Consider the following 56,996-nt stretch of genomic DNA (forward strand, 5'->3'; position numbering starts at 1 on the left):
CCGTCGTCGCCTTGGTGGGCCGTTACCCCGCCAACAAGCTGATAGGCCGCGGGCCCATCTCGCACCGATAAATCTTTCCACCCACCAGCATGCACCGGAAGGTCATATCCGGTATTAGACCCAGTTTCCCAGGCTTATCCCGAAGTGCGAGGCAGATCACCCACGTGTTACTCACCCGTTCGCCGCTCGTGTACCCGAAGGCCTTACCGCTCGACTTGCATGTGTTAAGCACGCCGCCAGCGTTCGTCCTGAGCCAGAATCAAACTCTCCGTTGAAGACTCTTAACCACACCCCGAAGGATGCAATCAGAAATATCTAAACTAGAGTCCGAAAACCTAGCAAAACAAAACGCCAGCAAAAAGATTTGCTGACTAAATGTCCGACCTCGTCAACCGGGGGGTATGAGAGGCCGGAACCAATTAAATAATTGGCACTGACATTCATCGACACACTATTGAGTTCTCAAAGAACACACGCACACACCACCTAGCGGGCTTGACCCGGTCGGTCGGTGAGGCAACTTTTCAAGCTTAGCGCAACCATGAACCCGAGGTGAAATCGGGGTACCGGTCTTGCCAGTGTGAGCGTCAGGCGCTCCTCGTCCTACCTCGTTTCCCAGGCTCTCCACTCAGCGTCTCCGCTGGGCTTCTTCGGCTCCGGGTCGGTGTCCGTGTCGCTCTGACCTGGAATAAGTTACGCGGCGGCGAACGCCACGTCAAATCGCCTGCGCAGCCCGAGAATTCGCAGGTCAAGCCCCCTGACATCGGTCGAGGATCGGCCCGGGTCGCCCGAATGTGACTCAGGCCACCCGAACTTCATCCGAACGCACTCGCCGAGCCCCCGTGCGGTCCCCGTCAGTTGGCCAGCGCGTGCTCTGCCCCGCGATGCAGCGGGACCGGATTCGTGTCCCGCGCGGTGTCGCGCACGATCCCCTTGGCGGCGGCGTTCGCCTGTTCCAGCTGAGGCTTGCGGTCGAAGAGGGCCTTGGTGAGGACACAGGCCACGTCGGCGTCCAGGTTGTCGCGGACCAGCAGCACGTTGGGCACGACGATGGACGGCACGTCTGCCGACAGTCCATAGGTGGCGGCCGGGATCGTGCCCAGCTCGTACACCGGGCTCAGGATCCGCATGCCCGCGAGCTGCTCGGTGGTGTCGAGGAAGCGGTACTTGTCCTTGGCCGAGGCGAACAGGTCGGCGATGCCCGGCGTCGGCAGGCCACCCGCGAAGAACAATGCGTCGAGCGAGCCGTCCTTCATACCGGCGACAGCTTTGGTGAGATCCAGCCGGTTCACCGCGATATCGCTGTCCGGATTCAGACCGCCTGCCCGCAGGATGCGCCGCGCCAACATCTCTGTGCCGGATTTCGCGGAGCCGGTCGAGACCCGCTTACCGCGCAGCTCGGCGATGGACCTGATGCCGGAGTCGGCCCGCACGACCACCTGGGTGTAGTTCGGGTAGAGCCGCGACAGTGCCTGCACCGGTTGCTTGTCTCCGTCGAAGGTGCCGATGCCGAGCACCGCGTCGGCGGCGGTATCGGTCTGTGCGAACGCCACCTGATACTTACCCGCCACCAGCTGCTGAATGTTCTGTACCGATGCCATGGTCTCCGCGGCCGTCGCCGAGACCTTCCCGTCGGTGGCCAGCGAGAGCTGATCGGCGTAGGCACTACCGAGCGTGGCGAACACGCCGGTCGCGTTGCCGGTGGCGATGCCGAGCTTGGTCGCGTGGGTCACTTCGCAGGTGACCGGAGCGCCCGAGTCGGTGAGCGACTCGTCTCGACTCTTCCCACACCCCGCGACAAATCCGGCCGACACCGCGACCACGGTGACCACGATCGCCACTCTTCTCATCTCGTCCTCCCTGGCGCGAGCCGGCCGACCGCAACGGCCGCGGTGTTCGACAAGGCGTGACGATAGCAACGCGACACCCTCGGCTAATGAAAAACGTTGGTATACACGTCAGCCCGGGCTTATGTCCTGCGGATTCCTTGCCGCGCGAAGGAGTTTGGCACCGACCTCGTGCAGCATGCGCCGCATCTCGGGTGGTTCCTTGACCTCGAACTCCACGTCGAGGTGGGCGATGCGGACGGCGGTCCATTCGAGGGAGTCGGCGCTGGTGCGGATCAGGCAGCTGTGCTCGTCGATCGGCTCGACCTCTTCCGGTCGGACCCGGAAGGTTTCGGCCAGCTGTTCGGCCGAGGTGTGCACGAGGAAGACCACGTTGCGCGTCGGCCGGGAGTGGGCCAGCTGGCTGGTGACGAACGCCGCTGCGTCGTCGCCGGGCAATTCCCTTGGTGCGCAACGCACTCCGGTCGGAAACGGGGCGTCGATCCGATCGAGGCGAAACGTCCGCCAATCGGCTCGGTCGATGTCCCAGGCGACCAGGTACCAGCGGCGGCCCGCCGACACGAGGCTGTGCGGCTCGGCAAATCGCTTGCTCTCCGCGTCGGTCTTGTCTCGATAGCGGAAGCGGATTCGCTCGGCGTCACGGGCAGCCGCGGCCAACACGACCAGGGTTTCCGGGTCGACGCGCGGTCCGGCGGCGGGGCCGCCCAGCGAGACGGTCGCCGAATCGATCGCGTCCACCCGTCCGCGCAGTCGCGACGGCAGCACCTGCTGGAGTTTGACCAGTGCGCGGGCGGCCGACTCCTCGATGCCCGCCACCGAACCTTGGGCGGCGCTGCGCAAGCCGAGCGTGATCGCCACCGCCTCCTCGTCGTCGAGCAGCAGTGGCGGCAGGTCGGTGCCCGCTTCCAGCCGGTAGCCGCCGACCGAGCCGAGGCTGGCGTGCACGGGATATTCCAGCTCGCGCAGCCGTTCGATATCGCGGCGCACGGTCCGCACGGTGACGCCGAGACGGTCGGCCAGTTCGGGACCGGTCCATTCGCGGCGGGTCTGCAGGAGCGACAGCAGTTGGAGTAGTCGCGCGGCGGTCTCGGTCACTGTTTCAGTATGGCGCGGAATGAGGACGGATCCTGACCTCATTGCCGCATAGCGTGGTTGTTGTGAACGCAGAGCGAGACACCATTCAGATCGTCGGAGCCCGCGAGAACAACCTGCGCAACATCTCGCTGGAGATCCCGAAGGGCAAGATCGTGGTCTTCACGGGGGTGTCCGGGTCGGGCAAGTCATCGATCGTTTTCGGCACCGTCGCGGTCGAGTCGCAGCGCCAGCTCAACGAGACCTACACCTGGTTCATCCGCAACCGGCTACCGAAGTACGAGCGCCCCGAGGCCGACGCGATCGACAACCTGGCGCCCGCGGTGGTCGTCGATCAGCGTCCGATCGGCGGCAACTCGCGGTCGACCGTCGGCACCATGACCGACATCCAGTCGATCATCCGGGTGCTGTTCTCCCGGCACAGCGAGCCGAGTGCCGGTGAGGCGACCAGTTATTCGTTCAACGACCCGCTCGGGATGTGCCCGGAATGCGGTGGGCTCGGCCACGTGGTGCGGCCGGACCTGGACAAGCTGCTCGATACCGGCAAGTCGCTCAACGAGGGCGCGATCACGTTCGCGCCGTTCGCCATCGGCACGTTTCAGTGGCAGTTGTACGCCCAGTCCGGGCTTTTCGATCCGGACAAGCCGTTGCGCGACTTCAGCGCGGACGACTGGCAGCTGTTCCTGCGCGGCAACGGCTTTCGGGTGCCGCGGCCGAACAAGACCGGGGGCGTGGGCAGCAACGCCTATGAGGGCCTGCTCGAACGGCTCGATCGCCTCTACATCAAACGCGACCTCGACTCGCTGTCGGAAAAGAACCGGGCGGCGGCGCGGGAGGTGGTCACCGAGGAGATCTGCCCGGCCTGCGGCGGTGCGCGGTTGAGCGCGGCCGCGCTGGCCAGCCGGATCGCCGGGCTCGGCATCGCCGACTACGGCAGGTTCGAGGTATCGGATCTGATCGAGGTGCTCGGCGCGATCGACGATCCGATGGCCGAGGTCATCGCGCGAGCCGCGATCGCGCGACTGCGGCGGATCGAGGAGGTCGGTCTCGGCTATCTCTCGCTGGACCGGGAGACCTCGTCGCTGTCCGGTGGTGAGGCGCAGCGACTCAAAGTCGTCCGGCACCTGGGGTCGAGCCTCACCGGCATGACCTACATCTTCGACGAACCGAGCGTCGGCATGCACCCGCGCGACGTCGGCCGGCTGAACAGCCTGCTGATCCAGTTGCGCGACAAGGGAAATACGGTGCTGGTGGTCGAGCACTCCCCCGACGTCATCGCGATCGCCGATCAGGTGGTGGACATGGGCCCCGGTGCGGGCGGGCACGGCGGGCAGGTCGAGTTCCAGGGCACGGTCGAGAAGCTGCGTGTCTCGGGCACTTTGACCGGCGAGCTGCTGCGCCGGGTGCAGCCGATCAAACACCCGACGCGGACGCCGACCGGATGGCTCACCGTCACCGAGGTCGCGCTGCACAACTTGAAGAACGTCACCGCGCGGTTCCCGACCGGTGTCCTCACCGCGATCACCGGTGTGGCCGGTTCGGGCAAGAGCACGCTGGTCTCCGGCGCGTTTCTGGCGGCGCACCCGGACGCGATCGCGGTGAGCCAGGCGGCGATCCACGCGTCGCGGCGCTCCAGCCCCGCCACCTACATCGGCATCATGGATCCGCTGCGGCAGTTGTTCGCCAAGGAACACGGCGTGAAGCCGGGCCTGTTCAGCTTCAACTCCGAGGGCGCCTGCCTCGAATGCGGTGGCGCGGGAGTCATTTTCACCGATCTCGCCTACATGGATCCGATAACCACCGTATGCCAGACCTGCCACGGCAGGCGATTCCGGCCGGAGGTGCTCCCCTACACCGTGCGCGGCGTATCCATCGCCGACGTGCTGGACATGACCGCCGAGCAGGCCCTCGACTTCTGGGACGGACACGCAGGCAACAAGATTCACACGCCGCTGCGTTCGTTGAACGAGGTCGGCCTCGGGTATCTCACGCTGGGCCGCGCACTCAGCTCACTGTCCGGCGGTGAACGTCAGCGGATCAAGCTGGCCGACCACCTACATCGCAGCGGTGGCATCTACGTTCTCGACGAGCCGACCACCGGCCTGCACATGGCCGACGTCGACACGCTGATGGCGCTGCTGGATCGCCTGGTCGACGCGGGCAACACGGTGATCGTCATCGAACATGACCTGGACGTGGTCAAACGCGCGGACTGGGTCATCGACCTCGGGCCGGACGGCGGCAAGCACGGCGGCGAGATCGTGTTCACCGGAACGCCCGCAGCACTGCTCGCGGACGAGAACTCGATCACCGCCGACTACCTGCGGCGCAGCATGGCCGACGCGGCATAACAGGGCGCCTCAGGGCTGCGCCGCTGAGTACGCAACGAGTTCGCCTCGGCAGTAAACGAGTTCGCCACGGCAGTAAAAGTGTTGCCGGGCTCGTGCTTTCGTGTTTCGCTGGCTGCTTCGTTGCCCGTCCCGGCGAGAGGAGCAGGTCGAGTGCTGACTTCGGACACATCCGCCGCGGACGTGCGGTCGGCGCTGTGTTCGGTCCGGTTGACGTTCTTTCTCAGCGGGGCGCTGTTCGCGACATGGGTTGCCCGCACGCCGACCATCAAAGCCGAATTCGGCCTCGACGCCGCCGGGCTGGCAACAGCGTTCGCGGGCATGAACTTCGGGGCGGTACTCGGGCTGCAGCTCGGCAAGTTCGTGACGCTGCGGTTCGGCAGTCGCGCCACGCTGCGGGTAGCGATGCCATTGTTCGCGCTCTGCCTGCCCGGGCTGCTGGTCGGCGGGAATCTGGCCGGTCTGACCGCGGCGGCGTTCATTTTCGCGGTGCTCAACAGCGTGGTCGATGTCTCGATGAACGCGCACGGCGTCGCGGTGGAGAAGGCGAGTGGCCGGCCGCTGCTGTCCGGCATTCACGCCTGTTTCAGCTTGGGCATGATCGGTGGTTCGATGGCCGGCGCGGCGGCCGAGCGCGCACACGTGGCACTGGCGGCCCACTTCCTCGGGATCAGCGCGCTCGTTGTGCTGGTGGCCGTGCTCGGTGCGCGCGGGATGCTGCCGTCATCCACCGACCGCACGGTGCGTGGCGCGGCGGTCCCGCGCGGCGGGGCACGGTGGCCGGGCAGGTTGCTCGTCCTCGGTCTGCTGGCGTTCTGCGTGGCGATGGCCGAGGGCGCGGCCAACGATTGGACCGCCGTCTACTTGCACGACGAGACGGCCGCGAGTACCACCGTGGCGGCGCTCGGGTTCGCGCTGTTCGCCGGGTCGATGACCGCGGGCCGGCTGATCGGCGACCGGCTCGTCGTCTGGTTCGGTCCGGTGCGGCCGTTCCTGCTCGGCACGCTCGCCGCCGGGCTCGGCCTCGGCGCGGCGTTGCTGATCGGGGGCACGATCCCGGCATTGCTCGGCGTCGCGGTGTTCGGTTTCGGCATCTCGTTCACGCTGCCCCTTGCTTTCGCCGCGAGCGGCAGCGTTGCCGATGTGCCTGCGGCCCGCGCGATCGCCAACGTCTCCTTCATCGGATATCTGGGGTTCTTCACCGGGCCGGTGCTGATCGGCTTTGTCGCCCAAAGCCACGGTCTCACTGTCGGACTCGCGGTGCCGGTGTTGTTCGTCCTGCTGGCGGCCGCCGGGTCGGGCGCGCTACGACCACGGCCATGAACCGGCTACGGTGCGATACCCGAAGCGCATCAGTGCGGGTGATCGGCGGCGGTGCGGGGGCCATGGCGAGGATGATGGGGGTATGGCGATGCGCGATGTGGTGTGTGCTGGCGCCTTTGTCCGGATCTACGACCCGGGGGCAGGTGAACCCGAGCCGTGGTACATCAACGATCACACGATCGTCCGGGACACGGACGGGCGGTGGCATCTGTTCGGGATCACGCATCCGGAGCCCGCGAATCCGTTCGAGGAGGTCGAGTTCGCGCATGCGACGGCGGATGAGCTGCTCGGGCCGTGGACCAAGCAGCCGCCGGCGCTCGAGGTCGACCCGGATTACGGGGAGACGCATCTGTGGGCGCCGTTCGTGATCGCGGCGCACGGACGGTACTACATGTTCTATGCCGGTGGCGGCGAGGATCGGACCGCGGTCGAGATCAACTTGGCCACCTCGACCGACATGTTCGCTTGGGAGCGTAGACGTTCCGGGCCGCTGTTCACCGACGGCTACGACGCGCGCGATCCGATGGTGGCGCGGGTCGGCGATCAGTGGGTGATGTATTACTGCGCGACAAGCGACCCGGCGGGCGGCAATCACGTGGTGGCCTACCGGACCAGCACCGATCTCGTGCATTGGGGCGACCGGCACATCGCTTACACCGACCCGACCGTCGGTACCGAGGCGGGAAATACCGAGTCGCCGTTCGTCGTTCAGCAGGACGGCTGGTGGTATCTGTTCATCGGTCCGCGTCCGGATTACGTCGGCACCGATGTGTTCCGCAGCGACAACCCGTTCTGCTTCCGTATCGGCGACAAGGTCGGCCACATCGCCTCGCACGCGGCCGAATTGGTGTACGACGACGTGCGCTGGTGGATCACCAGTGCCGGTTGGGGGCAGGGTGGGGTGTACCTCGCTACGCTCACCTTCCCGCCGCCTCGTGATCCCAATGCCGCGAAAGCTGTGCCGCGGTAGCCGATTCAGGCCGCCTGGTGGGCCTGCGACCGGCTGGCGGCCTGAATGGCGGCGATGATTTCGGCCGCCCATTCGGCCGGCTGGTCGTGGCCGAGCAATTCACTCAGGCAGAACAGCCGCTCCCGGCGTTGTCCGGCAGGGAGATTCAGCGCGCGATACAGCGTTTCGACCAGGTCGGTGGGTGAATTCGGCTCGGTCAGTAAGGCTCCGGCCGCCATCCGCTCGGCGGCGCCCGCATGCCGCGAGAGCACAAGCACACCGCACCGGCCAACGGCGGCCTGGGCGGCGACGAACTCCTTCGCGGTCAGGTTCATCCCGTCCTGCAGTGAGGTCACCCAGAAAACGTCCGCGTCGAGGTAGTGGTCGATAACCTCGGGGAAGCTCAGGGACTCCGGAATGTACTCGATGGGTCGCCACGCACCGAATCCCCAAGCGCGATTGACCTCTTCGATACGACGCTCGAGCAACTTCCCAGTCTCGTCGTAGGCGGTGATGCCGGGCTCCGGTCGCGGGCAGACGAGCCGGAATCGCAGCGCACCACGCAGCTCGGGATGGCGGACGAGCAGTTCCGCGATGGCGTCGACCTTCTGCACGGGTGCTTTGATGTAGTCCAGGCGTTCTACCGAAAGCACAACGGGCCCAACAGTTTTTCGTCGGCCGAGGGGACGGGTACGAGCCAGCTCCGCGATGGCGGCACGGTCGACCCCCAGCGGATGCACGCCGACCAGGGGCGGCCGAACCAGGCCGGTCAGCGACCCGAGGAAATGCTCGGCGAAGACCTCGGTGTGGAAACCCACCCAGTCCAGTCCGCTGAGCGAGGCGCGGATCTCGGCGGCGGGCGGCAGGGCCGCGAATACCTCCGGCTCCGGAAACGGCGTGTGATGGAACAGGCCGATCCGCAGGTCGGGCCGCGTCTCGCGCAGCCGGCCGGGCACGAGCCACAGGTTGTAGTCGTGCAGCCACACCGTCGCTCCTGGCGCGGCCCGGACGCTGATGTGGTCGGCGAAGCGGGTGTTCACCGCGCGATACGCGGCCCAGGCGGCAGGGTCGAAGCGCAGTCGGTGCGGCTGCGACATCAGGACCGGCCATAACGTTTCTTTGCAGGCCCGATGGAAGTATCCGCGCCACTCGGCCGAGGTCAGCGGCAGGAAGGCGAGTGGCAGGCCGGTGTCGTGATCGTCGAGGTGTGCGGCGGATTCGTCGCGTTCGATCACGACCCCTGCCGCCCATACCGCCCGCAGATCTCCGGCGAACACGCTGTTCAGCGTCGGCAGAATGCCGTTGGGGCTCGACGGGGTGCGCCAGCCGTCCGGAGTCCAGGTGACCGGGGCGCGGTGGTATCCGACGACGAGTGGGTAGTCGGGTTCGACCCAGCCGAGATCCCGCAGGGCCGCGAGAATGCCTGCGGCGCCGGGCAGATCAGGCCGATGCGCCGCCTGCGCCACGGGAACCGCCGTCAGCAGGTCACGTTCGGCGTTGCCGACGAGCACGCCGTGCGCGCCGCGACCGAACATCGAACGGTCGTTGCCGGAATCTCCGGCGACCAGTACCGCATCCAGCGACCAGCCCTGTTCTTCGGCCAAGAGGACCAGCGCGTTCCCCTTGTTCGCGTGCGCGGGCAGTACGTCGAAGTAGGTGTTGCCGGAGTACTGCCACGAGCAGCCCAGCCGCACAACGGTATCGATCAGTTCCGGGGTGAGGCCCGCGGGCGGCAGGTGGAACGAGCAGCGGCCGTCCTGAGCTACCTCGGCCTGATAGATCAGCGCCGGAAACTGCTGCAAGGCCGCGCGAACCCGCTCGGTGCCGGGCCAGCCCGCGCGCAGACGCGCTTGCGGCGCCGCGACGGGAGTCAGATCCGCGCCGTCGATGATGCTCGCCCCGACATCCGCGATGATCCAGCGTGGCTGTGGCACAAGCGGATCGCGCAGCACCTCGCGGATCGACTCGATCCCGCGACCGGTCGCGAACACCACCGTCACCTCGGGATGCCGAATCAGCGTGTCCCGCAGTCGCCGCCGATCGGCGGTGGTGCCGCCGAGCAGGGTGCCGTCCAGGTCGGTGACCAGGATTTTGCCTGGACCGACGCCACGGGCAGCCACGCCGCAACATCGATGGCCGGATGAACAGGCTTCCGGCTCAACGGATTTGGAACCCTCGCCGGTTGCCATCTGCGCAACGATAGCAGGAACACATCATGGATTCGGGCGGAACTTTCAGACCTGACGCGCGGCAGGCACCCGGGCCAGCCACCGCGGCAGTTCCGTCAAGCTCGGTGCGGCACTGGATCCGAGGGCCGAGGTCGCGGCGGCGCCGCAGGCCACCGCGGTGGCCAGGCAGTCGGGCAGCGGCTGGCCGGCCAGGTGCGCGTGCAGGAATCCCGCGTTGAAACAGTCCCCCGCGGCGGTGGTGTCGACCACATCGACAGCCACCGCACCGATCTCGCACCGTCGGCCGTCCTGAATCGCGATCGCTCCCCAGCCGCCCCGCTTGACGAGCAGCGTATCCACCAGCGCCGCAAGGGTATCGATAGCCGAATCGAGCGTCGGCGCGCGGGTCAGCCGCAGTGCTTCCTCGGCATTGGGCGCGAAAATATCCACCTGGGCCAGGATCTCGCGCACCGTCGGCGTATCGAGGGTGCACGGGACGTCCTGGCAATCCATGAACACTGTGGTCCCGACCTCATGCGCGACCCGCAGGGCAGCATGCACGGCCGCGCCATAATGCAGCTGCGGCAGAATCAGCAGTTCGGCCTGGTGTTCGCGCAGCAGCATCGCGAGCGGATAGGGCACGACCGGATCCTGATAACTCACCATCGCGCGGTCCTCCCGCGACGACAACGATGCCGTGATGCTGCGGACCGGCACCGTGTGCAGCCGAAAGCCGGTGTCGTCGAGTCCTTCCGCGCGGGTCGCCGCCAGCACCTGCTCACTGAACAGATCGGTGCCGAAGTCGGTCGACCACACCACGTCGTGGCCGAGCCTGCGCATGGCCATCGCCGGGGTGTACGCCCCGCCGGGCAGTATCTCGAAGCCACGGGCAAATACCTCGGTACCGGGCCGAACGGGCCGCGACAGGCCGTGAAAGACCAGATCGGCGTAGTAGGCGCCGACGACCAGCACCTCGGCACGGCGCTGCCGACCGTACGATGAGGCCGCATCGACCCGCCCCGCCGGGTCCGTTTCCATCCCGCGACAGTAGCAAACCGCAAGCCACCGACCGGGGTGGTCGCGCGATTTGCCGAATCCGCCCAAACGTTCTGTTCTGCCTGGTATTTCTTGAATTGAATCGTGTATCCGACCACCCACCCGCGCGGAGGGACCGGCATGGCCCGTATCGGTGTAATCAGCATGTCCGACGGTCGCGACTATGTGCACGCGGGCATCTCGGACTTCATTCGAACGACCGAGGATCACTTGGTCGCGGCGCTGACCCAGGCCGGGCACGAGGTGGTCCGCGGCACGGCACCGATCAGCGACAACGCGCTGGCGAGTTCGGTGGCGCGGGCGGTGGCCGCCGCCGAGGTCGATCTGACCGTATTCCATTACGCGGTCTGGGCTTTCCCGCATTTCACCATGCTGGCCGCGGGCGCCACGCCCGGTCCGCTACTGCTGCTGTCGAATATCGATCCGGTGCAGCCCGGCATGGTCGGCATGCTGGCGGCGGGCGGCGCGCTGGATCAGATCGGGCGCGACCATGCCCGTTTGTGGGGTGACCCGGCCGATTCCGCGCTCATCGAGGCGATCGGCGTGCGGGCAAGTGCCGCCGCGGCGGTGGCGAGCCTGCGCGGCAGCACCTTCGGGCGGTTCGGCGGCCGGCCGATGGGAATGAACACGGCGGTCGCCAATACCGATCAGTGGCAACGGATCTTCGGCATCGACGTCGAGGAGATCGATCAGTGGGAGATCGTGCGGCGAGCCGAACTGGCCGACGCGAGCGAGGCGAAGGCGGCCCGTGAATGGCTGGAACGCCATGCCGCGGGCGTGCATTACGACGGCGCGAAGCTGACGCCGGAGATCCTGGAGCGCCAGATTCGCTCGTACCTGGCGGTGCGGGAGCTGATCGCCGAATGGCGGCTCGATTTTTCGGGCATCAAGGGGCAACCGGAACTCACCCAGTACTTCGCCACGATGGACATCACCGAGGCGTTCCTCAACGATCCCTACGACTGGAACGGGCCGAAGGATACGCACGTGTGCGCCACCGAGGCGGACATGGACGGCGCGCTCACCATGCAGCTGCTCAAGCAGATCGCGGGCACCCCGGTGCTTTTCGCCGATGTGCGGCACTACCACGCTGACCGCGACATCTGGGACCTGTGCAATTCCGGCCAGCACGCGACGTGGTTCGCCGCGCGCAGCGCGGACCCGGCCGAGAATCTCGCCAAGGTGCATCTGTATCCGGAGGTGTTCTTCTTCCCGGCCGGTGGCGCCTCGGTGCACCATCTGGCCGCGCCCGGCGGCATGACGCTGGCCCGCCTCACCCGCAAGAACGGCGACTATCGAATGCAGTTGATGCTCGGCGACTTCGAGACCTACGACGAGCAGACCAACGAAGCGCTGATGAAGCAGTCGACCTGGGAGTGGCCGCACGCGTTCGCCCGGCTGGATGCGCGCGCCGAGGACTTCCTGTCCCGCTTCGGCGCCAACCACATTCACGCGGTGCCGGGTGATCATCGGGCGTCCGTGCGGGCGGCGTGTGAGCTGCTCGGGGTCACCCTGGACGAGTTCGTCCGGTGACGAGGTTCCTCGGCGTCGACATCGGTACCTCGAGCTCCAAGGGCGTGCTGACCGACGAGAACGGCACCATCCTCGCTAGATCCGAACGCGCGCACGGTGTTTCGACGCCCCACCCGGGCTGGTTCGAGCACGATGCGGAGCAGGTGTGGTGGGCCGACTTCGTCGCGATCATCCGCGACCTCGTCGACGCGGCGGACGGTGCGGCCCTCGACGGACTTGCCGTCTCCGGCATCGGCCCGTGCCTGCTCCCCGCCGACGCGACCGGCCGGCCGCTGCGGCCCGCGATCCTCTACGGCGTGGATACCAGGGCGACCGCTGAAATCGCCGAACTCAACGCGGAATTCGGCGCGGAAGCCGTGCTCGAACGCGCCGGATCCCCGCTCACCAGTCAGGCCGTCGGACCGAAGCTGCGCTGGCTGGCCCGCCACGAACCACAGGTCGCCGCCGAGACCAGCATGCTGCTGATGGCGAGTTCCTTTCTGGTGCACCGGCTCACCGGCCGATACGTGCTCGATCATCAATCGGCCAGCCAGTGCGTGCCGATGTACGACCTGCTGCGCCGCGAATGGGCCACCGACTGGGCCGAACTCGTGGCGCCCGGCCTGCGGCTGCCGGAACTCGCGTGGCCGACCGAGGTGATCGGCCGGGTCTCCGCCGAGGCCGCCGCGAGTACCGGTCTGCCCGTTGGTCTTCCGGTGACCACCGGCACCATCGACGCGTGGGCCGAGGCCGCCAGCGTCGGCGTTCGCGCGCCCGGTGACGCGATGGTCATGTACGGCACCACCATGTTCCTGGTGCAGGTGCTGACCGATCCACGGCCACACCCCGGACTGTGGGGCACCTGCGGAACTTGGCCCGGCACATACACTCTCGCGGCGGGTATGGCCACCTCGGGCGCGGTGACCGACTGGCTGCGCAACCTTGTCGGCGGCGAGTTCGCCGATCTCGTCACGGAGGCCGCGCAGGTACCGGCAGGCAGCCGCGGATTGCTGGTGCTGCCCTATTTCGCCGGTGAACGCACGCCGCTGTTCGATCCGGATGCCCGAGGCATCGTCGCGGGCCTGACCCTCGGACACGGCCGCGCCGAGCTCTATCGGGCGGTATTGGAAGGCATCGCCTACGGTGTGCGGCACAATCTGGCGGCGATGACGGAGGCCGGTGGGCAGGCCGGGCGGCTGGTCGCGGTCGGCGGCGGCACCAAGGGCGGGCTGTGGACGCAGATCGTCTCCGATGTGACCGGCCTGCCCCAGCAATTGCCCGCCGAGACGATCGGCGCGTGCCTCGGCGACGCACTACTGGCGGCGGAGGCGGCGGGGTTCCACACCGCGGAATGGAATCCGGTGGTCGCCACCGTCGAGCCGTATCCTGAACGCACCGGAGAATACGACGCGTACTACCGGCATTACCGCGAACTGTACGAATGCAGTACTGCTATTACCCATTTCCTCGCGAGCGAACAACACCGCAAGGGGGTGTTTTCCTGAACCTCGCCCGCCGTGCGAGGATGCAGGGTTGCTCTGTCGGACCCAATACGAGGATCTCATGCCCACTCTCCCCCTGACCCCGCAGAATTTCGAGTCGGTCATCACCCGGAACCCCATCGTGCTCGTCGACTGGTGGGCCGACTGGTGCGGTTGGTGTACTCGATTCGCGCCGGTTTTCGAGTCGTCGGCAGAACGGCACCGCGACGTCGTGCACGCCACCGTCGACGCAGTGGCCGAAGAAGAGATGAAGAACGCGGCGGAGGTCACCGCGTACCCGACGATCATGGCCTATCGCGAAGGCCTGCTGGTCTACAACGAGGCGGGCTACCTCGACGCCGAATCGCTCGAAGAACTCGTCCAGAACATCAAATGGCTGGACATGGAAAAGATCCGCCGCGAATTCGCCGAACAGCACGGCACCCCGGTCGATCCGTACGGCGCGGTCACCCCCGCGGTACCGGGCGGGAATTCGCGCATGGCGGGACTCGCACCGACCCCTAGTAGATATGGCTGGCCCGGCCTGTAACCAACCCTGGAGGCGCCCGATGGAACTATGGCAGCTCGACAACACGCGCACGCGGTCGATCAGCGCCGAGAACCCGACGGGCGCCCCCGGCCAGGGCGGTCGCGCGACCACCGGCACCGGCGCGCACGCCGCCCGGTTCCTCGGTGTCGGCTGGAAGGTGTCCCCGTCGATCCTGCTGGACGACGGTCAAACCGCCACGCTGGCAGACATTTCCGGCCCCGGCGTGGTGCGCCACCTCTGGCTGACCACCGATCGCGGTGCGCTGCACGACATCATCCTGCGGATGTACTGGGACGACGCCGCCGAGCCCGCGATCGAGTTGCCGGTCGGATACTTCTTCTGCAACGGCTGGGGCGAACTGGCGCTGGTCAGCTCGGAAATGGTCGTCGTCGGCCCGGCGGGCGGCTTGAACAGCTACTGGCCCATGCCGTTTCGCGAACACGCCACGATCACCCTGGAAAACCGCTCCGGCCGTACGGTTCCGGTGTACTACCAGGTCACCTACACCGAAGAGGAGGTACCGGCGACCGCCGGATACCTGCACACCCAATGGTCACGCCGGAATCCGCTGGGCCACCCCGCCATTCACACGGTGCTGGATACGGTGCCCGGCCCGGGTCGTTATGTCGGCACCTTCCTCGCAATGCAGCCCAACGCCCCCGGCTGGTGGGGTGAGGGCGAGTTCAAGTTCTATCTCGACGGCGACACCGACTTCCCCACGCTGTGCGGTACCGGTACCGAGGACTACTTCGGCGGCGCTTGGAATTTCGACATCGACGGCGCCTACCGCATGTACTCCGCGCCGTACGTCGGGCTCGTCCAGGTGCTGCCGCCGGACGAGATCTACCAGCAGGACCAGCAATTCGGCATGTACCGCTGGCATGCGCGCGACCCGATCTGCTTCGACTGCGACCTGCGCGTCACCGTGCAGGCACTCGGCTGGCAGGGGGATGCCTATCTGCCGCTGGAGAACGCGGACATCGCCAGCACCGCGTGGTGGTATCAGACGTCACGGTGATTCGCCGGGCTCCGCGGACAGCTCGTCGATGTCCATCGCCAGCAGCTCGTCGGCGCGGGCCAGCGCGTCGTCCATGGTGGCCTGGATGCCGTCCAGCACCGACACGCCGCCGAGCAGATCCTCGAAATCGCGGAGCACGGACTGCACCTCCGCGACCGCAGGGTCGACCCGATACCAGGCGACGGCGTCGTGCCACCACGGGTCTTCGTCCACCCACGCCCACATGACGTCACGGACCAGGCGGGCGTCGGAGGTGTACATCTGGAACTGTTCGCCCGACCCGGCGGCGCGATGTTCGATCTCGTAGACGCCGTCGGGGAGCAACCGGGTCTGGATGTACTCCTGGTCGCCGCGGTTGATCACGATGAACGGGCACTCCGGGTCGGGTGGCTCGTCGAGCAGCGCGGTGAGCAAGTCATCGGTCAACTCCGGCACCGGTGTTCCGTCACCGGTCCGGACGTGCACGTCGGCAGGTCGGTCCGGATCGTCAGTCACCGGGCCAGTGTGCCCGATCCGGTCTTCGAATACCCGAAATGCGTCGTGCGCGGACGCTTCGGGTGCAAGGTGGAGGGATGTGTGCGGCGACGGTGGCCGGGGTGGACAGTTCCACCCAGTCCTGCAAAGTGGTGGTGTGCGATGCGGACACCGGCGAGATCCTGCACCAGGCGAACGCACCGCATCCGAACGGCACCGAGGTGTCACCGGAGGCGTGGTGGGACGCGTTGTGCACGGCGGGGGCAGGTTTGCTCGAACAGGTCGACGCGATCGCGGTGGCCGGACAGCAGCACGGCTTGGTCGCGCTCGACGCCGAGGGGCGGCCGGTGCGCGATGCGCTGCTCTGGAACGACGTGCGTTCCGCGGCGGCCGCCGACGAGCTGATCCGGGAACTCGGCGGACCGCAGGCGTGGGCCGATGCCGTCGGCAGCGTTCCGCTTGCCGCCTTCACGGTGACCAAGCTGCGCTGGCTGGCCGATCATGAACCGGAACTCGCCGACCGTACCGCGCGGATCATGTTGCCGCACGACTACCTGACCTGGCGATTGCGCGGGGGCGGAGCGGCCGAATCGACCACCGATCGCGGCGATGCCTCGGGCACCGGTTACTGGTCACCGGCCGACTGCGAGTATCGCAAAGACCTACTCGCCCTTGGCTTTCGCAGCCGAACGCCCGAGGTACCCAGGGTACTCGGTCCCGCCGAGGCCGCCGGGTGCACTCCGGGCGGTGTGCTCGTCGCGGCGGGGACCGGCGACAATGCCGGTGCCGCACTGGGTCTCGGGCTCGGCGATGGTGACGTGGTGGTGTCGCTCGGCACCAGCGGCACCGTCTTCGCTCGTTCCGCCGTGCCGAGTGCCGATGCCAGCGGTGCGGTCGCCGGATTCGCCGATGCGACCGGGGCATTCCTGCCGCTGGTGTGCACCCTCAACGCCGCGCGGGTCCTCGAATATGCCGCCGCCCTGCTCGGCGTCGACCTGGCCACGCTCGAATCGCTTGCCGCGCAGGCGCCTCCCGGCGCCGACGGCCTGGTCCTGCTCCCCTACCTGTCCGGCGAACGTACACCGAACCTGCCGCATGCCACCGGCAGTCTGCACGGATTGCGTCCGGAGACCATGCGTCCCAGCCACATTGCCCGGGCCGCCTTCGAGGGCATGCTGTGCAATATGGCCGAGGCGCTCGATCATCTCCGTGCGCGGGGCACCGGTGTGCGCCGAATCCTGTTGATCGGCGGGGCCGCTCGCTCCGCCTTGGTCGCGGAGATCGCCGCGCAGATCTTCGGCGTGCCCGTCACGGTTCCGCAGCCGATCGAGTACGTCGCGGTCGGCGCGGCTCGCCAGGCTGCCTGGGCGCTCAGCGGTGCGGCGGAACCACCGAGTTGGCCCGCACAGACCGTCGCCGAGATCCCCGCCCCGGCCACCGATTCGACCGGTCAGCGCATCCGTTCCGCATACCAGCGAACACACGGTGACCGCTACGGCGCCAGCGCGGCGACGCCTGCTCCGGCACCACGGCGCCGCCGCCGGTGGCGAGGTCACGAGTGAAGGACTCGATCGCTACGACCGATCCGTGGCGGTAGCGGCGCCACTCACCCGACGACACTGTGGGCGAATTGCTCTAGCACGGACTGGTTCCCGTTGAACCTGTCCGCACCCGGCTTGGCTCCGGACGCCGTGTATTGCGCGAAAACGTACAACGACCAACCGGCGGGCAACGAGTCCGCCGATTCGCGGTAGTGCAAGATCCACAACGGGTTCGAGCCACCGAAGACGGTGGAGTCGGCGGTGCATTTCTTCCACCAATCGGTGGTGGTCGCGATGACCGGTCGCCGATGTGTCCGCGTGTCATATGTGTTGCTGAATTCCTTCACCCAACTGACCATGGCCTCGGGTGAAAGCCCATAGCAGTCCGGTTTCGGCTTCTTCGGGTTGTCTTGCAGGAGAACGGCTCCTGGCAGCGTTTTATCATCGCTGGCAGACCAGGCACCGCCATGGTCGACAAAGAAATTGGCTTGGTCCCGGCCGGGGCCCTCGTCGGGCGCGGCAACGTGGTACGCGCCGAGGAACAGGTCGGCCTTGGGCGCGCTGCCGAACAGACCGGCATAGGCCGAATTGGTGCCTGCTCTTCCCTGAGTTGCCTTGATATAGGCGAATGCCACGCCCTTGGCCTTGACGCCGGCCCAGTCGACAGTGGAATCCGACACGTCCATGCCGTCGACCGTACTGTCCGCGCCCGCCGTACTCGACGGCAACAGGCCGACCAGCGCAACGACACAACACGCTGTCACCGCAGAAGTGATCCTCGCCGACCTGACGCGCATGCACGATCCCCGTTCTCTGTGTTCCGCCGCTGCCGCGACGGCGAGTGCTGTCGCGGGTGGACCGAGAAGACCCACCGTCCTCGTATTCGTTTCTGCGGGCATCCTGGATGGACAGGCAATCGGCATATCGTCGCGTCCATCGGATGACCGCTCGCTGTCGACCGTGCGACGATGTACGTAATACCGGTGGTACCAGATACCGTAGGGCATGGAGGCGCAGATGACGCGGTACGACGTGGTGATTCGCGGCGGGTCGGTGTTCGACGGTGCGGGATCGCCACCGCGTTCAGCGGATGTCGGCATCAAGGACGGCAAGGTGGTCGCGGTCAGCGCCGAGCCACTGCCCGAGGGTGCGCACACCATCGACGCGACGGGCAAGTGGGTCATTCCGGGCATGCTCGACGTGCACACCCACTACGACGCGGAAGTGCTCGGCAATCCCGGGCTCGGTGAGTCGGTACGGCACGGCGTCACCTCCGTGGTGATCGGGAATTGCTCACTGTCCACGGTGTATTCCGATGCCGACGACTGCGCGGACATGTTCGCCAGGGTGGAGGCGTTGCCGTGGGACGCGGTGCACGGGGCGGTCAAGGAACACCAGAATTGGGATAGTCCGCGTGCCTATGCCGAGTCGCTGGCAGCGCGCCCACTCGGCGCTAATGTTGCTGCGCTGCTGGGTCATTCGGATATTCGGGTCGCCGTCATGGGCTTGGGGCGCGCGGTGGACCCGCAGGCGCAACCGACCGGCGAAGAACTGAATCGCATGCGGCAGATGCTGACCGACGCGCTCGATGCCGGATTCCTGGGACTGTCCACCATCCGCAGCTCGTTCTCGAAGCTGGAGGGCGTGCGCTTCCCGACCAGGCAGCTGCCGTCCACCTACGCGAGCTGGCGCGAATACGCGGCGCTGAACAAGATTCTGCGGCAACGGAATCGGATTCATCAGAGCACGCCGAACCTCACCTCGCGACTGGAGATCGCGCGCTACTTCGCGCAGAGCGCCGGGCGATTCCGTAAGCCGCTCAAGACAACACTGATCGCGGGCATGGACGTGAAGGCCGATCGCACCACGGCGCGGGCCGCGACCGCGGCGGCCTGGATCGCGAACAGGCTGGGCGGGGCCGCATTTCGATGGCAGCACTTGCCGGTACCGTTCGAGGTCTATGCCGACGGCGTCGATCTGGTGGTCTTCGAGGAATTCGGTTCCGGCGTCGCGGCGCTGAATATTCGCGACGTGATGAAACGCGGAGAGTTGCTGGCCGACGAGTCCTACCGCAGGCAGTTCCGCAAGGATCTCGCCAAGAAGTACGGTCCGCGAGTGTGGCATCGGGACCTGTACGACGCGCAGATCGTGTCCTGCCCCGAGGCCGAGGTGGTCGGCAAGTCGTTCGGCGAGGTGGCCGACGAGCGCGGCATCCACCCGGCCGACGCGCTGCTCGACCTCGCCGTCGCACACGGTTCGACGCTGCGCTGGCGAACTGTGATCGCCAACGATCGCGATGAGGTGCTCGACAAGTTGCAACGCTCGCCCAATGTCCAGGTCGGGTTCGCCGATTCCGGCGCGCATCTGCGCAATATGGCCTTCTACAACTTCGGCATCCGCATGCTGGAGCGGACTTATCAGCGCAAGTTCATGCCGATCGAGGCTGCGGTGCACCGGCTGACCGGTGAGCTGGCCGAATGGTATGGCCTGGACACCGGCCGCTTGAACGAGGGCGCCCGCGCCGATATCGCCGTTATCGACCCGGCCGGTTTCGACGGTTCCAGCGCTGAATACGCCGAGTCACCGTTTCCCGGCATCGCCGGGCTGGATCGCATGGTAAATCGCAATGACCGGGCCGTGGCGGCGACCATTGTCGGCGGGCATATCGTTTACGAATACGGCACCTTCGCCGCTGGCTTCGGCACCACTCTGCACGCGGGGACATTCCTCACGCCGACCTGATCCGCACACGCGACACGCCGTTCTGAAACGCCGAAAAATCACTCCGCTACATTTCGTCCAGTTTTAGGAATAACATCACCGCACGGGAATTTCCCGACAAATCCTATGTAATTCCGCGACGATGTCCGCTCGGCCGGGCAAATGTCGCGGTGTCGCGGTGAGGAGAGACGGTGACCGATGTGCGCACGGCGATCACGGCGGAACGGACCGAACTCGCCGAGATCTTGACGTGGCTCGATGACGAGAGCTGGGACGCACCGACGTTGTGCCGCGGCTGGCGAGTGCGCGAGGTCGTCGCGCACATCACCCTGCCGTATCGCCTCTCCGAAACCCGCTTCGCGCTCGAAATGCTCCGCTCGGCAGGCCGTTTCCACCGGATGTCCGATCACGCCGCCCGCTACGACGCGGCCCGGTTCACTGCCGAGGATCTACTGAAGTCGCTGTGGGACAACGTCGGTCATCCCTGGAAACCACCGGGCTGCGGCTACGAAGGCGCGTTGAGCCACGACGTCGTCCACGGCCTGGACATCACCGTCCCGCTCGGCCTGGAACGCAAGGTCCCCGAGGACCGGCTACGCATCGTGCTCGACGCCGTTAATCCCAAGAGCGTCAAGTTCTTCGGCGTCGACCTCGACGGCATCCAACTACGCGCCGAAGACCTGGACTGGCACTACGGCTCCGGCGAAATCCTCTCCGGCGCCGCCCAAGACCTCCTCCTCGTCCTGTGCGGGCGCACCATCCCCGACGAAAAACTACACGGCCCCAACGCCATTCGCTTCACCCGCTCCGGCCAGCACGGCCGCCACCGCAAGCACCTTCCTGTCTAGGTACCTAGTCACCGAGGATCAGCGGCAAAGCGTCCAACCCGCGTTCCCGGAACGAGGACCGCCATCGGATTTGGTCACGCGGGATTGCCAGCTCGATCCGCGAAAACCGGCGTAGCAGGCTACCGATGGCGATGCGCGCTTCGAGCCGAGCCAATGGGGCGCCGAGGCAGAAGTGGATACCAAGTCCGAACGCGAGGTGCGGGTTGTCCACTCTGGACAGGTCGAGGGTGTCGGGGTTCGGAAAGCGGAGTGGATCGCGGTTTGCGGATGCCCTGCCGAGCAACACCATGTCGCCGGCAGGGATGCGGACATCGCCGATGGTGATCTCTTCGGTTGCGAAGCGGCGGATGGAGAATTGGTTCGGGTGGGCGTAGCGCAGCAGTTCGTCGATCGCAATGTCGCTCGGCTCTGCTGCTGTGCGCAGCGCCGCGAGTTGTTGCGGATGGTCGAGCAATGCCAATACCGCGTTGCCGATGAAACTCACGGTGCTCTCGTAGCCCGCCCAGAAGATGAGGAAAGCGAGCGATACGAGTTCGTCCTCAGCGAGTTGGTCTCGCCCGTCACGGACCGCGATCAAATCGGATAGGAAATCATCGGTGGGTGCGGCGCGCTTATCGGCGACCAGTTCAACCATGAATTGCTCCATGTTGATCACGGCCTGCGTGGCTTGTTGCGGTTGTGCCGGATCTGGGGCGAGCAGATTGTTGGTCCAGCCGCGAAATCGCAGGCGATCGTCGCTTGGAATGCCGAGCAGGTCCCCGATCACCGTCAGCGGCAACGGCACTGTGAACTCGGCAACGAGGTCCACCTCCTCCCGGTCGGCGAAGCGGCTCAGCAGGCGATCGGTCTCGGCTTGGATCTTGTCCCGCAGGTTGTCGATCCGTCGGGGGGTGAAGGCTCGGGCAACGAGTCGGCGCACGCGCGTGTGGTCGGGTGGATCGATATTGAGCAAGTTGGCTTCCAACACTGGGGGGAGCGAGAAGCCTTTGTAGCCACTGCCGGACGATCGTTTGTCGACCGACAGACGAGGATCCGTCTGCGCGCGACGCACATCCGATTCGCGGGTGACAAACCATGCCAGGGCGCCAGTGGGAAGTAGGACTCGATGTACAGGTCCGCTGTCGCGGAGTTTGCGGTGCACGGGGTGCGTGTCGAGGAGGTAGTCCGCATCGAAAGGTGCGATGGGTGAGGTCAAAGCTCTACTCCCGGATGGCTGAGCGGGTGCGGTATCCGGCCCCATCATGCAGATCACTGCCTGCCTCCGGCAAATGAACCTGAGAGATCCAGTCGCCTATCTCGTTGTGCGCCGACGAATTTGCCACGTTGTGTGGCGTGTCGGCGCATCGCGAGGAATGATCGCGGGCGAGGAGAGACTATGACCGATACCGAGGTGCGCAAGGCGATCACTGGTGAGCGGACCGACCTTGCTGAGCTACTGACCGGGCTCGATGCCGAGTGCTGGGATGCGCCGACGCTATGCCAGGGTTGGCGGGTGCGGGAGGTGGTCGCGCATATGACCATGCCGTTCCGGCTGTCGGGGCCGCGGTTCGCGCTGGAGATGGTGCGGGCGGTGGGGAGTTTTCATCGGATGTCGGATCGTACCGCGCGGCATGATGCTGAAGAGCTGACTGCGGAGGATCTGTTGAAGTCGTTGTGGGACAACGTGGCTCATCCGTGGAAGCCGCCGGGTGGCGGGTTCGAGGGGGCGTTGAGTCACGACGTCATCCACGGGCTGGACATCACGGTTCCGCTCGGCCTGGAACGCAAGGTGCCCGAGGAACGGCTACGGCTCGTGCTCGATGGGATCGATCCGAAGAGCGTCAAGTTCTTCGGTGTCGATCTCAAAGGGATCGAGTTGCGCGCCGATGATCTCGACTGGAGCTATGGCTCCGGCGACATAGTGACAGGCGATGCCCAGGACCTGCTGCTGGTGTTGTGTGGGCGCACGCTGCCCGCCGAGAAGCTGCACGGGGACAAGGCGAAGCGGTTCACCGGTAGCTGACCCACGATAATCTTGAGCCACCGACTACCCTGTCCAGTTACAGTCGCCACGTGACCTGGACTGCGCCCGACCTCTCCCGAGCCGAAACGCCGCTGATCGCCGACGAGCGACCGATGCTGCAGAGCTGGCTCCACTTTCACCGTGCCACTCTGCTGATGAAGTGCGCGGGGCTCGATGAGAAGCAGCTCAAGCTGCGTTCCGTCGAGCCATCGACGATGTCGCTGCACGGCTTGGTCCGGCACATGACAGAGGTGGAGCGCGGCTGGTTTCGCCGCGCCGCCACGGGCGAGGACATCGAGTACCTCTACTGCAGTACGGACAACGTGGACGGCGACTTCGACGACACCGAACAAGCTGACCCCGCAACCGATTTCGCGACATACCGGCGTGAATTCTCGTTGGCCGACGCCGCGGTCGCCGACCTATCGCTCGAGCACACTTTCCCGCACCCGCACCGCCCGGAAGAGGTGTACAACCTCCGCTGGGTCTACGTGCACATGATCGAGGAGTACGCCAGGCACAACGGGCACGCCGATCTGCTGCGCGAACGCATCGACGGAGCCACCGGCGACTGACCTGCTCAGAGCGCGTGCCGGCTGACCCAGGCCGCGACTTGGGCGCGTGACTCGAAGCCGAGCTTGGTGAGGATGTGGTCGACGTGGCTCTCCGCGGTCCGGATCGAGATGACCAGTTCGGCGGCGATGCGTTTATTGCTGTAGCCGGCGGCGACCAAGCGAGCGACGTCCTTCTCGCGGCGCGTGAGCTGGTCGTCGGCAGCGGCTTTCGGCGTCGGTAGCGGGTCGGCCTGTTCGACGCCGAGGGCGTAGTTCACCGCCTCGTCGAAGGTCAACCCCGCTCCGCTGTCGAACTCCGACCCGAACTCCTTGTCGCCCATCGTGTCATGAACCTGGAGCCGGACTTTTTCACCGACCACGTCGGTCATCGCGTGTGCGAGGCGCTGTGTGCTGCCGCGCCGCACCGTCGTCGCGGCCCCCATCAGCCGAGCGGCCCGGCGCTGGTCACCACCGGCGGCCGCGGCCCAGGCCAGCCCGTCGAACACCGACGCCGTCCACACGCAACGATCGAACAACCGCAGCAGCTCGACCGCACGGCGCAGATACTCGATGGCCTTGTCCTCGTTACCGTTTCGCCAATGATTCGTCCCGACGGCCCACCAGGCGAGGCCGCCGAGCAGATGGGATCCCTGCTGGGCGGACTTGGCCAAGAACTGCTCGGCCAGCGTCCCGGCGCGGCCGTCTGCCAGCACCATCGCGCACACATACCCGAACGCCAGGCATTCCATCTCCGCGCCGTGATGCCCCTGGGCGCGGGCGCGCACGGCGGCATCCTCGGCGATTTCCAGTGCACGCATCGGGTCGGACTCGGCGAACGCCAGTACCGCCGACAGTAACGCGGCCTCGACCAGGACCTCTTCGTCCCCCAATTCTGTTGCTATCGCGACGGATTCACGGAGATACTGATGCGCCGACACGGTGTCCGACAGCATGGCGGCAATGACCGACGCGGCCGCCAACGCCCGCGCCCGATCGGTGGTGCGCGCGAGATCCTTGCCCAGCGCGTCCATCAGCCAGCGGTAGCCCTCCAGGAAGAACCGATAGTGCTCCCAGAACGGCCGGAGCTCGCTGGCGATCTGTAACCCCCGATGCGCACCGTCCGGGTCGGCGAGCGCGAACTGCAGCGCCGCACGCATGTTCGCATGCTCGCGGGTGACATCACGGAACCAGATGACGTCCGCATCGCTCCAGTACTCGACGCGCCCTCGCTGCGCGACCCGGTAGTAATGGTCGCGGTGCCGAACCCGCAGCGCGTACTCGTCACCGTGCGCCGCCAGGCGCGCCAGCGCGAACTGTCGCAGCGGCTCGAGCATGGTGTAGCGGCCGGTGCCGTCGCTGTCGTGCCGATGGCTCAGCACGGACTTGTCGACCAGACCGGTGAGCGCGTCCACCAGCGCACCAGAATCGAGCACGCACACCGCCTCAGCGGCAGCCAGATCGAAGCCGCCCGCGAACACGGCGAGTTGCTCCCACAGGTTTTGCTCGTCCGGCGTACACAGGTCGTAGCTCCAGCGAATCGCGGCTTCCAGCGTCTGCTGTCGCTCAGGCGCGGTGCGCAAGCCGGTGGTGAGCAAGCGCATGGTGTCATCGAGACGTTCCAGCACTTGATCAGGCGTAAAAGCGCGCAGCCGCAACGCCGCGAGTTCGAGTGCCAGCGGAATACCTTCCAGCCGAAGGCAAATCGCCGCGAGGGCACCGAGATTGGCCGCGCCGACCCGGAATTCGGGATTCGCGGCCGTGGCACGATCGATCAGCAGCCGCAGCGCCGCATTGTCCGCCGCGTCGACTTCGCCGGAGTCCTCGTCTATTTCGGGCACCGGCAGCGGCGCGATCGGCAGCACCTGCTCCCCCACCACGCCGAGCGGCTCCCGGCTGGTCGCCAGCACCCGGATGTCGGGGGTGCTGGCGATCAGCCGGTCGACGAGCTCGGCGCACGCGCCGATGAGGTGCTCGCAGTTGTCGAGGATGAGCAGCAGATGCTTGCCGCCGAGGTAGTCGGTGAGACCGGCCAGCGGCGCACTGGTGTCATCGTGCAGGCCGAGCGCTTGCGCGACGCTCAGCGCCACCAACTCCCCGTCGTTGACATGCGCCACCTCGACCAGCCACACGCCGTCGGGAAAGGCCCGCCGCACCGCCTCGCCCACCCGCCTGGCCAGCCGGGTCTTACCGACACCACCCGGCCCGGTGAGGGTGAGCAAACGCGTGCTGGACAGCAGTTTCCTGGCGGTCGCGACTTCGCTGCCACGCCCGACGAAGCTGGTCACTTCGGCGGGGAGGTTTCCTGTCACGTACCGCGCCACGCCGATTACCTTCGCACGGACGCGCCGCGCCCCCGGGCGTTTTGCCCGAACACGCCGCGCGGGTCAGGGCGTCTGAGCCGTCGGATAGACCGCCTCGAACAGGTCACGCAGCTCGGCCGCGGTGATCTCCCGGCCGGTCGCGTCGGTGTGCGCCTGCACGTGCCCGGCGAAATCGATCTGCCGATGCCTCGGCAGGTCGATTCCGAATTCCGTCTTCAGCAGGTAGGCGATGCCGCCCTTGCCCGACTGCGAATTGACCCGGATCACGGCGTCGTAGCTGCGGCCGAGGTCGGCCGGATCGATCGGCAGGTACGGCACCTGCCAATCCAGTTGACGCTCCGGGGTTCCGGTCTGCGCGGCCCGTGCCCGATGCGCCGCCATGCCCTTGTTGATCGCGTCCTGGTGGGTGCCGGAGAACGCGGTGTGCACGAGTTCGCCTACGTACGGGTGCCGTTCGTGGACCGGCATGCGGGTGCAGTATTCGACGGTCCGGCGGATCTCGTCGATATCGGCGAAGTCGATCATCGGATCCACGCCCTGCGCATGCAGATTCAACGCCAGGGTGGCGAGGTCGACGTTGCCGGTGCGTTCGCCGTTGCCGAACAGGCAGCCCTCGACGCGTTGCGCGCCGGCCAGTACCGCGAGTTCGGCGGCGGCGATGCCGGTGCCGCGGTCGTTGTGCGGGTGCACGGACAGGATGACGCTGTCACGGCGGGCCAGGTTGCGGTGCATGTATTCGATCTGGTCGGCGTAGACGTTGGGGGTCGCGACCTCCACCGTGGCAGGCAGATTCAGGATGACCGGGCGCTGCGGAGTGGCGTCCCACAGTGTTGTCATCCGGTCGCACAGATCGAGCACGTAGTCGGGCTCGGTCAGGTTGAACACCTCGGGCGAGAACTGGAAGCGCACGTTCGGCAGGCCGGCGGTGAGCTCCAGCACGTCGCGGCCGCCTGCCAGGATCAGCTCGCGCAACGCGGCACGATCCTTGCCCAGCACGGTGTTTCGCCACGTGGGTGCGGTCGCGGTGTACATGTGGATGACGACATTGCGCAGGCCGTGCACCGATTCGACGGTGCGTTCGATGAGATCCCTTCTGGCGGGAGTGAATACGACGATGGTGACATCGTCGGGCGCGAGGTCGGCATCGGCGATCAGCCGGACGAAGTCGAAGTCGGTCTGCGAGGCGGACGGGTAGCCGACCTCGATCTCCTTGTAGCCCATGGCCACCATGAGTTCGAAGAAACGCCGCTTGCGTGCGGGGTCCATGGGTTCGGCGAGCGCCTGATTGCCGTCGCGCAGGTCTACCGGGACCCACAGTGGTGCCGCGGTGATCCGCGCGTTCGGCCAATCACGCTGGGTGAGCGGCACTTCCACCCGGTCGTAGACGGATCGGTAGCGGTGCGACGGCATCTGGGAGAGCCGCTGCGGATTCCAGGCCGGTGCGTTGCCGGGAATCCGGCCCGCGGGAGTGTTGATCGTCGAAAAAGACATGGTCTGCTTTCTGGCAGTCACGAAACAGAGGTGACCGGCCACGACAAAGCCCCACGGCGGGGGGCCGGTCGTTCAGGCCCCGCCGTGGCGGCTAAGGAGAAGCAGGGTGCGCATGATGGTTAGACTATACACAACTCCTCAGACAAGTAGAGAGGTTGTGATGGTTTCGCAGGTACGCCGCCATCCGCTGGCCGCGCAGGCGGCCGAGCTGATCATGACGCGGATCAAAGCGGGCGAATGGCCACTCGGACACCGGCTTCCGGGTGAGACGACACTCGCCGCGCAGCTCGGGGTCGGCCGCTCCACGCTGCGCGAAGCGATCCGCGAGCTGGCGGGCAAGGGCGTGCTGGACAGCCGTCAGGGCGCGGGCGTGTTCGTGACGGCGCTGGACGCCAAGGACGACTGGGATGTGGTGTTGCGCCGCGCCACCATCGCCTCGGTGATCGAGGCCCGCATCGCCATCGAGGCCGAGGCGGCGGCGCTGGCCGCGCACCGCCGCACCCGCGCCGACCTGCGCATCCTCCGGTCCACCCTGGCGGCACGCGAAGCACATGGCGAGCCGGTGGCCGAGCATGTCGACGCGGACATGGCTTTTCACCGCGCGGTGCTGGTGGCGGCGCACAACGAGGTCCTGGTCCAGCTGTTCGACACCTTCCTCCCCCGGCTGCGCCTGGCAATGATCGACATGCTGACGATCCACCCTGTCCCGTCCGAGCGCGCCGACCATGCCGCGCACGAGCTGCTGGTCGAGGCGATCGTCGCCCGAAACGCCACCGCCGCAGCCGAATACAGCCGTTCCCATCTGACGAGATTGAAGGAGGCCTTCACGTGACCGGAGCCCCGGTGCTCGAACTGGCGGACGTGACGTTCCGCCGCGAGGGCAAGAAGATCATCAACGGCATCTCGCTGACCGTGCACGCGGGCGAACACTGGGCGTTGCTCGGACCGAACGGGGCGGGCAAGAGCACGCTGCTCGGTTTCTGTGGCGCGGTCACCTTCCCCACCACCGGCACGGTTCGGGTGCTGGGCGAACAGCTGGGCCGGGTCGAACTGGCACGACTGCGCCACTCCATCGGCCACGTGAATCCGCGGCACCCGCTGCAGTATCCGCTGACCATCCGCGAGGTCGTGCTGACCGGTCTCACCGCGACCATCGACACCCCGATGCGCTGGACGCCGACCGCGGATCAGCTCGGCCAGGCCGACGCGATGATCGATACCGTCGGCCTCACCGGCAAGGCCGACAACACCTGGACCACCCTGTCCCAGGGCGAGCGCGGTCGCACGTTGATCGCCCGCGCCCTCATCGCCGAGCCGCGGCTACTGCTGTTCGACGAGCCGTCCACCGGCCTGGATCTCGCTGCGCGCGAACAACTCCTGGAAACCATCGATACCCTCGGCGACACCCATCCCGAGGTCGCGTCGGTGCTGGTGACCCACCATCTCGAGGAACTCCCGACCACCACCACCCACGCCCTGCTAATCGCCGACGGCCACACCGTCGCCGCAGGCCCGGCCAGGGAGACGCTGACCACCGACAACGTCACCGCCGCCTTCGCCCACCCCGTCGAGGTCCGCTACGACGGCCGCTGGACCGCCCGCGCGGCACACACCACCCCGGCCTGGCCCAGCTGAACCCGGCACCCACACTCGGCGAGTGTGGGTGCCGCACCGGCTCAGAGCAGACCGAGCAACTTCAAGTTGGTGATGTACTTGACGATGATCGGCGCGGTGACATGCGGAATGTCTTTATCCTGACCGACTTTCGCCTCCTGCACCGCCGCCCGGAATCGATCGGTGGGCGCGAACGACCCACGAATCGGCTGCTCGGGCCGCTGATAGTTGTGCAGCAGCGGCAGTAGCGAATGCTGCCGCTGCCGTTCCGGCAGCGCACGCAGCGCGGTCTCGAATCGCCGTAACCAGGCGTCGTACTCGGCGATCCGCTGAATCGAGTAGCCCGCCTCGATCAGCCAATCGACGTATTCATCGAGGCCGATGCCGTCGTCGTACGGGTTCATCACGTGATAGGTCCGGAACCCGTCCGTCACGTGCGTGCCGAGGGTCGAGATCGCCTCGGCGATGAAATCGACCGGCAGCCCGTCGTAGTGCGCCCGCTGCCGATTACCGTCGGCGTCGGTCTCGTAGAACGAGAACGGCGCGATACCGCTGGCCACCAGGCTCAGCATCATCCGGGTGAACATGTCCGGCAGGTTGAGCTGCCCGGCGTACCGGCCGCTCACCAGAATCATGTCGCAGCGGAAGACCGCCACCGGCAGGCCACACAGGTCGTTGGCCTCGCGCAGCAGCACCTCCCCCGCCCACTTGCTGTTCGAGTAGCCGTTGGCGTAACTGTCGTCGATCGTGCGGACCGGGCTGATCACCCGGATATCCGCGTCTTCGGTGAACGAGGCCGGTTCGATCTGCGCGCCGACGCCGATGGTCGAAACATAGGTGAACGGCTTCAGTTTCGTGGTGAGCGCGAGGCGGATCAGCTCCGCGGTGCCCACCGCGTTCGGGCCGAACAGCTGGCTGTACGGCAGCAGGTGGTTGACCAGCGCCGCGGGGTCGACGATCACATCGACCGTGTCGGCCAACCGCTGCCAAGTCTGCTGATCCAGGCCGAGATTCGCCTCACCCTTGTCCGCGGCGAGTACTTCCAGATGATCCGCGGCCAGAGTTCGGTAGTGCCGCAACAGTTCCGGGTCGCCGCCGTCGAAGATCTCGTCCAATCGCGCGCGGGCTGCGGCGTTGTCCTTCGCTCGGACCAGGCAGATCAGCGTGCCGCCGACCAGGGCGAGCCGTTCGAGCCATTCCAGTGCCAGGTAGCGGCCGAGGAAACCGCTCGCGCCGGTCAGCAGGACGGTCCGCACCCTGGTGCTCGGCCGCGGCAATGCCGGTGCGGCGGCCAGTGTTTCGGCGTCGATGAACTTGTCCAGGGTGAGTTCGGCGGCGCGCGCCTCGGTGGCGTCGCGGCCGTGCACCGTCGCGAAGCTGGGCCGCTTCGCGCCGGCGGACCGTTCCGCCTCGATGTAGTCCGCGATGGCCTGCAGGTCGGTGGCGGGGCTGACGATCACGCCGACCGGCACGTCGAGGTCGAAGATCTCGTGCAGCAGATTGGCGAAGGTCAACGCGGACAACGAATCTCCGCCGAGGTCGGTGAAGTGCGCGTCCGGTCGCCGATCGGCGACCGAAGCACCGAGCAGCGCACCGGCGGCCCGGCTGACCGTCTCCAGCACCGGCAGGTCGGCGCCGCCGCGGCGCAGCGCGCTCAGCTCGCCGGCCTGTCCTTCGGCCAAGTCGGTGTAGAGCTGCTCGAGCTGTTCGCCGTAGCGCTCCTTGAGTTTCGGTCGCGCCAGCTTGCGGATGCCGGTGAGCAGGCCGTTCTCCAGCGTGAAAGGCGTTGTCGCGATGATGAGTCCGCGCGGGATCTCATAGCCCTGCAGTTCGGCCGTGCGCGCGACCTCCTGCAGCGAGTCACCGATACTCGACTTCAGTGCCTCGATATCGCCGCCGCTGCGCGCCACCGCGTCGTCGGTGGGTACGACAACCGCCACCAGGTAGGCGCGTGCGCTGTTGCCATAGACATAGATCTGTTCGACCAGCGGACTGTTGTCGAACGCCGCCTCCAACTTCGAGACGGTGACGAACTCGCCTTGCGACAGCTTCTGCACGTTGTTGCGCCGGTCGAGATAGACCAGCTCATCGGGGGCGATCTCGGCCACCACATCGCCGGTCCGGTAGTAGCCGTCGGCGTCGAATACCGCCGCGGTGACCTCCGGCCGTTTGTAGTAACCCGGGAACAGGTCGTTCGATCGGACGAGCAGCTCGCCTCTGGGATGCGGCCGGTCGGTGTGGAAGTAGCCCAGATCGGGCACGTCGGCCAGCTTGTAGTCGATGACCGGCGGACGCCGGATGTGCCCGTCGATGAGCACGGCCCCCGACTCGGTCGAACCGTAGCCTTCCAAAAGGTGCAGGTCCAGGTAGCGTTCGACGAACGCGCGCAGCTCGTCCGAGATCGGCGCGGAACCGGTCAGCGCCGTGACGAACCGGCCACCGAGTACCGACCGCCGCTGCTCCGCCATCACCTCGGCTTCGAGCGCCGCCCGATCGACGCCGTCGACGGACCGCCGGTCCAGCTCGTTGTGGAACTCCTGGAACAGCATGTCCCAGATCCGCGGCACGAAGTTCAACTGCGTCGGCCGCACCAGCGCGAGATCGTCGAGGAAGGTCGAAAGATCGCTCTTGGCAGCGAAATACGCGGTGCCACCGTTGCCGAGCGTCCAGAACAGGATGCCGCGGCCCATCAGGTGACTCATCGGCATGAAATTGAGCGTGATCGTCGGCTCGGGACTCGCCTGTCCCCACGATGCCCTGGTCGACTTGCGCCAGAAGTTGGTGACCAGGCGTTCGGGGTACATGGCGCCCTTGGGCGCGCCTGTGCTGCCGGAGGTGTAGATCAGCAGCGTCAGCGGATCGTCCTCGACGGGCACGAAATCTGTTGCAGGCAGCGCTTTCCCACGCTCGATCGCCTCGGCCAAGGTTTCGACCGGCACCGGGTTCCCCGCCTCGGTCAACCGCGCCCGCGCGGCCTCGAACGCCTCGCGCTGCTCATCGACCTGCGGGAGGTAGTCGAACACGACAATCCGTGCCGGCGCGGCGCCGGTCAGCGCCAGTTCGACGGCATCATCGAGATAGTCGACGCTAGAAGCGATTACGCGCGGCTCGGTCTCCGCGACGATCGGGCGCAGTTGCGCGACCGGCGCGCTGGTCTGCAGCGGCACCGACACCGCGCCCACCTGAACCAGCGCCATATCGACCGTTGCGTAGTCGACGCTGGAGAAACCGACGAGGCAGACGCGGTCGCCGGGCCGCACCCCGCTCTCGGCGAACGCGCTCGCGATCGCGGCGACGCGCTCCGACAGTTCGCCATACGTGATGGTGTCGAAACTGGGCAGCAGTTCAATGCTGACGCGCCCGGTCTCCGGGTCTTCGTCGAACCGCACCGCGCGCTGCCCGAGCGCGGGCCGATCCGCGTAACCCGCCAGCACCGTGCGCAGGAGCTCGGGCAATCGCAGGCCGGGTGCATCGACCGCCGCGGTCACCTCGTCCCGGGGAACGGCGGCGGCGAACTGCGGATCATTGGCATACAAATCAGCGATGCGGCGTGCGAGCCGCTCTTCACGAGAATCAATCGACATAACAGGTCCACCTCCACGACCAGCAGAAACTTGACGGGAACAGGTTGGAACTCGACGGCGCAGCACGCGCCAGACTTCATTAGCTTAGCAAAGCTAAAGGATTATGTGACTGGCAATTCACTGTGAATCGCCTGTGCGAGCCTGCGCACTCGAGCCCCGAAGCCGTTGCCACCCAGAGAGAAATGCTTACGTTCGACAGCTCGGCCGTGGTGGCTCGCCCGCACGTCGCGGGGCGGCCACGTGCAGTCGGGAAATATCCGGGGAGAATCTTCGAGGAGATGTCGATTCGGGGGGTCGCCGTTCGATGCAGTGAGGTGAGGATCGGACGATCTTGACGACAACGAGCAAAGGACACGACATGCGCCACATGATGCTGATCCACGTCGACCCGACCACCGCGCCGGAGCCGGACGAGGCGATGTTCGAGCAGATCGGCAAGGTGATCGAGGAGATGACCAAGGCGGGTGTGCTGCTGGACACCAATGGCCTGCGCCCGATCACCGAGGCCACCAAGATCACTCAGAGCGGCGGCAAGCAAACCGTGCTGGACGGTCCGTTCACGGAATCCAAGGAGGTCGTGGGCGGATACTGCCTCCTGCAGACCAAATCCAAGGAGGAGGCGATCGAGTGGACGTCGCGCTTCCTCGGCGTACACGGGCCGGAGTGGGATATCGAGATCGAGATCCGGCAGATCGACGAGCCGGCCTGATCCGGCACCGCGGATGAGCCCGGACCGGTCGCCTGAGCAGACCCATCGCGCCGTGGAAACGGTCTGGCGGATGGAATGGCCGCGACTGGTCGCGGGGCTCACCTGCGTCGTCGGCGATATCGACGCCGCCGAGGAACTCGCGCAGGACGCGCTCGTCGCGGCGCTGGAGCAGTGGCCGCGCGACGGGGTGCCGCCGAATCCGGGTGGCTGGCTGATGCTCACCGCGAAGCATCGAGCGATCGATCGGGTTCGGCGCAAGCAGACCTTCACGCGCAAGCTGGCGTTGCTCGGCCACGAGTTGGTGACCGCGCCGCCGGCGGAGCCGGAACCGGACGGTGCGGTCGAGGACGATCTGCTGCGGATGATGTTCACCGCGTGTCATCCGGTGCTGTCGGAGCAGGCCAGGGTGGCGTTGACGTTGCGGCTGCTCGGCGGGTTGACCACCGAGGAGATCGCCCGCGCCTTTCTTGTCGCGGAATCGACTGTGGCGCAACGCATTGTCCGAGCCAAGCGGACCATCGCCGCGAAACGGGTGCCGTATGAGGTGCCCAGTGCTGATGAGTTGACCGAGCGGCTGGCCTCGGTGCTCGCGGTCGTCTATTTGATCTTCAACGAGGGGTATTCGGCGACGGCGGGCGAGGATTGGATTCGGGTCGAGCTGTGCCAGGACGCACTGCGGCTCGCTCGCATTCTGGCCGAGTTGCTGCCCGCTGAACCCGAGGTGCACGGGCTGGTCGCGCTGCTCGAGCTACAGGGCTCGCGGCTGCCCGCGCGCACCGGCCCGGCGAAAGATGTTGTGCTGCTTGCCGATCAGAACCGGTCGCGGTGGGATCGGTTGCTGATCCGGCGCGGATTCGCGGCGTTGGCCCGCGCCAATACGGTCGCCCGTGATCGCGGCCTGCCGCCGGGTAGTTACGCGCTGCAGGCCGCGATCGCCGCCGTGCATGCCATGGCCGCGACACCGGAGGACACCGATTGGCGGCGAATCGCCGGACTGTATGCGGTTCTCGCCGAACGCTTTCCGTCCCCGATCGTCGATTTGAATCGCGCGGTGGCGGTGAGCAAGGTGCATGGGCCTGCGGCCGGTCTGGATCTCGTCGACGCACTGTCGGGAACGTTGGACACCTATCACCTGTACAACGCCGTGCGCGGCGACCTGCTCGTCCAACTCGGTCGGCATGCGGAAGCGCGGGCCGAGTTCCTGCGCGCCGCCGAGCTGACCGGCAACAAAGCCGAGCAGGTGCTGCTGCTAGATCGCGCGGCGGACTGTCGCTAGTCCGGTTGTAACGCCGCGGTAATCGCCGCACCGCAATCGCGTGTGAGCATGCTACGAAATCGCTTACCTCCGAAAGGAATCCGGCCACGTGCGGCAGTTCTATCGAGCAGTGCTCCTGGACGACGACCATCGGCTCATCGGCTATGTGGAACCCGGCACGCAGCTCGACGAACACGCGTGGATCGGCAATCACACCGTTCAGGGCATCGAACGGTTGTTGTGCGTGCCCGCCAGGGTGGTGTGGGCGCCGCGACAAGCCGGCGAGCTGTACGACGCCGCCGCATCCGTTGCGCCGCTGATACCGCCGGAGCACGGATGCACCGGCCGGTACATCCTCAATCACGATCAACTCGGGTACGTCGACAAGGCGGCCGTGCGGGAGAACGCGTCTCGACACCGCGCCCATCCGCTGCCGATCCTCACCGCTGCGGGCGGCTTCGCATCGCACGCGCTGGCGGGCGCGTGGGCTTGCGATCGAATCTCGGTGGGCGACACCGTGCCCGCCGGATTCGAGCTGTGGAAGTTCGATGTAGCCGAACTTAACCAGTTTCAGTAAATAGTAGGCAACCCACCGACGACACGCGGCATCTCAATGGTGTCGTCCATAGCCTGGGCGCGGACGTCCGCCAGCTTGTCGAGGAAGGCCTCTGCGGAGCCGAACCGGGCCGCAACCTGCGCTAACAGTTGTTCGGCTGGTTTCATGAAGTCCATGCCGTTCAGCATGACCGGTCAGAAGTGCACCAGCGCTGTCGTTAGCGCATAATTTGCCGAAATGTCTTGCGGGCGCAAGCGCGGCCCGGTTTCTGCTACCGGATGGAAACGCTCGATTCAGCTCGCTCCGGCGCGGCGGATCGGCTGAAAGGTCTGGGTCGCGTCGGTGGTGAGGAAGATGCCGACGAGGCGGTACACCTCGGCCGGCTTTTCGACGACCGACAGGTGCGAAGTGCCGGGGACGATGGCGAGCTCGGAATCGGGGATCGCGCGGTAGAGGGCGATCGTGTGTTCCAAGCTCATCGCATCGTCGTCGGCCGCGATGACGAGAGTCCGGCTGGTGATGCCACCGAGCTCCTCGACGGTCATCGTCGGCTCTTCCCGCGACATCCGCAGGACCTTGTCCGCGACGACCCGGAAGTGCTCCTCGCCGTCCGGCGACACCTCGCCATAGCGAGCGGCCAAGCGCCGCATCGGTTCCTCGTGACCGAAGCCGTCGAGCACGCCGGGCAGCAGGCCGTCGCGGTGGAAATTGCCGCTGATCGAGATGAGCTTGCGGACCAGATCCGGCCGGCGGATGGCGACCAGCAGCGCGACGATCGCGCCGTCGCTGTAGCCGACCAGGTGCGCGGGGCCGCCGACCACCGTGTCGAGGAACGCGATGGTGTCCTGCACCATCAGGTCGAAGGTGATGGGACCCTCGACGTCCGGGGTGCGGCCGTGGCCGCGGCGATCCATCCGGAAAACCCGGAAGTGCTCGGCCAATCCCGCGACGGCCGGTTCGAACGACCGCGAGTCCACAAAACCGCCGTGCAACAGCAATACCGGCTCGCCGTCGCCCGTTTCGTCATACCAAGTCCGGACATCGCCGAGCTGAACATCATTTGCCATACGGTGATCATGCTCGATGCAAGATCAACAGCGCGAATCGCCCGGTGCACGCGACACGCCGAAGGGCGGAAGTTACTGCCGCGGTTCGAGCTCAGCTCACGGTTCGGCAGCACTCTCCGCTTCGGCCAGCTCCTTCAACGTGAGCAGTTGCTTGCGCATCATGACCACGTCGCCTATGGCCAGCAGTCGTCCGACTATTCGTGGCACGCTCATGCGCACCCGGGCGACCAGCCGCGTACCTTTCCCCTCTGGACGCACCGCATAGGTCACGGCGATGTTCCCGGCGATCAGGGTCATGCACTCATTCGGCACGAACGAAGCCAGCTCGAAGTGCGCCATGAAGTGTTGTCCCACTTCGAGTTCGACGAGGCGCGGGTCACGATGCCGCGGACTGGGGCGGCCCCAGTGGTCGAGCAGGTCGTAACTGTAAGGGGCGACGCGTAATTGGCACAGCCACGCGTAGACCAGGTCATGCGGGGCATCGATACTGATCGCTCGATCCACCTGTCGGCCATCGGGCCGCAGGTCATCACACGGGAGCGGCGCTTCGCACTCGGCTTCGGTGGCGCCCCAGACCAGCCCGATCATGCCGCGGCCGCGATCTGACGGAGCATCCGGCGCACCACGATCTTGTGACCGCCGCTGCCGATGACCAGCGCGCGATAGATCTTTCCGTGCGGCCCAGGGAAATTCGCCCAGGTCTTCGCGCGGACCCGGGTTCGGTTCGGGCCTTCGTCATCGAGCTCGAAGACCAGGGCGTACTTCGAAAACCAGTGCCGCCCTTTCATCGCCAGCCGGGCGGGCGCCGTTGCGGAATCCAGCACGAATCCGGTCGGCACGGTGGACGGGTCCGCCGGGTTTGTGCAGACGACCTTCAGCAAGGCCGTCCAGACCCGGTCGCGATTCGCGTCGACAGATCTGGCATGCTCATCAATATAGGACAATCGCTCCATATAGAAGGAACGTACTAGTACATGGCCCCGCCCCGCAAGCACGCCACCGACGTGATCCTCGACGCCACGCGCGCTTTGGTGCTCACCGACGGTCCCCGCGCTACCAGCGTGGCCGCGATCGCCGAGGCCAGCGGCGCCCCCGTCGGCACGCTGTACCACCGCTTCGGCAACCGCAACGGCGTGCTCACCGCCGCCTGGCTGCGCGCACTCGAACGCTTCCAAAGCGGAGTGCTGACCGCCGCCGACCACCCGGATCCCGTCGAAGCGGGCGTCGCCATGGTCCGCGCCGCCCTCAGCTTCGGCCGCGAATTACCCGACGACGCAAGGCTTCTCCTCAACCTCCGCGTCGCCGACCTCCTCGACGGCGCCCCCGACGACGACCTCCGCGCCCGCCTCGCCGCCATGAACGCCCCCTTGATCGACCACCTCCGCCGCCTCGCCACCGCCCTCTTCGGCCGCGCCGGCGACCGCGAAATCGACGCCATCAGCCGCGCCGTAGTCGACCTCCCCTACGCCGCCCTCCGCCGTCACGCCCACGCCCCCAGCCTCCCCGACTGGCTGGACACCGACCTCCCGTCCGCCGCCCGCACCCTCCTGACCTCCTACCGCCCGGATAGCACGTCGAACAGGAGGTGAAGTCGGCGACTCAGGCGGGGTCGGTGACGAGGGTCGGAGTCAGTTCCGCGAGGTCGGTGATCACGTGGGTGGCCAGCGCCAAAGCGTCGGGGGCCGGCGGGTATTCGGGGCGAGGGGCGGCGATGACGCGCATGCCCGCGGCGTGGGCGGAGCGCATGCCGTTGCTCGAATCCTCTACTGCGGCACAGTCGGCGGGGCGTTGGCGGAGGAAGGCGGCTACGGCCACATAGACATCCGGGGCCGGTTTGCCGCGGTCCACCTCTTCGGTGGAGAAGGTGACGTTGAAGAATTCGATCAGGCCGGTGCGGCCGAGGACGACGTCGATCAGCGCGCGCGGTGAGGAACTGGCGACGCCGAGCGGCCACTTCTCGCTCATCCGCTGGACCGCGTCGATGGCGCCGGGGAGCAGCGGGACTTCCCGGTCGTAGTGCGCGGCCATTCGCTCGATCACGTCGCGCGCCACGGTTTCCGGCGAGGCGTCGACGCCCAGATCGGTACTCAGGTATTCCGACCATTCCTTGGTACTCATGCCCATCAACCGTTGCTGAGCGTCGGGTAGCCATTGCCCGCCCCGCTCCGCAACGTAGTCCCGGCGAACCTGTTCCCATACCGGCTCGGAGTCGATCAGTACGCCGTCCATGTCGAAGACAACTGCCGTAATACCCATCTACCCAACGCCTTTCGCCAGCCGGACCTGTCATTACGCTCGCTGGCCGACGTTCATCGAGACCGCGCCGCCAACCTTCTGGTTCCCCCTGAGTAACCGGGATTGATGATCGCGAACCAGCCTAGGCCACACCGGGCGCTCCGGACCGGCCCACGAAACCCCCAAGTCGGCCCGAAATGCGAGCATTCGATGGGCAACCTATAACGTGTTCTGCATGACCGAACAACAGGCCGGTGAATCGCTGCCGAGCGAGGAGCACCACGAGGGCGCGTTCCGGCCGATGAGCGAGCTGATCGACGCGCACGAGCAGAACATCGACATCACCCGCGGTGGACCGCACTACGGGGAGTTCATCGAGCAGGTACGCGGGCTGATGGACCGCGTGCGACTCGCCTCCCCCTCGGACGAGCTGGCTGTCGAGACGATCGGCCTGCTCAAGCAGCTGAACGACAAGCTGGACGCCGCGATCGTCGACGAGTGGTCCACGCCCAACTGGACCAGGCACGACCTGCCCGGCCGCGGCAACATCACGCTGCCGCCGTTCGTCTTCGATCACGTCGGCCGCGACGGCGTCGACGCCCGCATCACCTTCCGCACCTACCACCTCGGCGGCAACAACGCCGCGCACGGCGGCCATATCGCGATCGCCTTCGACGACCTGCTCGGCATGGCCGCGGCGGTCTACGGCGGCCAGGTGACCAGAACCGCGTCCCTCACCGTCGACTACCGCTCCATCACCCCGCTGCGCACCGAACTCAAGGTCCGCGCCTGGGCCGAACGCCAAGAGGGCCGCAAGGTCTACGTCCGCGCCACCCTGCACGACGGCGACCGCCTCTGCGCCGAAGCCCACGGCCTCTTCATCACCCTCAAGCCCGGCCAGCCCTAACCCAACCCAACCCCGCGCACTCTTCCGCCGCCCGCGCACAATTCAGCCGACAATTTCGTGCGCAGCCGCAAGAAACAAGCGCGACAGGCGAAACCCTCCGCGGCCACGACGCAACGCGTCTCAGGGCGGGCCTGGGTCCATTAATCGCGGCTGATTTGCGTGCTCTGCATTTATGCATGAGATGGCTTGCTGGTCAGGGTGTTACAGGTTCGGGCCCACGGAGCGGGTGGAGTCGTCCGTGGGCCCGGTTGCTGCATGCGGTGCATGGATGCATCGTTTGTCTTGTGCGGCAACGCTGTCGATCAGCGTCCTGGGAAGTGTTCCGCTCGATACGCCCCGAACCGCTCGTCGACTTGGTCGGCGGTGAGGCCGAATTCCTCGAGGGTGTAGCGGTGGGCGGGACGGGCTGCGCCGGAAGTGCTTTCCGTGTGCAGGGCCGACATCGCCGATGTCGCGTCCTCGGTCAGGGGCAGGTCGAAGTGGCGGTAGATGGATTCGACGGTGCCGATCGGATCCGCGACGAAGTCGTCGTAGTCGACGTCGCAGAATTGGGCGGCGTTGTGGTGCTTGCGGTCTGTCAAGAAGCGATCGGCGCCACGGGCCCACAGATCCAGTTGGGCGGCACCGACTACCGGGCCGCGGAACTTGTCGGACCAGCCGGCCGAGGCCTGCTCGTTGAGACTGCACACCGAGGCGATGATGGTGCGCGGATCGCGATGCATCTGGATGACGAGCGCGTCCGGATACACCTCGAAAATGGCGTCCAGTGCAAATAAATGACTGGGGTTCTTCACCACCCAGCGCCGTCCGGCATCGGGCAGACCGATCAACTGCAGGTTGCGCCGATGCCTGCGGTAGGCGCCGGTCCAGTCCTGCTCGCGCAGCCACTCGGAGTAGCTCGGCAGATACCCGAGGCATTCGTAGGACACCGACATGGCCGACTGCCGCAGCAACTGCCAGCACTCCTCCACCTGGTCGGCGGAAATATGGTGCACGCCCATGAATTCGGGATGCTCCACGTGATGCTTCTCGAACGCCGCCTCGATCCGCTGATACACCGGATTGCTCGCCCAGGTCTCCCGCGGCGGCCGCGGCTGCGGCATCTCGGTGAGCCACATCTCCAAGCCCTGATGCGTCGGATCCGCGTTGAGCAGCCGGTGCACCGCCGTCGTGCCCGAGCGCGGCAGTCCGGTCACGAAGATCGGCCGCTCGATCGTCACCTCGGCGTGCTCCGGGAAGCGTTGCCACGCGGCCTCGCTGAGCAGCCGGGCGATCAGCGCCCCGCGCAGGAACGCGCGATTCACCTTGTTGCCGAACGGCGTCAGCTCCGCATCTTTGGCATAGGACTCGAGCAGCACCTCGAGCCCGGCGCGGTAGTCGTCGGCACCGAAATCGTCCAGCCCGACGACCCTGGTCGCCGACGCGTGCAGATCATCGATGGTCCCGACATCGTCCCTACCGATCAACGTCATCTCCTCAGTAGTGGTGCGCGACAAACGCACCCGATCAGTGGTGGTATTCGCCGCCGTTGACATCCAGGCACGCCCCCGTGATCGCGCGCGCCATGGGCGAGGCGAAGAACACGACGGCGTCGGCGATCTCGTCGGGCTCGGGCAGCTTGCGCAGATCGATGGTCTTGGCCGTCTCGGCGTAGACCTCGTCGGCGGTGATGCCGCGCTGTTCGGCGAGATAGTTGAAGTACCACTTCAGGTTGTCGGCCCAGATGTAGCCGGGGGCAATGGTATTCACCCGGATGCCGCGCGGCCCGAGCTCGGTGGCCAGGCTCTGCGCCAGCGCGAGCAGGCTGGCCTTGGCCATCTTGTAGGGACCGAAGGTGCGTCGCGAATGGCGCAGCACGGCGGAGTTGATCATCACCACCGAACCGTTGGACTCGGTGAGCGCGGGAATGAACAGTCGCGTCAACCGCAGCGCCGCAAGCACATTGGTCTCGAAACCGGCGCGCACCTGATCGAGGTCGACGTCGGCGAGGTCGGTGATCGGCGGGATCGCGAACGCGTTGTTCACCAGCGTGTCCACCCGGCCGAACGCGCTGTGCGCGGCCTCGACCAGATGCACGGCGGCGGCCTCGTCGTTGATGTCGGTCGGCACCACCACCGCCCGCCTGCCGAGCTCGGTGATTTCCTTGGCCACCTCGGTGAGCCGTGATTCGGTGCGCGACGCGAGCACCACGTCGGCCCCTGCCTTGGCGCTCTGCACCGCGATGGCGCGTCCGAGCCCGGGGCCGACTCCGGAGACGACAACTACTTTGTCCTGCAACAACATCAGCCGAGCATCCTTTCCGCGACGGCTGCCTGCCGTACCGCGATTCGTGCGCGCCATTCTTCCGGCGTGACGCGCGCCTGGTCGTAGTACGGAAGTCGTTGCGCCAGTTCGTCGACCGATACCACCTCGACCGTCGGACCGTCTTCGGGCTTCATGTCGCGGGCGAGGCGCTGCCAGCGGAACTGCAAATACCCGCGCTCGTGCCCGGTGCGTTCGATCCAGTTCGCCAGCCCGGGATTTCGCTCGCTGACCACCAGCCGGATCATCCCGTCGGGGTCGACGCGCGCCTGGTCGGCGGTGAGGCTGGTCTGGTGGTTGATGTAGTCCAGCGACAGGTACCACATGCTGCCGAGCTGGAAACCCTGGTACGGCGCATCGGATTTCGGCACCGTGATGATCATCGCCTGGTCGTCGGTGAGCTCGTAATGGCCCGCCGAGGAGAACTGCGTGGTGAGACCGCCCGGCGTGGAACGAGGTTCGGTCATCGTGTTCACCGGTAGATTCAGATAGAACCACTCGGGAAAGGCCAGGAAGGTCTTCAGCCGGGAGATCAGCATTTTGCCCGCGACGCCGTACCGCTTGGTCAGCACGTCCTTGGTGAGCGGCGGCGGCGCGTCGCCCATGCCGTCGACCCGCGCGATCCGGATCGTACCCGGCTTTTCGTTCGGCCAATCGCTGTAGACCTCGCGGACCACCAGCATTGCCGAGTCCGCGGCGAGATGCACATATCCCGGGCGCGCTTCGCCGGGACCGAGCCGGAGTTCGTAAGAACCGTCCGGACCGACTTCCAGCGAACGGTCGTCGAAGGCGGTGAGACTGTCGGGCACGTCCACCGGCGAGTAGTTGCCGTTCAGCACCTGGAAGCTCAGATCCCTTGTGGTGCCACGCTTTCCGGTGACCACGTATTCCGCGTCCGGTCGCAGGTAGGAGTGGAAGTAGAGCGTGTCCGGGTTGTCGAGGCCCATTTTCGTGTACGGCCCGGTGGACTGGACGAAGAACGGGAAGTCCCGCTCGTACGCCCATGCCATCTGCAGGGCCGCGCGGATGCTGCCCGCCAGGTAGTCGTAGCCCTCGACGAGGTCCTGCTCGGTGCGGATGTGCGCGGCCTCGGTGATGATCTTTTCGGCGGCGGCGATGGCTTCCGCGAACGGCTGTGTCAGCAAAAGGTCTCCATTGAATCGCGGTGTTCCAAATATGTACCACTCTGGTACATTTCGTTTGAGGCAAGATTAGAACGTGTTCTAGGAGTGGTCAATGGTCGGCCGTAGATCCGCACCTACCGTGCGGGTGGTGCAGGTATTGGATTTCCTCGTCGAGCAGCGCGGCAAGCGCTTCGGCTTGTCCGAGCTCGCGCGAACGCTCGACCTGGCGAAACCCACCTGCCTGGGCATCCTGACCGAGCTCACCGCGGGCGGCTACCTGGTCCGCGACGCCGACACGCTGACCTACGGCCTCGGACCCGCGCTGATCGCCGCGGGCCGGGTGGCCCAGGACAGCTTCGCGATTTCCGCGCTCGCCCGTATCGAGCTGGAGAAACTCACCGCGCGGTACCGCACCACCTGCACCGCATCGGCCGTGGTCGGCGAGCAGATCATGGTCCTGGAGAGCACCGGGCCGGGGCTGGTCAAGGTCGGCGCGGCCTACCACTTCGCGCCGCCGGTCGGCCTGATGTACGTGCTGTGGAATACCGACGCGGCGTTCAACGCCTGGCTGGCGAAACCGGCGACCGTGCCGTTGCAGCAGGACGAGGCGCGCCTGCGGCAGATCGTCGCGGAGTGCCGTGCGCGCGGGTATCTGGTCGAAAGCCTGACCACCGCGGGCGGCAGGCTGTACTCGATGCTGGCCGGGTTCGCGGCCCGCGAATTGCCCGATGAGCTGCGCGAACTGGTCGGCGAGCTGGTGACCAGCCTCGGTGAGCGCGTGTATGTAGGCACCGATCTGCGGCCGCGTAAGGAACACCCCGTCAGCCTGCTCGCCGCGCCGACCTACGGCGGCGACGGCAGGCAGAACATGGTGTTGACCATGTATGTCGGCGCGTCCATCACCGGTGCCGAAATCGACCGGCGCGGAACGGCTCTCGTCGCGGCGGCGGACGCCGTGACCGCCGCTTCGGGTGGTCGCCGACCTGCGCGGACGGCGCCGCAGCCGTGATCCGCGCGCCACGCGCCACGGTCCGCCGACCCCGATTCCAGCAATCGCCGGAATGTGAAACGGTTTTCGCCGAGAATGACAGCACGCCGCGTCGGATACGCCGCGAGCTGTTGCCAACGATCGAAACGTGTTCTAGTTTTGCGGTGTGAGCCAGTACGCGAAGTCGACGGCGAGCACCTACGAGCTGCCTCATCTGGACGCGCTCGAGGCCGAGTCGGCACATATATTCCGTGAAGTAGCGGCGACATTCGAACGTCCGGTGTTGCTGTTCTCCGGCGGCAAGGACTCGGTGGTGATGCTGCACCTGGCGGCCAAGGCCTTCTGGCCTGCGCCGCTGCCGTTCCCGGTGCTGCACATCGACACCGGGCACAACTTCGACGAGGTGATCGCCTTCCGCGACGAGACGGTCGCGCGGTTCGGGCTGCGACTGGTGGTCGGCAGCGTGCAGGACGATATCGACGCGGGCCGCGTGGTCGAAGAGACCGGACCGCGCACCTCGCGCAACCGGTTGCAGACCACCACGCTGCTGCGGTCGATCCAGGAGGGCGGTTACGACGCGGTCTTCGGCGGCGCGCGACGCGACGAGGAGAAGGCACGTGCCAAGGAGCGCGTCTTCAGCTTCCGCGACCGGTACGGCCAGTGGGATCCGCGCAGCCAGCGACCGGAGCTCTGGAACCTGTACAACGGCAGACACCGTGCGGGCGAACACATTCGGGTGTTCCCGCTGTCGAACTGGACCGAGCTCGACATCTGGACCTACATCGCCGCCGAGGGCATCGACCTGCCGCCGCTCTACTACGCGCACCGCCGCCCCGTGGTGCAGCGCGACGGAATGTTGCTGGCGCACACTCGCTTTCTGGAACTCCTGGACGGCGAGGAACCGACGGAGACGACGGTGCGGTTCCGCACGGTCGGCGACGCCACCTGCACCGGCTGCGTGGAGTCGACCGCGGCCACCCCCGCCGAGGTGGTCACCGAGGTCGCCGCGGCCCGGGTCACCGAGCGCGGCGCCACCCGCGCCGACGATCGAATCTCCGAGGCGGGCATGGAAGATCGCAAACGAGAGGGTTACTTCTGATGACCGCAACACTGCTGCGCCTCGCCACCGCGGGCAGCGTCGACGACGGCAAATCGACCCTCATCGGCCGCCTGCTCTTCGATTCCAAGACGATCTTCACCGACCAGCTCGCCGCCGTGGAGCGCACCAGCCGCGACCGCGGCGACGACTACCCGAACCTGGCCCTGCTCACCGACGGACTGCGCGCCGAACGCGAACAGGGCATCACCATCGACGTGGCGCACCGCTATTTCGCCACGCCCCGGCGGAAATTCATCATCGCCGACACCCCCGGCCACATCCAGTACACCCGCAACATGGTGACCGGCGCGTCCACCGCCGACCTCGCGCTGATCCTGGTCGACGCCCGCAAAGGGGTGGTGGAGCAGACCCGCAGGCACGCGTTCCTCGCCAGCCTGCTCGGCATCCCGCACCTGGTGCTGTGCGTGAACAAGATGGACCTGGTCGACTGGTCACAGGCCAGGTTCGAGGAGATCCGGACCGAATTCGCCCAGTTCGCTTCGAAACTCGACATCTTCGACCTGACCTTCGTGCCGATGTCCGCGCTCGACGGCGAGAACATCGTGCACCGCGGCGCGAGCATGCCCTGGTACGAGGGCACTCCCCTGCTGCACCATCTCGAAGAGGTGCACATCGCCTCCGACCGCAACCTCATCGACGCGCGGTTCCCGGTGCAGTACGTAACCCGCAGCCATGCACAGGATTTCCGCGGCTACGCGGGCACGGTGGTCGGCGGCGTGTTCAAGCCCGGCGACGAGGTCGCGGTGCTGCCTTCGGGATTCACCACCACCGTCGAGGCGATCTGGGGTCCGGGCGGCAAGGCAGTGGCGGAAGCCTTTCCGCCGCAAGCGGTCACCATGCAGCTCGCCGACCACCTCGACGTGTCCCGCGGCGACATGATCTGCCGGCCGAATAACCGGCCCACCGCGGGACGCGATCTGGACGCGATGGTCTGCTGGTTCGCCGACGAAGCACAGCTCACGCCCGGCTCGACCTACACGATTCGGCACACCACCCGCACCGCCACCGTCGAGGTGCGGACACTGGACTACCGGCTCGACGTCAACACCCTGCATCGGGACGAGAACGCGGAATCGTTGTCGCTCAACGAAATAGGTCGCGTCCAGCTGCGTACCCGGCAGCCGCTGCTGTTCGATCCGTATCGCCGCAATAGGTTCACCGGCAGCTTCATCCTGGTCGACGACACCACCAACAACACCGTCGGCGCGGGCATGATCACCGGCCCGAGCCTGCCGTCGTCGCGGGTGGTCTGGCATTCCACCGCGGTCGGCCGCGAGGAGCGCGCGACCCGTGGGCTCACCGTCTGGCTGACAGGCCTGTCCGGCTCCGGAAAGTCCACCGTCGCCGTAGAACTCGAACGCCGACTGGTCGCGGCGGGCCGCCCCGCCTTCCTGCTCGACGGCGACAACTTGCGGCACGGACTCAACGCCGACCTCGGCTTCAGTGCCGCCGATCGTGTCGAGAACGTCCGCCGTGTAGGCGAAGTCGCCCGCTTGTTCGCTGAAGCCGGTGTGGTAGCGGTGGTTTCGCTGATCAGCCCGTACCGCGCCGACCGCGATCGAGTTCGCGCGGCGCACCTGGAGACAGGCATCCCCTTCGTCGAGATCTTCGTCGACACCCCATTGGACATCTGCGAGGCCCGCGATCCAAAAGGCATGTACGCGAAGGCCCGCGCCGGTGAGATCCGCGGCTTCACCGGCATCGACGACCCCTACGAGGCACCCACCGAGGCCGAACTCGTCCTCCGCCCCGACGACGGCGACCCGGCGGCGATGGCGGCCACCATTCTCGCCCGCCTGTCCGGGCTGGACTAGATCGCCCAGTCGAGCGGCACAGGACATTTCGCGAAGGGGCCTGTGCCACCCGACAACGGCTGTCGGCCTGGGTTGGCAGAATGCCCAACACGCTGCAGTGATGAGCGCTCCGGTCACCCCCTATCGAGCGCGACGGTCATTGGCGACACCCCCGAGCGGGCCTACCCTCGGGAACACCGATCCGGACGGGCGGGGTTCGGCCAGCGCCGCATGCCCTCGTCGAGGACGACAGAGAGCGGAGACATGGGACCACTGCACGGAGTGAAAGTCATCGAGATCGCCAGTCTCGCGCCCGGCCCGTTCGGCGCGATGATCCTGGCCGATCTCGGCGCGGAGGTGCTGCGAGTGGACCGCGGTGGTGCGCCCGGCGCGGGCATCGTCTCGCCGGAGGGTCCGCTGGATCGCGGAAAGCACAGCATCACACTGGATCTCAAGCAGCCCGCCGACCGCGAGTCGCTACTCGCGCTCACCGACCACGCCGACGTGCTCATCGAAGGGTTCCGGCCCGGTGTCGCCGAACGCCTCGGCTTCGGTCCCGCCGACCTGGCCGCCCGCAACCCGCGCCTGATCTACGGCCGGATGACCGGCTGGGGTCAGGAGGGCCCACTGGCGCGCACCGCGGGTCACGATATCGACTACATCGCGATCTCCGGTGCGCTCGGGCTCGTCGGCCGCGCCGGGGAACCGCCGGTGCCGCCCGCGAACATGCTCGGCGACTTCGCCGGCGGTGGCCTGTTGCTCGCGCTCGGCGTGCTCGGCGCGCTGTACGAGCGCGAACGTTCCGGCAAGGGCCAGGTGGTCGACGCGGCCATGGTGGACGGTTCCGCCCTGTTCACCGCGTCCATGCACGGCCTGCACCACCTCGGCCTGTGGAACTTTCCCCGTGGCGAGAACATGCTCGACGGCGGCGCACCGTTCTACGACTCCTATGAATGCGCCGACGGTGCGTACATGGCGGTCGGTTGCGTCGAGATCCCGTTCTACAACCAGATGCTCGCCATCCTCGGCATCGATGACCCCGACCTGCCGTTCCAGCTCGACAAGAACGGCTGGCCGCAGCTCAAAGAGGTGCTCGGCGCCAAGTTCAAGGAGCGCACCCGCGACGAATGGGCCGAGGTGTTCGCGGGTACCGACGCCTGCGTGGCCCCGGTGCTGAGCCCGTGGGAGGCGCACGAGCATCCGCACAACAAGGCTCGCAATGCCTTCATCGAGGTGAACGGCGTGCTCCAGCCCGCGCCGGCGCCGCGTTTCGACCGCACTCCGATCGATACCCCGGCACCGCTGTCCGCGGACCCGGAACAGGTCCGAAAGCTGCTGTCCGGCTGGGGTGTTCAAGCCGAGCAGATCGATCGCGTGACCAGCTGAGCCGACTTCGGCTCGAAGCCGCTTCCCGTGCTCTACCTTTGAAAGATGCGCGGGGAGTGGCTGCTGATCGAGTGCATTCGCGATGCGCCGACCGTGCTGGCCATCGGCCGCGAGCCGGTCGGCCTCGAACCGCTCGATAAAGTGTTGCGGGGCCAAGCACTTCGCACTGCGGACCATGCCATCACCCAGATCCGCGAGACCGGGCAGCGCTACGAAGAATTCTCCCGAACCCGCGACGAGCATGTCATCGCCGAGCCTGTCGCGAACGTCCTGCACATGGTGCACGGCGTGCGATTGTGGATCGGCCGGCTGGATGATCCCGTGCCGCCGCGCACCCGCTCCGGCGCGTGGGACTGGAATCTGGAAAAGATGACCGCGCTGGCGACCGAGGAGATGCACGATATCTACGCGGTGCCGCCCGAGCGACGCAGAGACGAGATATCCCGGGTGTCCTCGCTGCGGCACGTAACGGCCGCCGACGATCAGGCCGAGGCGCTGGCCGCCGCGCTGTCGGCGGACGAGAGTCTGGTGTATCAGACCACCTGGCAGATCACCCGCGACGACCAGGTGCGCCGGGATATCAACTGGGTCGCGCGCGGCGGCATGGTCGACGGACAGCGGTTTCTGCACGGCCTCACCCACGACATCACCGAGGGCGACGACGCGGACGCGCCGCTGCCGCCGCGCACCTTCGCCCAGGCCCTGGTCGAGGCCGAGCTGGGTGCCGAGCCCGGCGTCTACCACGCGCTCGTCGACTTGAAGACGCTCACCGCGTACCGCTGGCTCACCGACGAAATGCCCGGCGTTGCTTGGGAACTTACCGGCGATCCGGGGCGCGATCCGGCGCTGCATCCCGACGATCTGCCGATCGCCCGGCGGATCGCCCGCGCGCTGCCCGCCGGTCCGGTGACGGGCACCGTCCGGCTGCGCGACACCGACGGCCACTGGATGACGGTCGCCGTCGAGGCCAGGCAGGTACTGCTGAGCCGAGCACCCGAGGTGGCAACCGCCCTGGTCAGGCTGTCTCGCGTCGAGCCGCCGACTTAGCCCGTCTCACCCGCTCGACCGTAAGATACAGTAGTTGTCACATGTCTCGAAAGGACGGCTGATGCGTTCCACGCTGCTTTCCCGGCGCGATCTCGACTTCCTGCTCTACGAGTGGTTGAACGTCGAGGAGCTCACCAAACGTGGGCGCTACGCCGATCATTCGCGCGAGACCTTCGATGCCGTGCTCGAGCTCAGCGAGCAGCTGGCCACCAAATACTTTGCGCCGCACAACAAGCTGAACGACGCGAACGAGCCGACCTTCGACGGCGAACGGGTCACCATCATTCCCGAGGTCGCGACCGCGCTGGCCGCCTTCGCCAGGGCCGGATTGCCCGCCGCGGCAATGGATTACGACCTCGGCGGGGCTCAGCTGCCGATCACCGTGGCGCAGGCGAGCTACGCCTGGTTCCAGGCGGCCAACCCCGGCACCTCGGGCTACTCGTTCCTCACCGTGGCGAACGCGAATCTGCTGCTCACCCATACCGGTCCGGAGTTCACCGAGCGGTTCGTCCGCCCGATGCTCGAGGGCCGGTTCTTCGGCACCATGTGCCTGTCCGAGCCGCAGGCGGGTTCGTCGCTGGCCGACATCGTCACTCGCGCGGAACCGCAGGACGACGGCACCTACCGGTTGTTCGGCACGAAGATGTGGATCTCCGGCGGCGACCACGAGCTCGGCGAGAACATCGTGCACCTGGTGCTGGCGAAGATCCCCGGCGGTCCGGCGGGCACCAAGGGCATCTCGCTGTTCGTCGTGCCGCGGTTCCTCGTCGACGACGACGGCGCGGTCGGCGAACGCAACGATGTCGCGCTGGCCGGGCTGAATCACAAGATGGGCTTTCGCGGCACCGTCAATACCGTGCTCAACTTCGGCGAGGGCCGCTGGACGCCGAACGGCGCGGCGGGCGCGATCGGTTACCTGGTCGGCGAGCCGCACCGCGGGCTCAGCTACATGTTCCACATGATGAACGAGGCGCGGATCGGCGTCGGCATGGTCGCGTCCGCGCTCGGCTACACCGGCTACCTCGAGTCCCTCGACTACGCCCGCACCCGCGAGCAGGGTCGGGCGAAGCTGCCCGCCGACCCGTCCGCCCCGCAGCGGCCGATCATCGAGCACGCGGACGTCAAGCGAATGCTGTTGGCGCAGAAGTCATATACCGAGGGTGCGCTGGCGCTCGTGCTCTATTGTGCCCGGCTGGTCGACGAACAGCACACCACCGATTCGGACGAGGAGAAACGCGCGCTCACGCTGCTGCTCGACATCCTGACGCCGATCGCCAAGAGCTGGCCGTCGCAATGGTGCCTGGAGGCGAACAATCTCGCCATCCAGGTGCTCGGCGGCTACGGCTACACCCGCGAGTACAACGTCGAACAGCACTACCGCGACAACCGGCTCAACCCGATCCATGAGGGGACGCACGGCATCCAGGGTCTGGATCTGCTGGGACGCAAGGTAACCCAGCAGGGCGGCGCGAGTCTCCTCGCACTCAACGAACGAGTGCAGGGCACCGTGGCCGCCGCCCGCGCGGCCGGCGGCGAGGCGGCCGAGCTTGCGGCGCAACTGGATTCGTCATGGCAGCGCCTGGTTGAGGTGACCGCGGGACTGTTCGCCACCGGCGACTTCGAGGCCGCGCTGGCCAACAGCTCGGTCTATCTGGAGGCCTTCGGCCACATCGTGCTCGCTTGGATCTGGCTGGAGCAGTGGCTGGCCGCCGCCGCACACACCGGCGACTTCTACGACGGCAAGCGGCACGCGGCCCGGTATTTCTACCGGTTCGAGTTGCCCAAGACGGCACCGGCATTGGACCTGCTCGCCCGGCTCGACGTCACCACGCTGGAAATGCGCGACGCCTGGTTCTGATTCGGTACACGCATCGAAGGATGTACCATTTTCCGATGACCACCCCGAGCCAGCGAACCACCCGCCCGCCAGGACGACCGGCGTCGGCCACCCGGGAAGAGGTCATCGACCTTGCGCGACAGGCCTTCCTGGCCGGCGAGCGGGTGGACATCCAGGCGATCGCCGCGCAGCTCGGGCTCAGTCGCGCCTCGGTCTACCGCTGGTTCGGCTCGCGGGAGGGCGTGCTCGGCACGGTGCTGGCCGGTGAGTTCGCGGCGCTGCTCACCCGTGCCGACGCCCGGCGGCGTTCCACCGGGGCCCGGCGCATTCTCGACGTGCTGTACCGGGTCAATCGCTGGATGACCGACAACGTGCCGTTCCGGCGGTACTTCGAGAACGAGCCCCTGTCCGGGCTGCGGATTCTCACCGCGAGCGACGGGCCGGTGCAGCCGCTGGTGGTCACCACCGTGCGTGAACTGATCGCCCGCGCCGAACGCGAAGACGGCTACCGGCCCCCGGTGGCGCCGGACCTGTTGGCCTACACACTGGTCCGCCTGGGCGAGGCATTCCTCTACAACGATAATGTCGCAGGCATCCGAGGGGATGTCGACCGGCTGCACGAGGTACAGGCCGCGCTGCTCGGCATCCCCGAGGCGATCACCAGACCTCCCACCGGAAGCTGACATGTCGGACTCATTGCTGCACAAGCATTTTCCTGCTCTCGCCGACACGTTGCCGTATGTGCGACTAGGTACCGCGCCGACGCCGATCCGGCCGCTCGAGGTCGGGACCGGAGTTCCGCTGTGGTGCAAGGACGACAGCGGCTACGGTGACGGCGGGTGGGGCGGCAACAAGGTTCGCAAGCTGGAATGGTTGCTGCCCGAAGCCCATCGACGCGGGGCGCGGACCATCTTCACCGTCGGTGGCACGGGCACCAATTGGGGGCTCGCCACCGCGTTGTACGGACGTGATCAGGGCATCGAGACGGTGCTCGCGCTGGTCGATCAGCCGATGGACGACCATGTTCGCGAACAGCTGCGGCGGTTGGAGAAGTCCGGTGCCACAATACATTTCACGCATACCAAGCGGCGGACCATGGTGACTGCACCCTGGTTGTATTTGCGGCACATGCAAGGTCGGGTCCGGCCGTACTTCCTTCCGGTGGGTGGTTCGTCGCCGATCGGTGCGCTCGGTTACGTCGAAGGCGCGCTCGAATTAGCCGAGCAGATCGCGGCGGGTGCGCTGCCGGAGCCGAGCCATATCGTGACGGCCGTCGGATCCGGTGGCACCGCAGCGGGTTTGGCGCTCGGGCTGCGGTTGGCCGGGCTGCGGACGCGCGTCGTCGGGGTGGTTGTCAATGATTCGCTCCCCCTCGATGCCCCGCATATCGCCCGGCTGGCAGGGCGTGCGGAGCGGCTTTTGCGTTCGCGTGGTGCGCAATTCGAGCCGACCGGCTTGGGACCGGACGATCTGACCATCACTACGGATTGGCTCGGCCCCGGCTATGGTCACCCGACTCCCGCCGCCAGGGAGGCGCAGAGCCTGGCGGCGCAGGACGGATTGCGGCTCGAGACCGTGTACACCGCCAAGGCCTTGGCGGCCGTGCTGCACCTCGACAACACGGCTGGGTTCGGTACCGGACCTGTGTTGTTCCTCAACACGTACGGACCGCGGTAACTCGCCGCATTACCGCAGACCACAGCCTGAATCGGACAATCTCGACCTGTCGGTGCCGGTCAGTACATTGGAGGCGTGACCCTGCCGAATTGGCTCGACCTCGTTGCGCTTTCGGTGACCGTGCTGGCGGCGTTCGTCGGCTGGCGCCGAGGTGCGATCACCGCGGTGCTCGGCCTGCTCGGCGTCCTCGTGGGCGCTGGGCTGGGGGTTGTCATCGCGACGGTGGCACTCTCCCATCTGGAACCCGGTCCCCTCCGGCTGCTGATTGTCGTGCTGCTCATCGTCGCGTTGGTCGCCGTTGGTGAAACCGCAGGCCATCGACTCGGGCACGTCGCGCGCCGGGCGGTGCGTGGGCCGGCCGCGCAGCGGGCGGATGCGGTCGGCGGTTCGTTCGTGCACGCCGCCGCGGTGCCGCTCGCGGTGTGGCTGTTCGCGGTGCCGTTGACCATGGCGCCCAGCCTGGCCTCGGCCGTGCACGATTCGCGGGTTGTCCGCACAGTCGACGACGTCGCACCGTACTGGTTGGCGAGCCTGTCGAGCAAGCTCACCGCTCCCCTGGTCGATGCCGGACTGGTCCTTCCGCTGGCCCCGCCGGATCCGAGCGTCCTCGACAGCAGCGTCCCCGCCGACCTGCAGAAGAGCGTATTGCGCGTCTCCGGTCCGGCACCCGCCTGCGCGCGCAAACAGTTCGGTTCCGGCTTCGTCATCGCCCCCGAGCGCGTGCTGTCCAACGCACACGTTGTCGCAGGCACCAGCAACGTTTCGGTCGACACTCCCAGCGGTCCCCTGCCCGCCACCGTCGTGCAATTCGACCCGGTCCTCGACCTGGCAGTACTCGCGGTCCCAGGATTAACCGCGCCACCGGTCACTGTCGCACCCGAGCCGGCCAAGTCCGGCGCGGACGCCATCGTGCTCGGCTACCCGGCCGGTGGCCTATACACCGCGGCCGCCGCCCGCATCACCCAACGAACCGTGAACCGAGTCCCCGACATCTACCGCAGCAGCACCAGTGAACGCTCGGCCTACACGCTGAACGGCGCGGTCCACGAGGGCGACTCGGGCGGCCCCCTCGTCGACACCCAGGGCCGCGTCCTCGGCATGGTCTTCGGCGTCGACGCCAACGACGTCAGCATCGGCCTCGCCGCAACCCTGCCCGAGCTACTCCAGCACCTAGGTCAATCCGACACCGCCGTCAGCACTGGCGCCTGCATCGCTTAGACCGGACATGGTTTTCGTCGACGGCCGACACGACCGATTCTCGGTTGACAGGCAGGGCACAGTGGATCCTTGTGGGGCGCAACGACGATACCGACTCGATCCGCCGGATGGCCGGGCTGGCTACGCCGATGGCGTTGCGGGTGGCGGTGACTCTCGGGCTGCCGGATCGGCTGCTCGGCGAGGGTGCTGCTGTTGCTGAACTCGCGGTCGAGCTGGCCGTCGATTCTGTCGCGCTCGAGCTACTGCTGGAACATCTTTCGACCCTCGGGCTCGTCGAGCGGACTGCCACCGGCTACCGGACGACCGAGTTCGGAGCGAATCTCGGTGCCGATGCCGGAAATGGTCTGATCGACCTCCTGCATCTGGATGCCGCGGGCGGTCGCGCCGAGCTGGCGTTCGTCGAACTCGCGCACACCGTCACCACCGGGCGAGCGGCCTACCCGCACCGCTATGGGCAGGACTTCTGGGCCGATCTGGCCGAATATCCCTGGCTGCGTGCGTCATTCGACCGGCAGATGACGAACCGGTTCCGCGAGCAGCTGCCACGGATCGTCGCTGGATTCGATTGGTCCCGGTTTTCTACGGTCGTCGATGTGGGTGGCGGACAGGGCGGCGTGCTCGCCGCGATCTTGGCCGCGCACCCTGGAATGCACGGCCATCTGGTCGATCTCGAACCGACTGCCGATGCGGCCCGTCGTACCTTCAACGCGCACGGACTCGACGGGAGGGCACAGGTCACGGCGGGGAGCTTCTTCGACCCGCTGCCGTCAGGTGCGGAGGCCTACTTGCTGGTCGACATCCTGCACGACTGGGATGACGAGCACGCCCACCGCATCCTGAGCCGGTGCGTCGAGGCCGCCCCATCTGCCGGGCGCGTGCTGGTCATCGAACCCGTCGGCGGGATGCGGGCTGCGAGCGAATTCAACCTCGCCATGCTCGTGATGTACGGCGGGCGCGAGCGTCGGATCGACGAGTTCCGTACGCTCGCTTCGGCGCACGGCCTGGTACTGGACACGGTGATAGACCTGACCGAGCAACGCTGTCTGCTCGAATTCCAGCTGATCCGATGAGGGTCAGGCGGCGTCGGCGATGATCGCTACGCCGCTCGCCGCGTCCAGCAGTGGAAGCGTTTGCGCCGCGGCGTCGTCCACGTGGATGCGCGGGTGTGGTGGGAGTTCGCCCTCGTAATAGGTACCGGGACCGTAGAACTGGCCGTACTTCACGACTACCCCGTCAATGGCGAGGACGGCGGCGTCGTGGTCCTGGATGACATCGGCCCGGCCCGCGGGTTCCCATGCGATGCTCTGGGCGAGGAAGCGTTTCGCGCCGGCGGCGTGGGCGGCCGCGATCAGGTTGTGGGTGCCCTCGGTGCGGATGCGCGAGTTCGCGTCGGCCGACTCGGCGAGGCGGGCGACGTTGTCGGGGAGGTCGGTCAGCTGGTGCATGACCATGTCGGGACGGAAGTCCACGACGGCGGCGGTCAGTGCGTCCAGGTCGTAGACATCGCAGATCACCGGGACGGCTCCGGCGTCGCGTACCTGGCCGGCTTTGGTGGCCGATCGGGTCATGCCCGCGACCTCGTGGCCCGCCGCGACGAGCAGCGGGACCAACCGTGTTCCGATCACGCCGGTCGCCCCGGCCAGAAAGATCCGCATCATTCCACCCTAGTGATCTGCTCGGGTGTGAGACGTTCAAGGTGTCGTCAGCGATTTGTGAGGAACTTGCATGCACACGTCAGTAGTGGCACTACCCCAAGGCAAGGTGCGCGGTAACGTCACCGGATCAGTGCACGAATTTCTTGGCATCCCTTACGCGGCAGCACCATTGGGTGCCGCCCTGTTCCAGGCCCCCGGCCCCGCACCCAGCTGGGACGACGAGCGCGACGCTACCCACTTCGGCCCCACCGCACCACAATTGGGCTACCAGGAACCTATGCGCTCGATCCTGCACAATCCCGCGATCGAGGGCCCCGAGTTCCTCAACCTCAATGTCTGGACCCCGGATCCGTCGACCTCGGGCCTCCCGGTGATGGTTTGGATCCACGGCGGCGCCTACCGTCTCGGTTCCAGCGCGGTCTCGGTCTACAACGGCCACGCGTTCGCCCGTGACGGCGTCGTCCTGGTCAGCCTCAACTACCGCCTCGGCGCCATCGGCTTCGCCGCCCTCGACGGCACCCCCGCCAACCGCGGCCTCCTGGACCAGATCGCCGCCCTGCAGTGGGTCCGCGACAACATCTCCTCCTTCGGTGGCGACCCGGGCCAAGTCACCCTCTTCGGCGAGTCCGCAGGCGGCATGAGCGTCGCCACCTTGCTCGCCTCCCCCTTGACCGAGGGCCTGTTCCACCGCGCGATCATCCAGAGCGCCAACGGAACCATCGCCTCTACCCTCGAAGACGCGCGACTGGTCGCCGCCGATTTCGCCGGCCGTCTCGACACCGCCCCGGAATCCGCTCCCATCCCCGCACTGCTCGAGGCCGAACAGAACCTCGTCCTCGACTTCACCCTCAACCAAAACCCGAGCCGCTGGGGCGAATCCACCATCGCCGCGGGCTTGGGCCTGATGGCCTTCCACCCCACCATCGACGGCCACACCCTCACCCAGCTCCCGCTCGCAGCCATCGCCGAGGGCGCGGCCGACACCATCCCTCTCATCGTCGGCACCACCGCCGACGAATTCCGCCTCTACTCCGCGCCCACCGGCCTCACCACCGCCCTGACCCCGGAGTCCCTCAGCAACGTCCTCGCCGCCCGAGGCCTGGACCCGGCCATCGCCGACACCTATTCCGCCAACCGCCCCGACGCGACTCCCGGCGATGTCATGGCTGCCATCCTCACCGACTTCGCCTTCCGCATTCCCACCGTTCGCCTGGCCGAAGCGGCCACCACCGCCTACGCCTACGAATTCGCCTGGCCCACAACCCATCTAGACCTCCGAGCGTGCCACGCCATCGAAATAGCCTTCGTCTTCGACACGCTGGCCGCCGAAGGAACAAAGATGCTGCTAGGCCCCGACACCCCACCGCAAACCCTCGCCGCCGAAATCCACCGCGCCTGGGTGAATTTCGCGCACGGCCGCACCCCATGGGCCGCCTACAACCCCGACACCCGCCCCGTCATGACCTTCAACACCCCCCGCTCCCAACTGGTCGCCGATCCCCGCGCCGACGAACGCGAGCTCTGGAACAACCTCAGCTGACCGAGTTCCCCGGAGATCGAGTCGAGTCAAAAGGCACCGCGCCGAAGACCGTTTCGAGCACGGCGGCACCGGATTCCAGGTAGACCA

The 56,996-nt window shown here is 66.8% G+C and carries 48 protein-coding genes, 1 rRNA gene and 1 pseudogene; 30 read left to right on the top strand and 20 right to left on the bottom strand.

Annotated elements, in window-relative coordinates:
• The 3 genes from ACFWF1_RS05885 to ACFWF1_RS05895 form a co-directional block, all read right to left on the bottom strand.
• Positions 1–275, bottom strand: a 16S ribosomal RNA gene (locus ACFWF1_RS05885); the annotation flags it as partial.
• A gap of 579 nt (positions 276–854) precedes the next feature.
• On the bottom strand, positions 855–1,850 hold the full coding sequence (locus ACFWF1_RS05890) for a TAXI family TRAP transporter solute-binding subunit (RefSeq protein ID WP_379285766.1): 996 nt from the start codon (positions 1,848–1,850) through the stop codon (positions 855–857).
• Positions 1,851–1,958: 108 nt separating this feature from the next.
• The gene (locus ACFWF1_RS05895; protein WP_379285768.1) at positions 1,959–2,942 is read right to left on the bottom strand and encodes a helix-turn-helix transcriptional regulator; all 984 of its coding nucleotides are present in this window, start codon (positions 2,940–2,942) and stop codon (positions 1,959–1,961) included.
• A 62-nt stretch (positions 2,943–3,004) separates the two neighbouring features.
• On the opposite strand from ACFWF1_RS05895, the gene ACFWF1_RS05900 reads away from it, so the two are divergent.
• The 3 genes from ACFWF1_RS05900 to ACFWF1_RS05910 all read left to right on the top strand — a co-directional run bounded on the left by ACFWF1_RS05900 (position 3,005) and on the right by ACFWF1_RS05910 (position 7,580).
• The gene (locus ACFWF1_RS05900) at positions 3,005–5,290 is read left to right on the top strand and encodes an ATP-binding cassette domain-containing protein (protein ID WP_379285770.1); all 2,286 of its coding nucleotides are present in this window, start codon (positions 3,005–3,007) and stop codon (positions 5,288–5,290) included.
• 150 nt (positions 5,291–5,440) lie between these two features.
• Positions 5,441–6,610, top strand: a complete 1,170-nt coding sequence (locus ACFWF1_RS05905; RefSeq protein ID WP_379285772.1) for an MFS transporter — start codon at positions 5,441–5,443, stop codon at positions 6,608–6,610.
• A gap of 82 nt (positions 6,611–6,692) precedes the next feature.
• Positions 6,693–7,580 (top strand): family 43 glycosylhydrolase, encoded by an 888-nt coding sequence (locus tag ACFWF1_RS05910; RefSeq protein ID WP_379285774.1) that lies wholly within the window; start codon positions 6,693–6,695, stop codon positions 7,578–7,580.
• A gap of 5 nt (positions 7,581–7,585) precedes the next feature.
• Here the strand turns inward: ACFWF1_RS05910 and ACFWF1_RS05915 are convergent, their stop codons facing one another.
• Together ACFWF1_RS05915 and ACFWF1_RS05920 are read right to left on the bottom strand one after the other, a co-directional pair.
• Positions 7,586–9,679: an HAD-IIB family hydrolase gene (locus ACFWF1_RS05915; RefSeq protein WP_379285776.1), complete on the bottom strand. Its 2,094-nt coding sequence runs from the start codon at positions 9,677–9,679 to the stop codon at positions 7,586–7,588.
• A 114-nt stretch (positions 9,680–9,793) separates the two neighbouring features.
• Positions 9,794–10,765, bottom strand: a complete 972-nt coding sequence (locus ACFWF1_RS05920; protein ID WP_379285778.1) for a carbohydrate kinase family protein — start codon at positions 10,763–10,765, stop codon at positions 9,794–9,796.
• 138 nt (positions 10,766–10,903) lie between these two features.
• On the opposite strand from ACFWF1_RS05920, the gene ACFWF1_RS05925 reads away from it, so the two are divergent.
• The 4 genes from ACFWF1_RS05925 to ACFWF1_RS05940 are packed head-to-tail and all read left to right on the top strand — an operon-like array spanning position 10,904 to position 15,344.
• Positions 10,904–12,316, top strand: coding sequence for an L-fucose/L-arabinose isomerase family protein (locus ACFWF1_RS05925; RefSeq protein WP_379285780.1), 1,413 nt, complete (start codon positions 10,904–10,906; stop codon positions 12,314–12,316).
• The gene (locus ACFWF1_RS05930; RefSeq protein ID WP_379285782.1) at positions 12,313–13,800 is read left to right on the top strand and encodes an FGGY-family carbohydrate kinase; all 1,488 of its coding nucleotides are present in this window, start codon (positions 12,313–12,315) and stop codon (positions 13,798–13,800) included. Before ACFWF1_RS05925 ends, ACFWF1_RS05930 begins: the two co-directional genes overlap by 4 nt.
• A gap of 58 nt (positions 13,801–13,858) precedes the next feature.
• A complete protein-coding gene (locus ACFWF1_RS05935) occupies positions 13,859–14,326 on the top strand; it encodes a thioredoxin family protein (protein WP_379285784.1) in 468 nt (155 codons plus the stop codon).
• Positions 14,327–14,345: 19 nt separating this feature from the next.
• Entirely contained in the window at positions 14,346–15,344 is a 999-nt protein-coding gene (locus ACFWF1_RS05940) for a glycoside hydrolase family 172 protein (RefSeq protein WP_379285786.1), read from the top strand.
• On the opposite strand, the gene ACFWF1_RS05945 is transcribed toward ACFWF1_RS05940, so the two are convergent.
• Positions 15,336–15,839, bottom strand: a complete 504-nt coding sequence (locus tag ACFWF1_RS05945; protein ID WP_379285788.1) for a hypothetical protein — start codon at positions 15,837–15,839, stop codon at positions 15,336–15,338. The two genes, ACFWF1_RS05940 and ACFWF1_RS05945, sit on opposite strands and share 9 nt — an antisense overlap.
• Before the next feature lie 77 nt (positions 15,840–15,916).
• On the opposite strand from ACFWF1_RS05945, the gene xylB reads away from it, so the two are divergent.
• The gene (gene xylB / locus ACFWF1_RS05950) at positions 15,917–17,380 is read left to right on the top strand and encodes a xylulokinase (protein WP_379285790.1); all 1,464 of its coding nucleotides are present in this window, start codon (positions 15,917–15,919) and stop codon (positions 17,378–17,380) included.
• 44 nt (positions 17,381–17,424) lie between these two features.
• Here the strand turns inward: xylB and ACFWF1_RS05955 are convergent, their stop codons facing one another.
• Positions 17,425–18,123: a GH25 family lysozyme gene (locus ACFWF1_RS05955; RefSeq protein ID WP_379285792.1), complete on the bottom strand. Its 699-nt coding sequence runs from the start codon at positions 18,121–18,123 to the stop codon at positions 17,425–17,427.
• Between the two features lie 253 nt (positions 18,124–18,376).
• On the opposite strand from ACFWF1_RS05955, the gene ACFWF1_RS05960 reads away from it, so the two are divergent.
• Together ACFWF1_RS05960 and ACFWF1_RS05965 are read left to right on the top strand one after the other, a co-directional pair.
• Positions 18,377–20,101, top strand: coding sequence for an amidohydrolase family protein (locus tag ACFWF1_RS05960; protein WP_379285793.1), 1,725 nt, complete (start codon positions 18,377–18,379; stop codon positions 20,099–20,101).
• Positions 20,102–20,271: 170 nt separating this feature from the next.
• Positions 20,272–20,928: a maleylpyruvate isomerase family mycothiol-dependent enzyme gene (locus tag ACFWF1_RS05965; protein ID WP_379285795.1), complete on the top strand. Its 657-nt coding sequence runs from the start codon at positions 20,272–20,274 to the stop codon at positions 20,926–20,928.
• 4 nt (positions 20,929–20,932) lie between these two features.
• On the opposite strand, the gene ACFWF1_RS05970 is transcribed toward ACFWF1_RS05965, so the two are convergent.
• Complete coding sequence (locus ACFWF1_RS05970; protein ID WP_379285796.1) at positions 20,933–21,895, bottom strand: cytochrome P450; 963 nt, start codon at positions 21,893–21,895, stop codon at positions 20,933–20,935.
• A gap of 408 nt (positions 21,896–22,303) precedes the next feature.
• Between ACFWF1_RS05970 and ACFWF1_RS05975 the strand changes: the two genes are divergently transcribed.
• Positions 22,304–22,930, top strand: a complete 627-nt coding sequence (locus ACFWF1_RS05975) for a maleylpyruvate isomerase family mycothiol-dependent enzyme (RefSeq protein WP_379285798.1) — start codon at positions 22,304–22,306, stop codon at positions 22,928–22,930.
• Between the two features lie 50 nt (positions 22,931–22,980).
• Complete coding sequence (locus ACFWF1_RS05980) at positions 22,981–23,505, top strand: DinB family protein (protein WP_379285800.1); 525 nt, start codon at positions 22,981–22,983, stop codon at positions 23,503–23,505.
• Between the two features lie 5 nt (positions 23,506–23,510).
• Here ACFWF1_RS05980 and ACFWF1_RS05985 read toward each other — a convergent pair whose 3' ends face one another.
• Together ACFWF1_RS05985 and ACFWF1_RS05990 are read right to left on the bottom strand one after the other, a co-directional pair.
• Complete coding sequence (locus ACFWF1_RS05985; protein ID WP_379285802.1) at positions 23,511–25,805, bottom strand: ATP-binding protein; 2,295 nt, start codon at positions 25,803–25,805, stop codon at positions 23,511–23,513.
• 84 nt (positions 25,806–25,889) lie between these two features.
• Positions 25,890–27,215 (bottom strand): annotated as a pseudogene (locus ACFWF1_RS05990) (2-isopropylmalate synthase); the annotation flags it as partial.
• 241 nt (positions 27,216–27,456) lie between these two features.
• On the opposite strand from ACFWF1_RS05990, the gene ACFWF1_RS05995 reads away from it, so the two are divergent.
• Both ACFWF1_RS05995 and ACFWF1_RS06000 read left to right on the top strand, forming a co-directional pair.
• Positions 27,457–28,128 (top strand): FadR/GntR family transcriptional regulator, encoded by a 672-nt coding sequence (locus ACFWF1_RS05995; RefSeq protein WP_379285804.1) that lies wholly within the window; start codon positions 27,457–27,459, stop codon positions 28,126–28,128.
• On the top strand, positions 28,125–28,931 hold the full coding sequence (locus ACFWF1_RS06000; RefSeq protein WP_379285806.1) for an ABC transporter ATP-binding protein: 807 nt from the start codon (positions 28,125–28,127) through the stop codon (positions 28,929–28,931). Before ACFWF1_RS05995 ends, ACFWF1_RS06000 begins: the two co-directional genes overlap by 4 nt.
• Before the next feature lie 41 nt (positions 28,932–28,972).
• On the opposite strand, the gene car is transcribed toward ACFWF1_RS06000, so the two are convergent.
• Positions 28,973–32,494 (bottom strand): carboxylic acid reductase, encoded by a 3,522-nt coding sequence (car, locus tag ACFWF1_RS06005; RefSeq protein WP_379285808.1) that lies wholly within the window; start codon positions 32,492–32,494, stop codon positions 28,973–28,975.
• 331 nt (positions 32,495–32,825) lie between these two features.
• Between car and ACFWF1_RS06010 the strand changes: the two genes are divergently transcribed.
• The 3 genes from ACFWF1_RS06010 (at position 32,826) to ACFWF1_RS06020 (ending at position 35,035) form a co-directional block, all read left to right on the top strand.
• Positions 32,826–33,203 carry a YciI family protein gene (locus ACFWF1_RS06010; protein WP_379285810.1) on the top strand — a complete coding sequence of 126 codons (378 nt, stop codon included), beginning with the start codon at positions 32,826–32,828 and terminating at the stop codon, positions 33,201–33,203.
• Positions 33,204–33,216: 13 nt separating this feature from the next.
• Complete coding sequence (locus tag ACFWF1_RS06015) at positions 33,217–34,479, top strand: RNA polymerase sigma factor (protein ID WP_379285811.1); 1,263 nt, start codon at positions 33,217–33,219, stop codon at positions 34,477–34,479.
• 88 nt (positions 34,480–34,567) lie between these two features.
• Complete coding sequence (locus tag ACFWF1_RS06020; protein ID WP_379285813.1) at positions 34,568–35,035, top strand: hypothetical protein; 468 nt, start codon at positions 34,568–34,570, stop codon at positions 35,033–35,035.
• Here ACFWF1_RS06020 and ACFWF1_RS06025 read toward each other — a convergent pair.
• The 4 genes from ACFWF1_RS06025 to ACFWF1_RS06040 form a co-directional block, all read right to left on the bottom strand.
• Positions 35,029–35,190 carry a hypothetical protein gene (locus ACFWF1_RS06025; protein ID WP_357384488.1) on the bottom strand — a complete coding sequence of 54 codons (162 nt, stop codon included), beginning with the start codon at positions 35,188–35,190 and terminating at the stop codon, positions 35,029–35,031. The two genes, ACFWF1_RS06020 and ACFWF1_RS06025, sit on opposite strands and share 7 nt — an antisense overlap.
• Positions 35,191–35,307: 117 nt before the next feature.
• Positions 35,308–36,081, bottom strand: coding sequence for an alpha/beta fold hydrolase (locus tag ACFWF1_RS06030; protein WP_379285815.1), 774 nt, complete (start codon positions 36,079–36,081; stop codon positions 35,308–35,310).
• 96 nt (positions 36,082–36,177) lie between these two features.
• Positions 36,178–36,669 carry a hypothetical protein gene (locus tag ACFWF1_RS06035; RefSeq protein WP_379285817.1) on the bottom strand — a complete coding sequence of 164 codons (492 nt, stop codon included), beginning with the start codon at positions 36,667–36,669 and terminating at the stop codon, positions 36,178–36,180.
• Positions 36,666–37,034: a hypothetical protein gene (locus tag ACFWF1_RS06040; RefSeq protein WP_379285819.1), complete on the bottom strand. Its 369-nt coding sequence runs from the start codon at positions 37,032–37,034 to the stop codon at positions 36,666–36,668. Before ACFWF1_RS06040 ends, ACFWF1_RS06035 begins: the two co-directional genes overlap by 4 nt.
• A 21-nt stretch (positions 37,035–37,055) precedes the next feature.
• Here ACFWF1_RS06040 and ACFWF1_RS06045 point away from each other — a divergent pair, with 21 nt between their 5' ends.
• Complete coding sequence (locus tag ACFWF1_RS06045) at positions 37,056–37,670, top strand: TetR/AcrR family transcriptional regulator (protein ID WP_379285821.1); 615 nt, start codon at positions 37,056–37,058, stop codon at positions 37,668–37,670.
• A gap of 10 nt (positions 37,671–37,680) precedes the next feature.
• On the opposite strand, the gene ACFWF1_RS06050 is transcribed toward ACFWF1_RS06045, so the two are convergent.
• On the bottom strand, positions 37,681–38,337 hold the full coding sequence (locus ACFWF1_RS06050; protein WP_379285822.1) for an HAD family hydrolase: 657 nt from the start codon (positions 38,335–38,337) through the stop codon (positions 37,681–37,683).
• Between the two features lie 214 nt (positions 38,338–38,551).
• Between ACFWF1_RS06050 and ACFWF1_RS06055 the strand changes: the two genes are divergently transcribed.
• A complete protein-coding gene (locus ACFWF1_RS06055) occupies positions 38,552–39,223 on the top strand; it encodes a PaaI family thioesterase (RefSeq protein WP_379285823.1) in 672 nt (223 codons plus the stop codon).
• 302 nt (positions 39,224–39,525) lie between these two features.
• On the opposite strand, the gene ACFWF1_RS06060 is transcribed toward ACFWF1_RS06055, so the two are convergent.
• The 3 genes from ACFWF1_RS06060 to ACFWF1_RS06070 are packed head-to-tail and all read right to left on the bottom strand — an operon-like array spanning position 39,526 to position 42,669.
• The gene (locus tag ACFWF1_RS06060; protein ID WP_379285825.1) at positions 39,526–40,689 is read right to left on the bottom strand and encodes a sulfotransferase family protein; all 1,164 of its coding nucleotides are present in this window, start codon (positions 40,687–40,689) and stop codon (positions 39,526–39,528) included.
• 40 nt (positions 40,690–40,729) lie between these two features.
• Positions 40,730–41,506, bottom strand: coding sequence for an SDR family oxidoreductase (locus ACFWF1_RS06065; protein ID WP_357384474.1), 777 nt, complete (start codon positions 41,504–41,506; stop codon positions 40,730–40,732).
• Positions 41,506–42,669 carry a hypothetical protein gene (locus tag ACFWF1_RS06070; protein ID WP_379285827.1) on the bottom strand — a complete coding sequence of 388 codons (1,164 nt, stop codon included), beginning with the start codon at positions 42,667–42,669 and terminating at the stop codon, positions 41,506–41,508. Before ACFWF1_RS06070 ends, ACFWF1_RS06065 begins: the two co-directional genes overlap by 1 nt.
• A gap of 91 nt (positions 42,670–42,760) precedes the next feature.
• On the opposite strand from ACFWF1_RS06070, the gene ACFWF1_RS06075 reads away from it, so the two are divergent.
• The 10 genes from ACFWF1_RS06075 to ACFWF1_RS06120 all read left to right on the top strand — a co-directional run bounded on the left by ACFWF1_RS06075 (position 42,761) and on the right by ACFWF1_RS06120 (position 54,784).
• A complete protein-coding gene (locus ACFWF1_RS06075; protein ID WP_379285829.1) occupies positions 42,761–43,657 on the top strand; it encodes a helix-turn-helix domain-containing protein in 897 nt (298 codons plus the stop codon).
• 145 nt (positions 43,658–43,802) lie between these two features.
• On the top strand, positions 43,803–44,735 hold the full coding sequence (cysD, locus tag ACFWF1_RS06080; protein WP_379285830.1) for a sulfate adenylyltransferase subunit CysD: 933 nt from the start codon (positions 43,803–43,805) through the stop codon (positions 44,733–44,735).
• Complete coding sequence (gene cysC, locus ACFWF1_RS06085) at positions 44,735–46,570, top strand: adenylyl-sulfate kinase (protein WP_379285832.1); 1,836 nt, start codon at positions 44,735–44,737, stop codon at positions 46,568–46,570. Before cysD ends, cysC begins: the two co-directional genes overlap by 1 nt.
• Before the next feature lie 243 nt (positions 46,571–46,813).
• A complete protein-coding gene (locus ACFWF1_RS06090) occupies positions 46,814–47,935 on the top strand; it encodes a CaiB/BaiF CoA transferase family protein (RefSeq protein WP_379285834.1) in 1,122 nt (373 codons plus the stop codon).
• A 45-nt stretch (positions 47,936–47,980) separates the two neighbouring features.
• Positions 47,981–48,982 carry a GAF domain-containing protein gene (locus tag ACFWF1_RS06095; RefSeq protein ID WP_379285836.1) on the top strand — a complete coding sequence of 334 codons (1,002 nt, stop codon included), beginning with the start codon at positions 47,981–47,983 and terminating at the stop codon, positions 48,980–48,982.
• A 61-nt stretch (positions 48,983–49,043) separates the two neighbouring features.
• Complete coding sequence (locus ACFWF1_RS06100) at positions 49,044–50,840, top strand: acyl-CoA dehydrogenase (RefSeq protein WP_379285838.1); 1,797 nt, start codon at positions 49,044–49,046, stop codon at positions 50,838–50,840.
• A 35-nt stretch (positions 50,841–50,875) separates the two neighbouring features.
• Positions 50,876–51,502 carry a QsdR family transcriptional regulator gene (locus tag ACFWF1_RS06105; protein WP_379285840.1) on the top strand — a complete coding sequence of 209 codons (627 nt, stop codon included), beginning with the start codon at positions 50,876–50,878 and terminating at the stop codon, positions 51,500–51,502.
• A gap of 1 nt (position 51,503) precedes the next feature.
• The gene (locus tag ACFWF1_RS06110; protein WP_379285842.1) at positions 51,504–52,496 is read left to right on the top strand and encodes a 1-aminocyclopropane-1-carboxylate deaminase/D-cysteine desulfhydrase; all 993 of its coding nucleotides are present in this window, start codon (positions 51,504–51,506) and stop codon (positions 52,494–52,496) included.
• A 75-nt stretch (positions 52,497–52,571) separates the two neighbouring features.
• Positions 52,572–53,714, top strand: coding sequence for a MarP family serine protease (locus tag ACFWF1_RS06115; protein ID WP_379285844.1), 1,143 nt, complete (start codon positions 52,572–52,574; stop codon positions 53,712–53,714).
• Positions 53,715–53,785: 71 nt separating this feature from the next.
• Positions 53,786–54,784, top strand: a complete 999-nt coding sequence (locus tag ACFWF1_RS06120; RefSeq protein ID WP_379285845.1) for a methyltransferase — start codon at positions 53,786–53,788, stop codon at positions 54,782–54,784.
• A 3-nt stretch (positions 54,785–54,787) separates the two neighbouring features.
• Here the strand turns inward: ACFWF1_RS06120 and ACFWF1_RS06125 are convergent, their stop codons facing one another.
• Complete coding sequence (locus ACFWF1_RS06125; RefSeq protein ID WP_379285846.1) at positions 54,788–55,369, bottom strand: NAD-dependent epimerase/dehydratase family protein; 582 nt, start codon at positions 55,367–55,369, stop codon at positions 54,788–54,790.
• A gap of 70 nt (positions 55,370–55,439) precedes the next feature.
• Here ACFWF1_RS06125 and ACFWF1_RS06130 point away from each other — a divergent pair, with 70 nt between their 5' ends.
• A complete protein-coding gene (locus ACFWF1_RS06130; protein ID WP_379285848.1) occupies positions 55,440–56,909 on the top strand; it encodes a carboxylesterase/lipase family protein in 1,470 nt (489 codons plus the stop codon).
• Positions 56,910–56,996 lie beyond the last annotated feature (87 nt).

This window comes from Nocardia sp. NPDC060255, from assembly GCF_042727395.1.
Taxonomy (GTDB): Bacteria; Actinomycetota; Actinomycetes; order Mycobacteriales; family Mycobacteriaceae; genus Nocardia.

Coding starts and splice junctions, on each gene's coding strand:
- ACFWF1_RS05890 (WP_379285766.1), bottom strand. CDS start 1,850: ATGAGAAGAGTGGCGATCGTGGTCACCGTGGTCGCGGTGTCGGCCGGA.
- ACFWF1_RS05910 (WP_379285774.1), top strand. CDS start 6,693: ATGGCGATGCGCGATGTGGTGTGTGCTGGCGCCTTTGTCCGGATCTAC.
- ACFWF1_RS05920 (WP_379285778.1), bottom strand. CDS start 10,765: ATGGAAACGGACCCGGCGGGGCGGGTCGATGCGGCCTCATCGTACGGT.
- ACFWF1_RS05925 (WP_379285780.1), top strand. CDS start 10,904: ATGGCCCGTATCGGTGTAATCAGCATGTCCGACGGTCGCGACTATGTG.
- ACFWF1_RS05935 (WP_379285784.1), top strand. CDS start 13,859: ATGCCCACTCTCCCCCTGACCCCGCAGAATTTCGAGTCGGTCATCACC.
- ACFWF1_RS05940 (WP_379285786.1), top strand. CDS start 14,346: ATGGAACTATGGCAGCTCGACAACACGCGCACGCGGTCGATCAGCGCC.
- xylB (WP_379285790.1), top strand. CDS start 15,917: ATGTGTGCGGCGACGGTGGCCGGGGTGGACAGTTCCACCCAGTCCTGC.
- ACFWF1_RS05960 (WP_379285793.1), top strand. CDS start 18,377: ATGACGCGGTACGACGTGGTGATTCGCGGCGGGTCGGTGTTCGACGGT.
- ACFWF1_RS05975 (WP_379285798.1), top strand. CDS start 22,304: ATGACCGATACCGAGGTGCGCAAGGCGATCACTGGTGAGCGGACCGAC.
- ACFWF1_RS05995 (WP_379285804.1), top strand. CDS start 27,457: ATGGTTTCGCAGGTACGCCGCCATCCGCTGGCCGCGCAGGCGGCCGAG.
- car (WP_379285808.1), bottom strand. CDS start 32,494: ATGTCGATTGATTCTCGTGAAGAGCGGCTCGCACGCCGCATCGCTGAT.
- ACFWF1_RS06015 (WP_379285811.1), top strand. CDS start 33,217: ATGAGCCCGGACCGGTCGCCTGAGCAGACCCATCGCGCCGTGGAAACG.
- ACFWF1_RS06025 (WP_357384488.1), bottom strand. CDS start 35,190: ATGGACTTCATGAAACCAGCCGAACAACTGTTAGCGCAGGTTGCGGCC.
- ACFWF1_RS06030 (WP_379285815.1), bottom strand. CDS start 36,081: ATGGCAAATGATGTTCAGCTCGGCGATGTCCGGACTTGGTATGACGAA.
- ACFWF1_RS06035 (WP_379285817.1), bottom strand. CDS start 36,669: ATGATCGGGCTGGTCTGGGGCGCCACCGAAGCCGAGTGCGAAGCGCCG.
- ACFWF1_RS06040 (WP_379285819.1), bottom strand. CDS start 37,034: ATGGAGCGATTGTCCTATATTGATGAGCATGCCAGATCTGTCGACGCG.
- ACFWF1_RS06045 (WP_379285821.1), top strand. CDS start 37,056: ATGGCCCCGCCCCGCAAGCACGCCACCGACGTGATCCTCGACGCCACG.
- ACFWF1_RS06050 (WP_379285822.1), bottom strand. CDS start 38,337: ATGGGTATTACGGCAGTTGTCTTCGACATGGACGGCGTACTGATCGAC.
- ACFWF1_RS06055 (WP_379285823.1), top strand. CDS start 38,552: ATGACCGAACAACAGGCCGGTGAATCGCTGCCGAGCGAGGAGCACCAC.
- ACFWF1_RS06065 (WP_357384474.1), bottom strand. CDS start 41,506: ATGTTGTTGCAGGACAAAGTAGTTGTCGTCTCCGGAGTCGGCCCCGGG.
- ACFWF1_RS06075 (WP_379285829.1), top strand. CDS start 42,761: ATGGTCGGCCGTAGATCCGCACCTACCGTGCGGGTGGTGCAGGTATTG.
- cysC (WP_379285832.1), top strand. CDS start 44,735: ATGACCGCAACACTGCTGCGCCTCGCCACCGCGGGCAGCGTCGACGAC.
- ACFWF1_RS06090 (WP_379285834.1), top strand. CDS start 46,814: ATGGGACCACTGCACGGAGTGAAAGTCATCGAGATCGCCAGTCTCGCG.
- ACFWF1_RS06095 (WP_379285836.1), top strand. CDS start 47,981: ATGCGCGGGGAGTGGCTGCTGATCGAGTGCATTCGCGATGCGCCGACC.
- ACFWF1_RS06100 (WP_379285838.1), top strand. CDS start 49,044: ATGCGTTCCACGCTGCTTTCCCGGCGCGATCTCGACTTCCTGCTCTAC.
- ACFWF1_RS06105 (WP_379285840.1), top strand. CDS start 50,876: ATGACCACCCCGAGCCAGCGAACCACCCGCCCGCCAGGACGACCGGCG.
- ACFWF1_RS06110 (WP_379285842.1), top strand. CDS start 51,504: ATGTCGGACTCATTGCTGCACAAGCATTTTCCTGCTCTCGCCGACACG.
- ACFWF1_RS06125 (WP_379285846.1), bottom strand. CDS start 55,369: ATGCGGATCTTTCTGGCCGGGGCGACCGGCGTGATCGGAACACGGTTG.
- ACFWF1_RS06130 (WP_379285848.1), top strand. CDS start 55,440: ATGCACACGTCAGTAGTGGCACTACCCCAAGGCAAGGTGCGCGGTAAC.